The organism is Mycobacterium sp. E3339 (assembly GCF_001666915.1).
In the GTDB taxonomy this organism is placed as follows: Bacteria; Actinomycetota; Actinomycetes; order Mycobacteriales; family Mycobacteriaceae; genus Mycobacterium.
The window spans coordinates 1-56681 of sequence record NZ_LZIZ01000246.1; the positions used below are offsets into that span (position 1 = coordinate 1).

A 56681-nucleotide genomic window follows, 5' to 3' on the forward strand; every position below is an offset into this window, starting at 1 on the left:
AGCCATGCGGGGCATGCTGCAGCGAATCTGGAACGAGCAGAACCGCACCAAGGAGGCGCTCGCGTCGGCGCGCGACTTCGCCGCGGTGTCGTCGCACGAGCTGCGCACCCCGCTGACCGCGATGCGCACCAACCTCGAGGTGCTGTCCACCCTGGACATGTCCGACGATCAACGCAAAGAGGTGCTCGGCGACGTCATCCGCACCCAGTCGCGCGCCGACGCGAGCGCCTCCTTGGTGCGGTTCTGCTCGTTCCAGATTCGCTGCAGCATGCCCCGCATGGCTTCGGCTATCTCGACGGCCTCGGTGGCGCCGTGCACTTCCACCCGCGGGGCCTCGTCCCCGGCGTCGATCGATCGGGTCTGCTGCGCGAGCTGTTTGAACGGCCGCACCGCGAAAGCGGCCAGCAGCCAGGCGAACACCGCCGCCGAGACGATGGCGAAGCCACAAATCAACAGCACTCGTCGGTGCAGATTGTTGGTTTCGGCGAGCGTCGCGTCATACGTGGCGCCCACGGCCAGCGATGTGGGCTCCGGCGCGGGTATCTCGACCGTGCGCACGCGGTAGCGCACGCCGTTGACGTAGGCGTCGCCGTAGTCGACGTCCAGCTTGGGCAGCGTCACGTCCGTGTTCGACTTGACCAGGTCGCCGCGGCGGACCGTCATGATCGCGTCGTTGTCGTTGGGGGAGCGAGGAATTTCGTCGAGGCCGCGCGGCAGGAAGGGGATCGCGAAGCCCGCCGCCTCGTCGAGCCGGCGGTCCAGCCGCTCCTTGCGGTCGTTGGTGATGCCCACCCAGACGACGACGCCGACGATGAGCACCGGGATCGCCGCCCCGATGACCGTCGCGACCACCACCCGGGCCCGTAGCGAGGGCGTACGGGTCAGGATCCGGGACAGAAAATTCATGGTCGCTCGACCTGGTTACTGCATGCGCAGCACGAACCCAACTCCGCGGACGGTGTGCAGCAGCCGGGGACCGCCGTTGGCCTCCAGCTTGCGGCGCAGGTAACCGATGAACACGTCGACCACGTTGGTGTCGGCGGCGAAGTCGTAACCCCACACCAGCTCCAGCAGCTGCGCGCGGGACAGCACCGCGGTCTTGTGCTCGGCCAGCACCGCCAGCAGGTCGAACTCCCGCTTGGTCAGGTCGACGTCGACGCCGTTGACCCGGGCGCGCCGGCCTGGAATGTCCACCTCCAGCGGACCGACGGTGATGGTTTCCGACGACGAGGTTGCCGTCGCGCCGCGGCGGCGCAGCAGCGCCTTGACCCGCGCGACGAGCTCGGCCAACACGAACGGCTTGACCAAGTAGTCGTCGGCGCCGGCCTCGAGCCCGGCCACCCGGTCGTCGACCGAGCTGCGGGCGGAGAGCACGCAGACCGGGACGTCGTTGTCCATCGCCCGCAGCGCTGTGACGACGCTGACGCCGTCCAGGACGGGCATGTTGATGTCCAGCACGATCGCGTCCGGCCGGGTCTCGGTGGCGCTGCGCAGGGCTTCCGCGCCGTCGACCGCGGTCGACACCTCGAACCCGGACAGCCGCAGGCCGCGCTCGAGCGAGGCGAGCACATCGGAGTCGTCGTCGACGACCAAGACGCGAGGTGAGATCCCACCGGTGTCCATGCCGCCCATCTTGCCTGATTGTTCGCGGCGGCGGCGCCCAGGATGGGCCGCCGGTGCCCAAAAGGTTACGGTTTCGACGCTGCGCCGCAACTGCCCGCTGGTATCGGCGTGCGGACGAAATGGGGTGCCGGCCTTCGGGATTCGCTCGGATGCGGCGAGTCACGCCGGGCTGATGCGGAGTTGGCTTATCGGGCCGCGAGCCCGCTCAACCGCAGCGCCAGCTGCCGCCGCACCGCGGGAAACCGTGCGGCCAGCCGCATTCCCGCGTTGCGCAGGGGACGCAACGGGCGCGGCAGGGTCGAGACCCGGGTCAGCCGCCCCGTCAGTTTCAGCACACGCTCGGCGCGCTCGCGCTGGGTGGCGCTGTAGGCGTCCAGCGCCGCCTCCGGGCCGCCGCGCAGGACCTCGGCGAGCGCCCCGGCCAGCGCCGACGCGTCGGCGATGCCCAGGTTCATGCCCTGGCCCCCGGCGGGGCTGTGCACGTGGGCCGCGTCGCCGGCCAGCAGCAGCCGGCCGGCCCGGTAGCTGTCGGCGACGCGGTGATGGATGTGGAACCGCGAGCCCCAGACCAGTTCGGTGACCGCCGTTCGCCCCGGCCCGAAGCCCCGGGCATCCAGCAGCGCCTGCACGAACTCGGCCGACGGCCGCTCGGGCGCGTCGGCCGTCGGCGCGACGACGCGGAAGATGTCGCCGGGCAGCGGCGCCAGCACCGTCAGGCCATCCTTGGCGTAGAACAGGATCACCTCGTTGCGCGGCGCCTCGCCGGTCACCCGGACGTCGGCGAGCGTGAATGATTCGGCGAATTCCCCGCCCCGGAAGCCGATTCCGGCTTGCGCGCGCACGGTGCTGTGCATGCCGTCCGCGCCGACGGTATAGCGCGCCCTGATGGTGTCGCCGTCATCGAACGTCGCCGTGACACCGTCGGCGTCCTGGGTGATGCGGCTCAGCGCCTTGGGCCGGACGACGTCGCCGCCGAGTTCGCGGAGCCGCTCGAACAACAGCCGCTCGGTGTCGGCCTGGGACAGCATCAGCGTGTACGGGTGGGCCGAGGGCAGCGCGTCGAAGTCGACGGGCATCAGGATGCGCCGGCCCTGCCGCATGGTGAATCGCGGTGCGATCAGCCCCGCCTTGACCATCCGCCGGGACACGTCGAGCTCTTCGAGCACCTCCAGGGTGCGGGCGTTGACGGCGGCGGCGCGCGACGTGTGGGCGCCGGCCGCCATTTTGTCGACCACGGTCACCCCGATCCCGCGGCGCAGCAGTGCCGCCGCGAGCGTCAGACCGGTCGGACCTGCGCCTACCACCAGGACATCGGTGTCTTGCATGGCCGGCTCCTCTCCTCGTGAGTTGGTCAACGCTTGTTGACATACCTTCATGCTGGCGCGCCGGTGGCGCGATGTCAACAGTTGTTGGCCTACAATCGTTGGCATGAGAAGGTCGTCGGACGAGACGAAGGCGGTAATCCTGGCGGCGGCCCGCGAGCGATTCGGCGCCGTGGGTTTTCAGGGCGCGACCATTCGGGCGATCGCCGCGGACGCCGGGATCGATCCCGCGATGGTCATGCGGTACTACGGCAGCAAGGACAAGCTGTTCGCCGCCGCGGCCGAGTTCGACTTGCGCTTTCCCGACCTGGCCGCGGCCGACCCGGCGCAGGTCGGGCGCTCGCTGGTCCGGCACTTTCTCGAACGCTGGGAGGGTGACGAGGCGCTGGTGATCCTGTTGCGGTCCAGCGCCACCAATGGCGAAGCGGCGCAACGGATGCAGGAGATCTTCGGAAGCCAGATCGAACCGCTGGTGGCGTCCTTCGTGCCGCCGAGCGACATCGGTGTGCGGGCCGGGCTGATCGCGACGCAGATCCTCGGAATGGCCTTGTGCCGCTTCGTATTACGGCTGCCGCCGGTCGTCGGGATGAGCCGGGACGAGATCGTGGAGTGGCTGGGCCCGACGATCCAGCGCTACCTCGGGCTGCCGGAGGGCTGAGTCGCGAGACGTCGGGGCGTCACGGCAGCCCGATGCGGCGGTAGCGCCGCAGTCGGGCGGACAGGCGCTCGTCGCCGGGGAGCGCGCTCAGCCCCCGCAGTTCGGCGGCGATGGCGCGCGAGAGCCGCCGGCAGAACTCGACCGGCTCGTCGGCCGCGTCGGGATACTCGGGCACGACTGCGTCGACGATGCCCGAGGCCAGCAGGTCGGCCGACCGGATGCCTTGCGCCGCAGCGAGTTCCGCGGCGTGGTCGGTGTCACGGAAGACGATCGCGCTCGCGCCTTCCGGCGGCAGCGGCGCCAGCCAGCCGTGCAACGCGCACAGCACCCGATCGGCGGGCACCATCGCCAGCGCCGGCCCGCCGCTGCCCTGCCCGAGCAACACCGACACCGTCGGGGTGTCGAGGGTCACCAGCTCGGCCAGGCACTGGGCGATCTGCCCGGCCAGCCCGCCCTGTTCGGCCTCGGCCGACAGGGCGGGGCCGGCGGTGTCGATCACCAGCACCAGCGGCAGGCGCAGCTCGGCGGCCAGCGCCATGCCGCGCCGGGCCTCGCGCAGCGACGCGGGCCCCACCATCCCGCCCGTCACCCGCTGCTGGCCGAGCACCACCGCGGGCTGGCCGGCGAACCGGGCCAACGCCAACAGCGTCGTCGCCGCCTCGCCCTGTTCCGTGCCCGACAGCAACACCGGGTCGGTGGCGCCGTGGCGCAGCAGCAGCCCCACCCCCGGGCGGTCCGGGCGGCGGGAGGCCACCACCGAGTCCCACGCCGACACGTCGGGGATCGGCTCGGGCGGCGGTGCCGCCGGTAGGGGCTCGGGCGGGTCGGCGATCACCGTCAGCGCGCGGTCCAGCATCCGGCGCAGCTCACCCACCGGGACGACGCCGTCGATCACGCCGTGGCGCTGCAGGTTTTCCGCCGTCTGGACGCCCTCGGGGAAGGGTTCGCCATAGAGCAGCTGGTACACCCGCGGCCCGAGGAACCCGATCAGCGCGCCCGGCTCGGCGACCGTGACGTGCCCCAGCGAACCCCACGACGCGAACACGCCGCCCGTGGTCGGGTTGCGCAGGTAGACCAGGTAGGGCAGGTGGGCGCGCGTGTGCAGGCGGACGGCGGCGGCGATCTTCACCATCTGCAGAAACGCGACCGTGCCCTCCTGCATGCGGGTGCCGCCGGAGCTCGGCGACGCCAGCAGCGGGAGCCCCTCGGCGGTCGCCCGTTGCACCGCGGCGGTGATCCGTTCGGCGGCCGCCACCCCGATCGAGCCGCCGAGAAAGCCGAACTCGCAGACCACGACCGCCACCCGGCGCCCGAAGATCCGGCCCTCGCCGGTCAGCACCGATTCGTCCAGGCCGCTGGCCGCCCGCGCGTCGGCCAGCTCTCGCGCGTACGCCTCGCTGACCGGGATGGCGAGCGGCTCGCTGTCCCAGCGGACGAAAGAGCCCTCATCCAGCACCGCGTCCCGCAGCTGAGCAGCCGTGATACGACTCACGAGACGAGGCTATATAGGGTGGCTGCCATGATCGGTGTTACCCAGGCCGAAGCCGTGCTGACCATTGAGCTGCAGCGGCCCGAACGCCGCAATGCCCTCAACTCCCAGCTGGTGGAGGAGCTGCGGGAGGCCTTCCAGAAGGCGAGCGACGGGACCGTCCGGGCCATCGTGCTGACCGGCCAGGGCACCGCGTTCTGCGCCGGCGCCGACCTGAGTGGCGACGCGTTCGCCGCCGACTATCCCGACCGGCTCATCGAGCTGCACAAGGTGATGGACACGACGCTGATCCCGGTGATCGCCGCCGTCAACGGCCCCGCGATCGGCGCGGGCCTGCAACTGGCCATGCAATGCGATCTGCGGGTCGTCGCGCCGGAAGCGTTCTTCCAATTCCCCACATCGAAATACGGCCTGGCCCTTGACAACTGGAGCATCCGGCGACTGTCATCGCTGGTCGGTCACGGCCGTGCCCGGGCCATGCTGCTGACCGCGGAGAAGCTCACCGCCGACGTTGCGCTGCAGACCGGGATGGCCAACCGCATCGGGACGCTGGCCGACGCCCAGGCCTGGGCCGCCGAGATCGCCGGCCTGGCGCCGTTGGCAATCCAACACGCCAAGCGGGTCCTGAACGACGACGGCGCCATCGAGGAGGCCGCGCCGGAGCACAAGGAGCTCTTCGACCGGGCCTGGGGCAGCCAGGACGTCATCGAAGCCCAGGTCGCGCGCATCGAGAAGCGGCCGCCGAAGTTCCAGGGGGCCTGACGGTCATGCTGCGGGGGGCGCTGCGACTGGCCGCCGGTACGGCGTCGCTGGCGGCCGGTGGTTGGGTGGTGCGGGCGCTGCACGGCGCGCCGGCGGCCCTCGGCGCTCACCCCGCGTCGATCCGGGCGGTGACCGAGTCGTCACCGAACTACCGCGACGGTGTCTTCGTCAATCTCGAGCCCGCCTCCGAGTCCACGATGGACCGCGAGGAACTGCGGCTGGTGCTGTGGGAGTTGATCGCGAACCGCAGCGTGGGCAGGCCGGCGGCGCCGATCCCGTTGGCCGCGCCGGCGATCTTCGACGGTGATCCCGGCCGGCTCGCCGTCAGCTGGTTCGGTCACTCGACGGCGCTGCTGGAGATCGACGGCTACCGGGTGCTCACCGACCCGGTGTGGAGCGACCGATGCTCGCCCTCGGACATCGTCGGGCCGCAGCGGCTGCATCCGCCGCCGGTGCAGCTGGAGGGGCTGCCCGCCGTCGATGCGGTGGTGATCAGCCATGACCACTACGACCACCTGGACATCGATACGGTGGCCGCGCTGGCCCGCACCCAGCGGGCCCCGTTCTTCGTGCCGCTCGGCGTCGGTGCCCACCTGCGCGCGTGGGGCATCCCGGAGCACCGCATCGTCGAGCTCGACTGGCATCAGAGCCAGCAGGTCGACCAGTTGACCATCACTTGCATGCCGGCGCGGCATTTTTCGGGCCGCTTCCTGGACCGCAACACCACGCTGTGGGCGTCGTGGGCCTTCGCCGGGCCGAACCATCGGGCGTATTTCGGCGGGGACACCGGCTACACCAAGAGCTTCGCGCACATCGGCGAAGAGCACGGACCGTTCGACCTGACCCTGCTGCCCATCGGTGCCTACAACTCGGCGTGGCCGGACGTGCACATGAACCCCGAGGAGGCGGTGCGGGCACACCTGGATCTCACCGACGCCGGCCTGCTGGTCCCGATCCACTGGGGCACCTTCCGGCTGGCCCCGCACCCGTGGGCCGAGCCGGTGGAACGCCTGCTCGTCGCCGCGGGAACGGAACAAGTCAATGTGGCCGTCCCCGCCCCCGGGCAACGCGTCGATCCCGCGGCGGTGAAATCGAATCCCTGGTGGCGGCTCTGATTCGGGGGCCCGGCGACCTCCCCAGGCTAAGGTTCGGCCATGACGAAACGCGCGGCCGCGGCCGCCGCCGCGGTGCTGCTCGGCTTGACCGGATGCGGGCCCGCGCAGCCGGCATCCAGCCCACCCGCGCTCTCTGACGCGCCGCCCAACGAGGTGTCCGGCCTGGCGATCCCCGCCGGCCGCATCGACGACGCCGTCGCAAAGGTCGACGGCCTGGTCGGCGACCTGATGAAGGCCACCGGCGTCCCCGGGATGGCCGTGGCGATCGTCCACGGCGGGAAAGTGCTATACGCCAAGGGTTTCGGACTCAGAGACGCCAGCAGGGGGCAGGGGCAGGACAACAAGGTGGACGCCGACACCGTCTTCCAGTTGGCCTCGGTCTCCAAATCGGTCGGCGCTACGGTGGTCGCGCACGAAGTCAGCGACCACGTCGTCGCATGGGACACCCCGGTCACGTCCAGGCTGCCGTGGTTCGCGCTGAGCGATCCGTACGTCACCGGCCACGTGACCGTCGGCGACCTGTACTCGCACCGTTCCGGGCTGCCCGATCACGCCGGTGACAAACTCGAAGACCTCGGCTACGACCGTCGCCAGACCCTCGAGCGGCTGAAGTACCTGCCGCTGGCCCCTTTTCGGGCCAGCTACGCCTACACCAACTACGGCGTGACCGCCGCGGCCGAGGCGGTGGCCGCCGCGGCGGGCAAATCGTGGGAGGACCTGTCGGACGAGGTGCTCTACCGCCCGCTGGGAATGACGTCGACCAGTTCGCGCTTCGCCGACTTCGTCGCGCGGCCCGACCGCGCGGTCAACCACATCAAGGTCGCCGACAAGTGGGAGCCCCGATTCCAGCGCGATCCCGACCCCCAGTCGCCGGCCGGGGGCGTGAGTTCGTCGGTGAACGACATGGCCCGTTGGCTGATGATGTTGCTGGGCAACGGAACCTACAACGGACAGCGGGTCGCGTCGGCGGAGGCCTTGCTGCCGGCCATCAGCCCGCAGACGGTGTCGGCGCCCGCGTCGACGCCCAAGGGGCGCTCGGGTTTCTACGGATACGGCTTCAACGCGTCGGTGGACTCCTCGGGGCGCACCGAGTACAGCCATTCCGGCGCTTTCGATTTGGGCGCGGCGACCAACTTCGTGGTGCTGCCCTCCGAAGACCTGGGCATCGTCGCGCTGACGAACGGCGCCCCCTACGGCATCCCCGAAACCCTGACCGCCCAGTTCATGGACCTCGTGCAACACGGCCAGATTCGCGAGGATTGGGCCGCCCTCTACAAGAAGGCGATCGGCTGGCTGAACAATCCGGAGGGTTCGCTGGTGGGCAAGCAGCCACCCGCCAACCCCGGCCCGGCCAAACCGCTGGGCGACTACGTGGGCGTCTACGCCAGCGACTACTGGGGCCCGGCCATCGTCACCGAACGCGACGGCGCCCTGCAACTGGCGATGGGACCGAAGAACCGGACGGTCGCCCTGACGCACTGGGACGGCGACACCTTCACCTTCGGTCTGACCGACGAAAACGCCCCGCCCGGAACGATTTCCAAGGCCGTGTTCGCCGGGAACGCCCTGAACCTGGAGTACTACGACTCGGACAAGTTGGGAACGTTCACCCGATGATCGCCGGCCTGACCGATGCCGAGGTGGCGCAGCGGGTCGCCGAGGGCAAGAGCAACGCGGTCCGCGAACGCGCCACCCGCAGCATCGCGGACATCGTGCGGGCCAACGTCTTCACCCGGATCAACGCGATCCTGGGGGTGTTGCTGCTGATCGTGCTGGCGACGGGTTCGCTGATCAACGGGATGTTCGGCCTGCTCATCGTCGCCAACAGCGTCGTCGGCATGGTCCAGGAAATCCGCGCCAAGCAGACGCTGGACGCCCTGGCGATCGTCGGGCAGGCGAAACCGTTGGTGCGCAGGCAATCCGGGACCAGCACCCGCTCGCCCGCCGAGGTGGTGCTCGACGACATCATCGAGCTCGGCCCGGGCGACCAGATCGTCGTCGACGGCCAGGTCGTCGAGGAGACGAACCTGGAGGTCGACGAGTCGCTGCTGACCGGCGAGGCGGACCCGATCGGCAAGGCCACCGGCGACCCCGTGATGTCGGGCAGCTTCGTCGTCGCCGGAACGGGTGCCTACCGCGCCACGAAGGTCGGGCCGGAGGCGTATGCCGCCAAGCTCGCCGAGGAGGCCAGCAAGTTCACCCTCGTCAAATCCGAACTGCGCAACGGCATCAACCGCATCCTGCAGTTCATCACCTACCTGTTGGTGCCCGCCGGTCTGCTGACGATCTACACCCAGTTGTTCACCACGCACACGGGCTGGCGGCAGTCCGTGCTGCGGACGGTGGGCGCCCTGGTGCCGATGGTGCCCGAAGGCCTGGTCCTACTGACGTCGGTCGCGTTCGCCGTCGGGGTGGTCCGGCTGGGCCAGCGCCGGTGCCTGGTCCAGGAGCTGCCCGCCATCGAGGGGCTGGCCCGGGTCGACGTGGTGTGCGCGGACAAGACCGGCACCCTGACCGAAAACGGCATGCGCGTGGCGGGCGTCGAGGAATTCGAAGCGGCACAGCGCAACCGCGTCGCCGACGCCCTCGCGGCGCTGGCCGCCGCCGACCCGCGCCCGAACGCCAGCATGCAGGCGATCGCCGAGACCTACCAGCGGCCACCCGGCTGGACCGCCACGGCGACAGCGCCGTTCAAGTCGTCCACCAAGTGGAGCGGGGTGTCCTACGCCGAGCACGGCAACTGGGTGATCGGGGCGCCCGACGTGCTGCTCGATCCGGCGTCGGCGGCCGCCGGGCAGGCCGAGCGGATCGGCGCGCAGGGGCTGCGGGTCCTGTTGCTCGGCACCGGCGACGTGCCCGTCGACCACCCGGACGCCCCGGGCAGCGTCACCCCCGCCGCGTTGGTGGTCCTCGAACAACGGGTGCGTCCGGACGCGGCGGAAACACTGGATTATTTTGCCGAGCAAGGGGTTTCGGTCAAGGTGATCTCCGGCGACAACGCGGTGTCGGTCGGTGCCGTCGCCGACAAGCTCGGGCTGCGCGGCGAGACGATGGACGCGCGCAACCTACCGTCGGAGCCCCCGCAACTGGCCGACGCGCTGGACGCCTACACCACCTTCGGCCGGGTGCGACCCGACCAGAAGCGCGCGATCGTGCATGCCCTGCAATCGCACGGGCATACCGTCGCGATGACCGGCGACGGCGTGAACGACGTGCTGGCCCTCAAGGACGCCGACATCGGCGTCGCGATGGGCGCCGGCAGCCCGGCGTCGCGTGCGGTCGCGCAGATCGTGTTGCTGGACAACAGGTTTGCCACCCTGCCGTACGTGGTCGCGGAGGGCAGGCGGGTGATCGGCAACATCGAGCGGGTCGCCAACCTGTTTCTGACCAAGACGGTCTACTCGGTGCTGCTGGCGCTGCTGGTGGGCATCGAATGCCTGTTTTCCAAGGTGATCAAGGCCGATCCCTTGCTCTACCCGTTCCAGCCGATCCACGTCACCATCGCGGCGTGGTTCACCATCGGGATCCCGTCGTTCATCTTGTCGCTCGCCCCCAACAACGAACGCGCCAACCCCGGCTTCGTGCGGCGGGTGCTGAGCTCGGCGCTGCCCTCGGGGCTGATCGTCGGCACCGCGACGTTCGCGTCGTACCTGTTGGCCTACCACGGCCGGCACGCGACGTTCCAGCAACAGGAGCAGGCGTCGACCGCGGCCCTGATCACGCTGCTGATGACCGCGCTGTGGGTGCTCGCGGTGGTGGCCCGCCCCTACCAGTGGTGGCGGGTCGCGTTGGTCATCGGTTCCGGGCTGGCCTACGTGGTGATCTTCAGCATCCCGCTGGCCCGCAAGGCGTTCCTGCTGGACCCCTCGAACATCGCGATGACGTCGACCGCCGTCGGGATCGGTGTGCTGGGCGCCGCCGCCGTGGAGGCGATGTGGTGGATCCGGGCCCGGATGCTGGGCGTACAGCCGCGGTTGTGGCGCTGACCACCGGCGAGCGCGGACCCGAAGGGTTAGTAGGATTTCGGCGGGGAAAGGACGGGGTACATGGGATTCCTGGACAAGGCCAAAGAGCTGCTGTCGCAGAACGCCGACAAGGTCGAGACGGTCATCGACAAGGCCGGCGAATTCGTCGACGACAAGACGCAGGGCAAGTACTCCGACACCATCCACAAAGTGCAAGACGAGGTCAAGAAGGCGGCCGAATCCGCAAAAGGCGACAACGAGAACTGAGCTCATGGCGAAACTCTCCGGATCCATCGACGTCCCGCTGCCCCCCGAGGTGGCCTGGAAGCATGCCTCGGACCTGTCCCGGTACAAGGACTGGCTGACCATTCACCGGGTGTGGCGCAGCAAACTGCCCGACGACATCGACAAGGGCACGGTCGTGGAGTCGATCGTCGAAGTCAAGGGCATGTACAACCGGATCAAGTGGACGGTGGTGCGGTACAAGCCGCCGGAGGGCATGACCCTCAACGGTGACGGCGTCGGTGGCGTCAAGGTCAAGCTGATGGCCAAAGTCCAGCCCGCGCAGGAGGGCTCCATCGTCAGCTTCGACGTGCACCTCGGCGGCCCGGCGCTGTTCGGGCCGATCGGCATGATCGTCGCGGCCGCGCTGCGCGGCGACATCGACGCGTCGCTGCAGAACTTCGTGACGGTGTTCACCAGGCCCGACCCGGGCATGAATGGACACGGCGGCGTTGGCCACTGATCGCCGCGATCGCCGCTCCCCGGTCGGCTAATCTCGCTTACATGACTCTGCGCCCGGGTTGGCTGGTGGCGCTGTTCGCGGTGGTGATCTCGGCCAGCGCGTGGCTGCCCTGGTTGACGACGGCGGTCAACGGCGGGGGCTGGGCCAACGCCATCGGGGGCGCGCACGGCAACCTCGAACTTCCCCGCGGTTTCGGCGCCGGCCAGCTGATCGTCTTGCTGTCCTCGGCGCTGCTGGTGACCGGGGCGATGGTCGGCCGTGGCCTGTCGGTGCGGCTCGCTTCGGTTGGCGCACTTCTGATTTCGCTGCTGATCGTCGCGCTCACGGTGTGGTACTACAAGCTCAACGTCAATCCGCCGGTCTCGGCGCAGTATGGCTTTTACGTGGGCGCGGTGGCGGAGGCCGGGGCGGTGGTGTGCTCGACCGCGGCGGTAGTCGCGGCCCTGGTTTCGGGTCGGTCCGGGCGCTAGTTCGACGGGAACTCGTGCGTGCCCGAGGCGGCGCTGTCGCTTGGCTCGTTGACGCCGAACACGAAGGGCGCGAACACGATTTCGCGGCCATCGGGGTCGCGGTAGGTGACCGCGCCCGTCGCCTCCCAGTACGGGTGCTGCTCGGTGGGTTCCAGGCCGGCCTCCTGCAGCCGCGCGATCGCCGCCTGCTGCGCCTGCCGGTCGGGGAAGTACAGGCACAGCTGTTCGTGATGGTCCACCGCGACGGGTTCGGTGGACTCCACGATCTCCAGCGTCAGGTTCCAGCTGGGCAGGCCGAAGATCGCGCCGTTGCTGCCGTAGCTTTCGCCGAACGTCTCGAACAGCGGCAGCCCCACGAGCTCACGGTAAAACCGCACGGTCTCTTCGAAGTTGGCCGACCGGCGCGCGAAACGGATGCCGCCGATCGAGGCCAGCTGCGCCGGCCAGTGCGTGCGGTGGCGCCGGTGCTCGTCCATCACAGCCCCACCGCGCTCGCCGCCGACTCCGCGGTATCCCAGCGCCGCAGCTGCGCGCCGGGCGCCCACGTCGAATGGGTTCCGCTGGAAATGCGTTCCGGCAGTTGGAGTTTGCACACCGGCCCGTCTTCGAGCCGGGCCGCGTCGAAGATCACGCAGTAGGAGGCGTCGGCGTTCATGTCGGTGGTGAGGGTGACCAGATAACCGTCATCCTCGCCGGTGGCGCCGACGCGTGGCGCCATCGCCGTTTCACTTCCGTAGACCCCGTCGCCGAAGGAGAACGCCTGCTGGCTTCCGGTGCGCAGGTCGTGTTTGACCAAACCGTCGAACAGGAACCAGCCCGGCTTGCCGGTGGCGGCATAGGCGTAGCGGTAGTCGCCGGCGGCGTAATCGGGGTTGATGGTGCCGAATTCGGTGATCGACTCCGACAACCGCTCTTCGCGCACGGCACCGGTGGCGAGGTTGAAACGCCACCGGTGCAGCCGCGACTGCAGGCGGTCCAACGCGAGGAAGCGAAACAGCCTGTCCCACTTCGATCCACCGGTGTCGGCGGGGGAGGGATCGTCCTCGAAGAAACCGTCGAGCACAATCTCGTCGCCCTCCTCGTAGGCGTTGACGAAGTGCAGCACGAACGTCGGGTCCGCCTCGAACCAACGGATCTCGTCGGTGCCGCCGCGGCGAGGCAGGATCGCGAAACGGGACGGGATGTCGGGGTAGAACCGCGGCGCGTGCACGTCCTGCTCGAGCAGCCTGGGGTCCCAGAACAGCGGAAAGTCGTTGAGAATCACGTAGTTTTCGGTGAACGCCATGTCGTGCGGTAGGCGGGGCCCGGGCAGCGGGATGTCGACGTAGTGGACCAGCTCGTTGTTCTGGTCGACGACGCCGTAGCGCATGTACGGGTCCCGCTTGCTGTAGTTGAAGAACAGCAATTCGCCGGTTTTGCCGTCGACCTTCGGGTGCGCGGACACCCCCCAATCGGTCGGGAAGCGCCCGTTCCAGCTCTCCTTGCCCAGGTTCTCGCCGGAGTATGGGTTGACGCGATACAGGTCGCCGCATTGGTAGAAGCTGGTCAGCGCGACGCCCCGGTGCACGATGACGTCGGTGCTCGACGCGTCCTTCATCAAGGTGCGGGCGCCCCAGCCCTCGTCACGCTTGGCCAGTTGCACCGGCTCGGCCAGCCCCGGCCACAGCGGTTCGCCGGCCTCGTTCTCCGCCAGAAACCCGTCCGTGCGGACAAAACGGTTGCGGTAGAAGGCTTTTCCGTCGCGGAAGCCGACCATGTGCAGCATGGCGTCGCCGTCGAACGGGTGATAGGTCTTCAGCGCCGGGTGCAGCGGGTTCTCGGTGTTGCGCAGATAGATGCCGTCCAGGTCGCGCGGGAGTTCGCCCTGCACGGCGGTGAGGTCGTCGGCGTCCCACTCGGTGGTCTGCGGGCGCCAGGGCCCGGTCCGGTACGGGTGGTCGTCGTCCTCGGGCAGCGTGGACAGGAACTTGCCGACGATCTCGACGTCCATGTCAGGCCCCCTCCGCCGCGCTGACAACAAAGCTCACGGTCGTTGCGGTGCTGCCGCCGAAATTGAGGGTGCCGAACGTGTTGGCCCCCTCCACCTGATAGTCGCCGGCCGCACCGCTGACCTGCTTGGCCGCATCGAGCAGCATGCGCACGCCCGAGGCCCCGACCGGGTGGCCGCCGCCGATCAGCCCGCCGCTGGGGTTGATGGGAAGCCGGCCGCCGATCTCGATCTCACCGTTTTCGATGGCCTTCCAGGACTCGCCGGGGCCGGTCAGCCCGATGTGGTCGATGGCCAGGTACTCGCTGGGGGTGAAGCAGTCGTGCACCTCGTACCCGTCGAGGTCCTCGAGGGTCAGCCGCGCGCGCCGCAACGCGTCGTGCGCCGCCGCCCGCACGTGCGGAAGGACGTATGGGTCGTCCGCCGCCCTGTCCAGTTTCTGTCGCAGTCCAAGCCCTACCGTGCGGTGCCCCCAGCCGTCGATGCGGCCGATGGGTCGCGCGTCGGGATGGTCGCGCAGGTAGGCATCGCCGACCAAGACCAATCCCGCTGCCCCGTCGGTCATTTGGCTGCAGTCGTAGCGTCGCAGTCGGCCCTCGGTGACGGGGTTCGTCGCGTCGTCGTCGGTGATGCGGTCGGGGACGGTCCACGCGCGGGTCTGGGCGTTGGGGTTGCGCCGGGCGTTGGCGAAGTTCAGCTGCGCGATGGCCCGCAGGTGCGCGTCGTCCAGGCCGTAGCGCCGGTCGTACTCGTCGGCGACCTCAGCGAACATCGACGGCCACAGGTACCGCGCGCCGGCTCCCTCGTGTCCCGTCCATGCGGCGGCACCCAGGTGTTGGGCGGCGGTGTCACCGGGCACGGTCTTCTCGAGTTCGATCCCCACCACCAGTGCCGTGCCATAGGCGCCCGACCGCAGATCGGCCATCGCCGCCAGCGTCGCGACGCTGCCCGACGCGCACGCCGCCTCGTGCCGGGACGCCGGCGTGTCCCAGAGGTCGGCGCACACCGTGGCCGGCATCGCCCCGAGGTGGCCCTGGCTTGCGAACATCTCGCCGAAGGCGTTCGCTACGTGCACCACCTCGATGTCGGCGGCGTTCACCTTCGCCGAGGCGAGCGTCCCCTCGACGACCTCGGCGGTCAGGGCGGCGAAGTCGCGGCCCTCCTTGGTGAGGTTGCGAGCGAAATCGGTTTGCCAACCGCCCAGGATCCACACGCTTGACGAGCCATCCATACGCCGCACGGTACTCCTGGATCGCCCCGTGGTTCAGGCGTATCCGCGAGCGGTCGAGGGGAAGGGTTCGCCAAAAAGAGGGCGGCCCCGTCGGCTCTCGGGCTGAACCGACGGGACCTAGGCGAACGCGAAGGCCGGCCGACGCGTGCGCCTCTCATGGAACATTGCCCCGTACGGCCGTACACAAACATGCGGACACAACCTCGTTCGGCGCCGGGGTTCAGGCGGCCCCCTCCACGAGTTCGGTGGGCTCCGGGCCCGCCTTCGGGTGGTGGGCGTCGGCGAGGTCGATCGCGGCCAGGTCGACGCCCTTCGTCTCGGCCGCGGCCAGGACGGCCAGCGCGCTGACCGCGGCGGTCGCCGCCAGATACCAGGCGATGGGCACCGCGGATCTGTAGGTCTCGAGCAGGCGAACCGCGATGATCGGCGCCAGCGAGCCCGCCACTATCGATGTCACCTGGTAGCCCAGCGATACCCCCGAATACCGCATCCGGGTCGGGAACATCTCGGCCATCGCCGCCGGCTGGACCGCGTACATGAGCCCATGAAACACGAGTCCAATTACGATCGCGGACAGGATGATCGCGTGGTGTCCGCTGTCCATCATCGGGAAGGCGAAGAAACCCCAGCTGCATGCTGCGAGGGCGCCGACGAAATAGATTGGGCGCCTACCGAATCGGTCGCTGAGGCTGCCGGCGAGCGGAATGACCACAAAGTGCACGGCGTGCGCGGCCAGCAGCCACCACAGGATGGCCTTGGTGTCGGCGTGCACGTGCACCTTGAGATAGGTGATGGAGAAGGTGACCACCAGGTAGTACATGGTGTTTTCGCCCAGCCGCATGCCCATGGCGGTGAAAACGCCGCGTGGGTAACGCTTCACCACCTCGACAACGCCGAACCGGTTGGCAACGAGGGCTTGGGGTTGTTCTTGCGCCTCGTAGAAGATCGGTGCGTCCGTCACTTTGGTGCGGATGTAGTAACCGATCAGAACGACGACCGCGGAAAGCCAGAAGCCGACGCGCCAACCCCAGCTCAGGAACGCCGCGTCGGGCAGCGTCGAGGTGAGCACCAGCAGCACCACGGTCGCCAGCATGTTGCCGCCCGGCACGCCGGCCTGCGGCCAGCTCGCGCAGAAACCGCGGCTGGCCCTGGGGCTGTGCTCGGCGACCAGGAGGACGGCCCCGCCCCATTCGCCGCCGACGGCGAAGCCCTGGACGAAGCGGAGCACCACCAGCAGCGTGGGGGCCCAGTAGCCGATCTGGGCGTAGGTGGGCAGGCAGCCCATGGCGAAGGTGGCGACGCCGACCAGCAGCAGGCTGAGCTGCAGCAGCTTCTTGCGCCCGAGGCGGTCACCGAGCTGGCCGAAGACGATGCCACCGAGCGGACGGGCGGCGAAGCCGACCGCATAGGTCACGAACGCGGCCAGGATCGCGTCGAGTTCGTTGCCGCCGCGCGGGAAGAACACCTTGCTGAAGACCAGGGTGGCCGCGGTCCCGTAGAGGAAGAATTCGTACCATTCCACGACCGTGCCGGCCATGGACGCGGCGACCACCCGGCGAAGATACGCCTGGCCTCCGAACGGCTTGTCCTGCACGGCATCACGCATCGGTCGCCCTCCTTGGCGGGCCGCGAGGCCTACGTCGGCGTTTGCCGAACCCGGCCAACGACGGGAGCGTACTCGGCCCCGGTGCTGACCGCACGGGGTCCCGACGGGCTTCGGGCCTTCGTTGCGGCGCCCGCCTTGCAGCGATAACGCGGGGGACCGGCGCGGGAAACCGGCTCGGCGCCCGCCTTGCAGCGACAACGCGGGGGACCGGCGCAGGAAACCGGCTCGATGCGGGCTGTCTGCGCAAACAAGACTGGAGCAAACCGGCCGACGGCGGGATCGGCCTCGTTGCGACACGGTCACGGAAACGTACCTATCGTCGCATCACTAGTCACAACAGCCGCGCTGATCACTATCGTCACATGAGCCAACTGCGGACGTCAATGCGGTGTACCGCCGCTCGAAAGGTGTTACATGTCGGCGATTCTTCGAAGTGTGTCGCTCTCGATGGCGTCGGCGGCCGCGGTCGGGCTCGTCTACGTGGTCGGCCCGGCGCCGTCGGCGAACGCCACCCCCTGCGGCGCCCCGGAAGCCAACATCGACCCACCGGCCGCGCAGCCCGCGGTGCCCGCACCGCAACCGGTGGTCCAGCCGCCGACCGGCCGCAGGCCGTCCCACACCAATGACCAGGCGCCCCTGCCCAGGCTGGGCCCGCTGATCTCCCAGTTCCTCAAACCGACGACTCCCGGTCGCCAGGTCGCCCCGATGCGGCCGCAGGCCGAGGTCCTGCCACCCGGACCGAACCAGCCCGCCCCCGGTCTGCCGCAGCCGCCGAACGCCGGTCAGCTGCAGCCCAACGCCGCCCCGGTCCCGCCGCCGCAGCCGGCGCCGGCACCGCCGCCCTCCATCGCGGGGGCGCCGACGTCGCTCGTCGACTGGGTGACCGGCCCCGACGGCCCGAACAAGACCCTGCAACGCTTCAGCATCTCGGGTACCGACCTCGGGATCGCTTGGGACAACGGCGATCCCGCGAACCGCCAGGTCCTGATGGCCTTCGGCGACACCTTCGGCTATTGCAAGGTCAAGGGCCAGCAGTGGCGATACAACACCCTGTTCCGCAGCTCGGACCATGACCTATCGCACGGGATCCACATCGCTGACGGCATCCCCAACGACCGCTACTCCGGTTCGCCGGTGTGGGCGACGAGCCTGTCCAAGCAGGTGGTCAACACCATCCACAAGGCGGCGCACGAGACGGGGATCATCCCGACCGCCGGCATCTCGATCGGCCGGACGCAGTACATGAGCTACATGTCCATCCGGCAGTGGGGCCGTGACGGCGAATGGAGCACGAACTACTCGGCGATCGCCAGGTCCAACGACAACGGCCAGAACTGGGGGATCTTCCCCACCTCGATCCGTACGGCCTCCCCGGACGCCATCCCGGGAGCCGGGTACACCCCCGGCAACGAGAACTTCCAGATGGGCGCCTTCATGAAGGGCAACGACGGTTACCTGTATCAGTTCGGCACCCCGTCCGGGCGCGGCGGCGCGGCGTTCCTGTCGCGCGTGCCCCCGGGGCAGCTGCCCGACCTGACCAAGTACCAGTACTGGAACGGTGACAACGGCGGCCATTGGGTGCCTAACAACCCGGGGGCGGCGACGCCGATCTTCCCGGGTCCGGTGGGCGAGATGTCGGCGCAGTACAACAACTATCTGAAGCAGTACCTGGTGCTCTACACCAACGGCGGCAGCAACGACGTGGTGGCGCGGACCGCGCCGACGCCGGAGGGACCGTGGAGCCCCGAGCAGCCACTCGTGTCGTCGTTCTCGATGCCCGGCGGCATCTACGCGCCGATGATTCACCCCTGGTCGTCGGGTCGAGACCTGTACTTCAACCTGTCGTTGTGGTCGGCGTACGACGTGATGCTGATGCACACCGTCTTGCCCTAATCGTGACCGTGTCGCACCCCGAATAGTGGGTAAACCAAGCGCACCCTTGATGAAGCGGGGGCGCAGTGAGAGAGGAGATCGAGGATGATCACCTTCCAGAACCCGGCCGCCTCGACCGCCGGCAAGCCGCGGCGGCCGGACATCGAGGTGCGCATCGAGGGTGTGCACCGCAGGGACGGCGCCGTCCGCTTGGGCATCGTGCTCGACGGGCGGATTGCCACCTAGCCAATCGCGTCGCGACCGCCCCTCGGGGCAAGATGTAACGCGTGAGTTGGGCGAAGCGCGAAGGTAGGGCGCTCGCGGATACGACCCTGACGGGCGACGCGTTGCTCGCCGAGCTGGAAGACTATGTCCGCGCGAACAATCCGCTGTTGACCGACGTCCGGCTCGATCGCGCGACCCCCACCGACGAGTACGACACCGGCGCGCAGCCACCGCGACGTTGGTACGAGGTGACTTATCTGGCCGACGACGGTGAGGGTTACGGGATCAGGCCCTGAGTGCCGCCGGGAGGATGTGAACTTGCGACACCATCTGCAGCTGCCGGCACCGTCTACCTGTCACCGTCGGCACCGAAAATAAACCTGTCGGCGATCGCATGCTCGTTGCGAATGGACATCTCCTGGGCGGTGTTGAGCCAGAGTCCCTCGAACCCGGCCGAGTGCATGCCCGCGTGGATGGCGCCGATGTTCCTCAGGTCCTGTGAGGGCAGCTCGCCCCAGCCGTCGTGGTCCTGCCACCGCTCGAAGACCTGCCACTGCGTCTCGGGCACCTCGCCGGGCGCGAAATGCTCCAGCGAGAACATCTCGAACGTGCACCGATTCGGGTCTTCGGCGTCGGGCAACATGCGGTATCCGAGCAGGCAGGACTTCTCGACCAGGATCACCATGGTCGGAAACACATGCCAGTCGCCGTTCCCCGCGAAGTATTGCTCCATCGACATCCGCGGGAAGTCAACGCCTTCGGCGCGGGCGAGTTCCTCGCACATCTGGTGGTACAGAACAAACGGTGGGATGTCGCCGGGCTCCATCGCGGCCAGCTTTTGCGCGGCCCGGTAGTCTCGCTCGGTGACCAGCGACCCGACCTCGAGGTATTGGTATTTCATCGAATTCGCGAACACCTCGGGTCGCGCCGCCTGCTCCTGGCGACCCTTGTCGCGGCCGGCATGCTCGGGACGCTGCGTGTAGACAAACCGCGAGTGGTTTTTATAGGTGATGGTCGGGGTGTAGGGAGCGTAGACGTATTCCTGCGGCGCTGCGGGCTCCGCAGACGGCCGCGGGCCCTGCGCCGATCGCATCGTCTGCGGATGGGTCCCGGGCGTGTGATAGCCCTCGATGAAAGCGTCGATGACGGTCTTGTAGTTCGCCGGCAGGAATGTGCGCTTGCGCCAGCGGTAGCGCATGTCCTGCAACCGAAATGGCGCCAGCGCGGTCGGCAGCGGGTCCAGCCACTCGAGCAGATCCGGCGGGTCCTCGGCCATGCTCACGAACACCCAGCCACCCCACGTCCCCACCGCGACGGGACGCAGGCCCCACTGCTGGCGGGGGCGCGGTGCGAATTCGTCGCGACATGGGACGAAGGAGGACCGGCCGTCCAATTCATAACGCCAGCCATGGAATTCGCAGCGCAGCTCTTTGTTGGCCGAGCAACCGCTGCCGCGGACGACTTTCATGCCGCGGTGGGCGCAGGTGTTGTGGAATGCCTTGATGCTGCCGTCCTTCTGGCGCACCACGGCGATGGACTGCCGCCCGATCGTGTACTCGTAGAAGCAGCCGGCGTCCGGGACTTCTTCTTCGCGACACGCGGGCTGCCACACCCGGGTGAACAATCGCTCGAGCTCGAGGTTCAGGAATTCCGGGTCGATGTACCGGCTCTTGGGCACGAAAGTCTCACCGCAGGCGAACTTTTGGGGCACGCATTCGGTGGCAAGCTCGGTCATTGTCAGGCTCTTCGGTCGGCTCAGCTGGACGGTGGCTTGTCAAAGATGTTCGGATATAGCACGGCTTCCTTGAACGACGTTTCGATCTCGGCGAAGGCGGTGGGGATATCCCAGGTTCCCGACGCCGACACGATCTCGCGTTCGACGACCGGATTGGACATCAGGCTGATCCGCCCGTTGCCGGCGAAGATCACGCGCCGGTTGAGCCAGTCGGACTGCTCGCTGGCCAGATACACGACCGGCGGCACGCAATTCTTCGGCGAAAGGCGAACGTTCGAGTCCGAGTAGTCCATGCTGCCGCCGCCCTTGATGCCCTGCGTCATCCGGGTGCCCGCGATCGGCGCAACGGCGTTGCAGCGCACCCCGTAGTTGCGCAGCGCGTTGGCGCACGAGAAGGTCAGGCCGACGATGCCCATCTTGGCCGCGGCGTAGTTCGGCTGGCTCGGCGCGCCCTGCAAGCCCGACATGGATGTGAAGGTGATCAGCCGGTACTGCCCGCCCCGGTTCTCCCGCCACCAGGCGGCCGCGTGGCGCGTGACGTTGAACGTTCCCTTGAGGTGCACGGACACCACCGCGTCCCAGTCCTGCTCGCTCATCTTGAAGACCATGCCGTCGCGAAGGATCCCCGCGGCGTTCACCACGACGTCCAGGCCGCCGAGCGTCTCGGCGGCGCGGCCGATGAGATCCGCGCACGCGGCGAAGTCGGTGATGTCGGTGGTATCGGCGAATGCCTTGCCGCCACGGCTCGTTATCGCCGCCGCGACGCTTTCGGCCGGACCGGAGTCGTGTCCGGTCCCGTCCACGCCGACGCCCGCATCGGAGACCAGGACCGTCGCGCCCTCGGCGGCCAAGCCCTCGGCCACCGCGGCGCCGATTCCCCGCCCGGCCCCCGTCACCAACGCGGTCCGTCCGTCCAACACACCCATCGTCATCCAACTCCTCGTGGCCTCGCGTCAAAGACGAGCATACAGAACATCCATACAATATCTGTATAGCTGTTTAGTGGGCTATTCGAATCCCCACTCCGCATAGCGGCGCTCCAGCTCGGCCATCGCCTCCCGGCCGCCGCGGGTACTGCGTTCCTTCATGAAGTTGAACTCGTCGTCGCGCCACACGAGGTTGCTGAACACCGTGTGGCCCATGGGAACCCAGTCTCCGAACTGCGCCATCCCGACGGCGTGCCAGAACGCGATCAGGGCGTGCTTTCCCACCATCAGCCCGTCGGCCGAGTGGTGGGCGATGGCGCGGGCATACCGCAACGCTTCGTCGCGGAGCCGCTCGGCCGGCGTCACCGACGCGGCCACCCCCCAGTCGCGTAGTTCGGTTGCGGTGACCTTGCGGCCGGTGATCATCGCCTCATAGCCGCGGTTGGGCCCCAGCTTGAGCAGCGCGAGCGGCATGGCGGTGGAGAAGCCCGCGAACCCGATCCGCGCCTGGGGGCGGGCGAGGTACATGTCATCGGAGACGAGCAGAATGTCGGCGGCCAGGGCCAGATTCATCCCGGCGCCCAGCGTGGCACCCTGGCAGCCGGCGATCACCGTCTTCGGAAACTCCAGCCAGTTGGTCAAGTGCCGGTGCAGGCGCCGGGCGTTGGCCAGGCGAGCGGTCTGCGGCAGTCGCTCGCCCTTGCGCAGTCCCGCCTCTTCCACCGGGAGCCGGCGCACGTCGTCACCGCTACAGAAGTCCTTGCCCTCGGCCAACAGCAGGACGACCTTGACCTGATCGTCGTCTTCCGCGCGGTCGAGTCGGTCCTTGAAGAGTTGATGCATTCCGGGCGACAGGATGGCGTTGCGCCGGTCGGGCCGGTTGATGGTGATCTGCGCGATGTGCGGTTCAACAACCTCATAGCGGACCCAGTCCTCATCGACCTCGAATTCGCCCTGAGCGGTGGCGTCGGTGCCCATACGCCCTCCTTCGCGATCGACGGTACATAAGTACACTAGTCGATCAACTGTCACATCTGGTGATACCGTCAGCGAATGCCAACATTCACGGTCACCAAGCGGCTCGCCGCGCCACCGGACACGGTTTGGGCCGTTCTCGCCGACTTCGGCAACGTCGACTGGATCCCCGGACCCAGCGACGTCCGGGTCGAGGGCGAAGGGCCCGGCATGCGGCGGTTCATCGCCGCGAGCACCGAGAAGCCGGTCATCGAGACCCTCATCTGGATCAAGCCCGACGAGCGCGCACTGTCGTACGAGATCGCCAACAATCCGATGCCGGTCAGCCGCTTCGTAGCGGTGAACACCGTAAGCGGGAGCGCGGATGCCGCCGGGGAATCAATCGTGGTCTGGGACATCGACTATGAGCCCATCGGTGACGATGCCGCCGCACGCGATGCCATGGAGTCGGTGTACGGCTTGATGGCGGGCTGGGTGCAGGACTTCGCGTTAGCCCGCAAACCCTAATGGAACACTTAGACAGAAACTGTCTATTAGTTTAGGATTCTTCAGGTGATTGATCCTCTCGATCTGGTACTCATCAGCGTCGACGACCACACCGTGGAACCGCCCGACATGTTCGTCGGCCGGGTGCCCAGTCGCTACGCCGAGGACGCCCCGCGCATCGTCGAGGACGCCGACGGCGTGTGTTTCTGGGTGTACGACGGTTTGCAGCTGCCGAACATCGGGCTCAACGCGGTCGCGGGTCGGCCCAACGACGAATGGGGATTCGAGCCGTCACGGTTCAGTGACATGCGGGCCGGGTGCTACGACGTGGACGCGCGGGTCAGCGACATGGACGCGTCGGGTGTCCTTGCGTCACTGTGTTTCCCGTCATTCCCCACCATCTCGGGCGCGCTGTTCACGTACCGCGGCGACCGCGACGTGTCGGAGGCGATGGTGCGTGCCTACAACGACTGGCACATCGAGGACTGGTGCGGCCGGCATCCCGACCGGTTCATCCCGATGGGGATCCTGCCGTTGTGGGACCCGGCCCTGGCCGCCGGCGAGGTGCGGCGCCTGGCGGGGCGGGGCTGTCGCGCGGTGACGGCGCCTCAGCACATCGGCAATTACGGGCAGCCCCCCTGGCAGGATTCGCACTGGGACCCACTGTGGGAGGCGCTGTGCGAGGAAAACACCGTGGTGAACATCCACATCGGGACGGGCGGCGGGATGCCGGTGCCGTCCGACCTGACCACCTACCTCGCGTACAACGCGATGATCCCCCTGGACACCCAGCGGTTCACCGCCGATCTGTTGTTCTCCCCGGTGCTAACCAAGTTTCCGTCCATCAAGTTCTCGCTGTCCGAAGGCGGCATCGGCTGGATCCCATTCCTGTTGGAGCGCTTCGAGGACATCTACTCGCGCCAACGTGCGTGGACCGGCGACGACCTCGGCGCCGGGCTGACCCCGACGGACGTCTACCGCCGCAACTTCATGTCGTGCTTCATCCGCGACCGGGTCGGCATCGAGATGCGGGAGCGCATCGGGGTGGAGACCATATGCTGGGAGATGGATTACCCGCACTCGGACAGCAGCTGGCCGGATGCCCCCGAGCAGCTCGCCGCCCAGCTGGAGGGCTGCACGCCCGACGAGGTGGAGGCCATAACCTGGCGTAATGCGGCTCGCGCCTTCGGCTACACCGGCGTCGAGCGACGTGGCAGGGAAAACTGCACCGTCGCGGCGCTGCGGGGAAGGATCGCCGGCCTTGATCTCTCGGCGCCGAAGGTGGATGCCGGACGCGCACCGAAAGCCGGCGCCACGGCAATCACCTACGGCGACATGAAGGTACGGATGGCGTCGATCCTTCGCGGTGGGGCGTGACCGAACCGGATTACGGGGTCGTCCTCACCGAGCCCGATCGGCAGTTCCGCGACGAGGTCCGCGCCTTCGTGGCATCGGCACTGACGGACGACGTTCGGGGCTCCAGCCGCGCCGAGGCTGACCGGCTGCACCGAATGCTGCTGTGGCAGAGCCGGCTTCACGACGCCGGCCTCGCCGCGATCTCCTGGCCCGTGCAGTTCGGCGGTCGCGCCGCCACCCCCGTGCAACAGCTCATCTTCAACGCCGAGATGGCCGCCGCGAACGCCCCGGAGCCCATCAACCGCAGCGCCGTCAATCAGCTCGGCCCCACCATCATTCAGTGGGGTACCGACGAGCAACGCCAACGCTACCTGCCCAAAATCCTTTCGGGCGAGGAAGTCTGGTGCCAGGGCTTCAGCGAGCCCGACGCGGGTAGTGATCTCGCCGCTCTGAAGACCAGGGCCGAGGTTCACGGTGACGAGTTGGTCATCACCGGCCAAAAGATCTGGACGTCCAAGGCCCAGTACGCCGACTGGATCTACATCCTGGCGCGCACCGATCCGGCAGCGGACAAGCATCGAGGAATCAGTTACATCCTTGTGCCCCTTGACACGAGCGGCATCGAGGTGCGCCCGATCCGCCAGATCACCGGGCAGGCGGAGTTCAACGAGGTGTTCTTCGATTCGGTCCGGGTACCGCTCGCGAATGTGCTCGGGCCACTGCACGGCGGTTGGCAGGTCGCCAAATCCACGCTGGGCTACGAGCGGGTGGGCCAGAGCCGCACCCACCGCATCGAACGGCGGCTGGCGATTCTCGTCCGGATGGCGCAGGAGCAGGGGGCGCTGGGACACGAGGGCCGGGGCGGCGACGGCTACGTGGCCGATCGGATCGTCGGGTTCGCCGCGCGAGTAGAGGCGTTGCGTCAAATTGCCGCGCAGGCAACGGCCGCCGGCATCCGGGGTGTCAATCCCGGACCCGAAGCATCGGTGGCCAAGCTGATGACCTCGGAGGTCGACCAGGCGATGGCCGATTTCGCGCTGGAAATCGCCGGAGGCGCCGGAACCCTGGAGCGCGGCTCGGTAGGGGCGACGAAGAATGGCAACGTCGCACAGAGCTACCTGCTGATGCGGGCCGCAACATTCGGCGCGGGCACATCGGAGATTCAGCGCAACGTGATCGCCGAGAAGCTGTTGGGGTTGCCGCGTGACCCCTGATGGCCCGTCGTCGCTGAGCGAACTTGCACGCAGCGCGGCCGAACTCGAGCAGTTGCGGGCGTCGGCCGATGGCGTCCTTCGAAAGGTGTGGTCTGCCAGCTCTTTTCGGAGTCTGCTTGATGGCCCCGGCCCGGTGTTCGACCCGAAGCTGTGGCAGACGATCGTCGAGGCCGGGTGGGCCGACGTCTTGGTTAGCCAGGCCGCCGAGGGCGGAGGGGGCGGGCTCCGTGATCTGTGCGTGCTGGCCGAGGCCGCCGGCGCGGCGTCGGCCCCTGTCCCGCTTGCGATGGCGGCGGCCGCGGGATGGTGCGAGAACCGCTGCGCCGACGGGATCGGTCTGCTGCTACCCGAGCGCGGTGAGCGCACCGCGGCGGGCGTCTCCGGAGTGTGGCCGCTCGTGCCGTTCGGTGCGGTCGCAACCAAGTTGTTGGTCTGCGCGGGCGACGGCGAGTCCGCCGTGCTCGGGGTTGTCGACCCGGCGGAGGCGGGCGTGGTGCGCGAGCCGGTGACGCCCCTGGATCACAATCCCGGCGCACGAATCACGCTGAGCGATACGCCGATTCAGGTCCTTGAGGCTGGGCCGGGTGCGGCCCGCCGCCACGGTGAAGCCGCGCTGCGCGGCCTGATCGGGCGGGTGGCCGAGTTGGTTGGCATTGCGGCGGCCGCCAACGAGGCGGCAACCGAGTACGCGAAGCTGCGCGTCGCGTTCGGCCGCCCGATCGGCGCCTTCCAGGCGATCAAGCACCGCCTGGTCGATCAGCGGTGCGCGATCGAGATCGGGCGGGCGCTCGTCAATCGGGCCGCCGACGCGTGCCAACACGGGCATCCCGAGGCCCCCGCACTGGGCTCCCTCGCTGCCTTCTGGGGCATCGACGCGCTGCGTGCCGTGCCCGAGGGCGCCACCCAGGTATTCGGCGGCATCGCCTACACCTGGGAACACGACGCGCACATCTACCTCCGCCGCGCGGCGAGCGCGGCGGCGAACCTGGGCACCCGCGCCTACCACCGAGAGGTGGCCACGCGGTGGCTGACGGCGCGTCACCCGGGCGACCGAGACCGGGAGAGTGTGACGTGAATCGAGAGGGCGACACGCCTTTCCTATCGGGTGTGCGGGTGCTTCAACTCGGTGACGGAATCGCCGGTTCGGCCGCCACGGCGCTGCTGGCCGGCCTCGGCGCGGAAACGACGAAGGTGGTTGGTGCCTGCCCGCCTCACCGGGGCGGGCCCGTGATCGATACCCCGGCCGGACCGGTCGCGGCGGTGGACCTCACCCTCGATCGCGGCAAGCGCATCGTCGACCCACCGACAAACCTCTCGGCATTCATCGACGAACACGACATCGTGATCGTCGACCACGGCGCCGCCGTCGCACCACCCGCCGCCGAGAACGCGGTTGTCGTGACGGTCAATCCGTTCGGCATTGACGGGCCACGCTCGTCGCAACCCGGCGGCGAGCTCGTCGCGCAGGCCGCCGGCGGCATGCTCGCCACGATCGAGGGGTCGGACGGAGCACCGGTCCCGGCGCCCGGTTATGTCGCGCTGAAGGCGGCGGGAGCCGTAACCGCGCTCGCGGCATTGCATGGCCTCGATCGGCGCAACGACAGCCACGGTTCGGTGCTGGTCGACGTGTCGGTGCAGGAGGCGGTCGCGTTCACCGCTGCGTTGCCGGAATGCGCCCACGTGCTGTACGGGTGTCCCGGGCGGGCGGGCAGCGGCCGTTATCTCGCGCCGTCGGGACTGTTCCCCTGTCGCGACGGAATGGTCCGCATCACGGCGGTCGAGAACCACCAGTGGCGGGGTCTGCTTGCGGCGCTGGGCCATCCGGCCTGGGCCACGGGACTCGACGAACGACAGTCGCGCATCGATCACGCCGATCTGATCAACCGACACGTGGCGGCGTGGGCCGCGACGCGCGACAAAGAAGGCTGTGCGGCCCTGCTTCAGGCCAACGGCGTGCCGTCCACACCGGTGAACACGCCGCAAGAAATTGCGACCTCGCCGCAGTTCGTGTTTCGCGACGCGGTGTCCGCGGCACATCTTGGCGGGGTCGCCCTGTGCCTGCTCGAACCGCCGTGGCTCACCTACGGCGGGGGAGTGGCGGATCGCCGCCGTACCGGTCGTCTGAGCGATTTGCGGGTCGCCGAGCTGACTCACGTCCTGGCCGGGCCGATCATCGGGGCGCTGCTCGGCGCCATGGGAGCACGGGTCTTGCGGCTCGAAGATCCCGAGCGCCTTGACATTTATCGGCGTACCGGCCCCTTCGCCGCGGGGCGGCCCGGCGTCGAACGGGGTGCGTATTTCGCCGTCGCCAACCATTCCAAGCAAAGCCTGTTGATCGATCCGGCTCGCGCGGTGAACGACGTCGCCGCGGCGCTGTCGGACGTTGATGTCCTCATCGAAAACGTCGGTAGCGCGCGACTTGCCAGGCTCAATGTGGAGCCCACCGCCGTGGCAGGTTCGGGCAGACTCGCCGTTCGGGTCTCCGGCTTCGGATCCGACGGGCCCATGGCCGGATATCGCGTCTACGCCAACAACGTTCAGGCTTACGGGGGGCTAGCGGGGCTGACCACGGGCGCGGACGGGTCACCGGCGCGGCTGGGCACGGTGATCGCGGACCCGCTGTCCTCGGTGGTGGCGGCGGCGGTGATCGCCGCGTGGGCGGTCGGGCCCGCGCGTGACACCGGCGCCGTCATCGATCTCTCCATGGCGGAGGTCGTCGCGTCGACCGTGGCCGAGTTCGTCACGGCGGCCTCCGCTTCGGGTAGTTCAGACATCGGCGATGCGGCGCATCGCGGCGTCTACCGCGCCGCCGACGGCCGTTGGGTCGCCGTTGAAATCGCCGAACCCGACGAGTGGAAACGGCTCGCAGAAATCACTGCGGTATCCGATGATTCGCGGCATCCCACGGTGGCCGAGAAGCTGGCGGACCTGGTTGCTGCCGCGTCGGCCGACAAGGTGGCCGCGCGCCTGAGCGGGTCGAGGGTGCGCGCCGCAGCGGTGCAGCGGGCGGAGGACCTGGTTGCCGACCCGCATCTGGCGGTTCGCGGATTCTTCCCCGAGATCGCGCACCCCGACCCGGACATCGGAACCGCCCGCCTAGTTGGTCTGCCATGGCGATTCGTCGGTCACGGCCCCATCCCGCTCAAGCCGCCGCCCGCCCTGGGCAACGCGAACGCGCACGAAGGAGGTATGACGAATGTCGGATGATCGCCGCGCGACCGTGTGGGCTTCGACCTTCGTTCCGGGAAAGTCACCGATCCCCGGGTACGGTCAGGACGGTTACAGCGTCGCCTGGGTCGACACCTCTGACGGGCGGCTACAAGTGTTGGTGTCCGGGCCGCGTCCGGCGCCGGGCACCGTCGGCCGGGTCGTCGAAAAGACGTTGGAGGACAACCGCATCACCCTCTTCGAGGCGCAATCAGAATGACAGGTACGCACGTCGCCGGTATCGGCGTCACACCGTTCGGTAAACACGCCGATACCGCGCTGGCAGCGCTCGGCGTGGCGGCCGCCGAGGCCGCCCTCGCCGATGCGGGTATCGGCTATGACGCTGTGGGCGAGGTGTTCACGTCCTCCTCGATGGCGCCGCCCCAGACCGGCCTCAAGGTGGCACTTCGCCTGGGCCGCAGCGGTATTCCAGTGACCGCCATCGAGAGCGCCTCGGCGGGAGGCATGGTCGCCCTGCGGCACGCCGTGTGGGCGGTTGCCTCCGGTCGCTGCGCCACCGCATTGGCCATCGGCTACGAGAAGACCACGGCGCTGGAACCCGGCGGCGTGGTGCCGGCGGCGGTCGACTTCTGGGATTCCTTTCCGCCCCAGATCCACTACGCCATCGAGGCGAATCGGTGGCTGTATGAGACAGGTTGCGGGCCCGAGGTTTTCGGAGCCGTCGCGGCAAAGTCATACAACCAGGCTCGTCTCAATCCGCTGGCGGTGCGGCGCAACGACAACGAGGTGACCGTCGAGCAGGTGATGTCGGCCCGGATGGTGGCCGAGCCGCTCACCAAGATGATGTGTCACGCGTCGGTCGACGGCGGCGCGGCGATCGTCGTAACCGCCGGGCAGCGGCCCCGGTCCGTGGGGATCAACGCGATCGAGCAGACGAGTTGGCCCCGCGACCCGGGCTGGCCACTGGCCGGTCCGTGCGTCGGTCCGCCTTCGCAAATCGCGCTGACCGCTCGGCGCGCGTTCGACGCGGCGCAGGCGGGGCCGCACGACGTCGGAGTGGTCTCCCTACATGACATGTGCGCCAGCGAAGAGGTCACCGCACTGATCGCACTCGGCCTCGTCGACGTCAAGGACGCCGCCGAACTCGTCCAGTCGGGCGGGTTGGGATCCAAAGGCAGGCTGCCGACCAACACCGATGGCGGCTGCCTTGCCCGCGGGCACGCGTTTGGTGCGACGGGACTGGCCCAAGTCGCCGAGGTGGTGAGTCAGCTTCGTGGAGAGGCGGATTCGCGGCAGGCCGCCGATCCCCGCGTCGGGCTGGCGCAGGCGATGGGCGGCGGTGGGTCCTGCGTGGTGGCCGTGCTGGGTCGATGATTCGGCCCTCAGCTGGAGTCTCCGTAAGACCGGCCGAGAAAGCGTTCGACGAGGGCGCGTTCGTCGGCGGGGTCCCTCACCGGCCACCACCACAGCGCCAGGAAGGCCCGGATAAGCCATTGGGCGGCAAGGGGATCTGCATTGTCGGATCCGAGCATGTCGTAGGCGAGTGCGGTGACAGCGGGGGAGTTCGTGAGCCACTCGCTGCGCGGCATCGGCGCCGTCTGCATGAGCTGAGCCAATGGATCAGAGCGCATGCGCTGCAAAGCCAGGATGGTGGCCGTCACCACTCGTTCGCGGCCGGTCAGGTCTTTGATGGCCTCGCGCACGGTGTCGACGATGCGGCTCGCCTGGAGAGCAACCACTGCGTCTCTGATGGCCGCCTTTCCGCCGGCGTGCCGGTAGATCGTCGCCGGTGAGCAGTGGACCGCTTCGGCGAGGCTCTCGATGGTGAACTCGTCGTATCCCACGTGCGAGATGAGATCGGCGGCCGCTGCATATATCCGTTCGGCGGCTGCGCTGCGGCGATCCCGGCCCACCAGCCAGTCGTTCTGTGCCATGCAACCCTCCGTGTACAGCTCACAGGCACTTCCCTCAGCCTGAGAATTTTCAGCAACAATTCTCAGGCTAACGCGCTGGTCCTCCCGCGCAAGGGGTTTGGGGTGCGCGGATGGCGCGGCGGGAGGCTTATCAACCTTTCCTCGCGCTATTGACCGCGCCGACGGTCACATTCAGCCTGGGTCTATGGCGGTCTTGAGCGACCCGGTCGATTTCTTCGGTGCCGAGGCTTTGCAGGATCCGTATCCGATGTATGACCGGATGCGCGCGACGGCTCCGGTGCATCGCGTCGCCGATTCCGACTTCTATGCCGTGTGTGGCTGGGACGCGGTGATCGAGGCCGTCAGTCGTGTCGAGGACTTTTCGTCCAATCTCACGGCAACCATGATTTTCCGCGAGGACGGCAGCATCGCAGCGTTGCCGATGATGGAGGCGGGAAGCCCCGCCCACGCCCTGGCCACTGCCGATGATCCGGCGCACGCGCTGCACCGCAAGATCTTGCTCCCACACCTGTCCGCGCGCAGGGTGCGGATCATCGAGGAATTCGCCGCGACGACCGCCGAGCGCCTGTGGGAGGAGAACCTGCGCCACGGACGCATCGAGTGGATGAGCGCGGTGGCGAACCGGCTTCCGATGATGGTGGTCGCCAAATTGCTGGGCCTTCCCCACGCCGATGTCGACAAGCTGATCCGGCTGGGTTACGCCACCACCACCCTTCTCGACGGGATTGTCAGCGAGGCGCAGCTCGCGGAGGCCGGGGCTGCGGCGTTCGAGCTGGCCGAGTACGTCATGGAGCATTTCGAGAAGGCTGATACCGCGGACAAATCCGGATTGATACCGGACATGGCCGCTCGCTACGCCTCCGGCGAGGTGGACCAGGCCGTGGCGATGAGCATCATGCTCACGCTGTTCAGTGCCGCCGGCGAGTCGACCGCCTCGTTGTTGGGCAGTGCGGCATGGATTCTCACCGACCGCCCCGAGGTCCAACAGCGGCTCCGTGAAAGCCCGGAATTATTGGGCGCTTTCATCGAAGAGGTTCTGCGCTACGAGCCGCCGTTCCGTGGGCACTACCGCCATGTGTGGCGCGACACCACACTCGGTGGGGTGGAAGTGCCGGGGAATGCGCATTTGCTTCTTTTGTGGGGAGCGGCCAACCGCGATCCCGAGCACTTCGAATCGGCCGACGAATTCCGTCTCGACCGCAGCAACGCGAAAGGGCATGTGACGTTCGGCAAGGGTGTGCACTTCTGCGTCGGGGCTGCCCTGGCAAGGTTGGAGGCTCAGATTGTGTTGAAGATGCTTTTGGAGCGCACCACCTGGATCGACGCGTGTGACGTCGGAGATTGGCTGCCCAGCATCCTGGTTCGGCGTCGCAAGCGTTTGGAGTTGGCGGCCCGGTAGCCTCCTTCCGCGCGGGCGTCAGCGGCCGAGTAAGCGGGCCAGGGGTGTCAGCGGGTACACGCCGCCTGCGCGGTTCAGAACCGGTTCCAGTAAACGCATTTGCCGCATGATGCGGCGGTGGAACAGCCGAATGAGTTCGGCATCCATGTTCTCGGGTGCGCGCAAGACGAATGCCTCCAGCGCCTCGTCCCCCGCGCGCCAGTCCGGGTAGCGGGAGCCGAGCAGGCGTTTGAGATCGTCGAGGTCTTCGGATTCAATTGCGGGGCCTTGCCGGCAGAGGTCGGCGACGTAGCGTGCGGTTTGCGCGGTTTGATGGCGGCGAAAGCGCTCAACTTCGGTCTCGGCGGGCAATTCCTCGATGATGGGCGCCAATGCGTCGATAAGGCCGCCGTGCCGGACATCTGCCGCCTGCGGAAGTCGGTAATCGTCGAGGACGATGCCCTCGACCGCGGCCATTGCTTCGACGGCGTTGAGCGAGCATTGCTGAAACCACTCCTCATATTGCAGCAAGTCACTCATCGGAAAAGGGTTGTGCACGATCATCACCAACGAGAGAGGCGTGGTGAGCGCGAACTGCGCGGTGTGGAACTCGACCACCGGCAGGTCCAGTTCTACGCCAGAGACCTCCTCGTAGCGCCGAAACGCGCGCTCGAGGTCGCCGAAGGGCTCGGAGATGTCGCGCAGGCGCAGCCCTGCGAGGTCATGCGCGGTGTCGCCGAGGTAGGCCAGTTCGACGTCGAGCAGTCCGGTCACGCGCCCATCGGCGAACATGAACTGTCCGGGATCGCCCAGGACGAAGCGAGGGTCGAATCGATGCGCGGGAACGTGGCGGCGGATCCAGCCGATGCCGAATTCCAGAAACGGTTCCGGGCGCTTTTTGGTAGACCGGTACCGCGCGACGGACTCTTCGAAGCTCGACAACGCTTGCTGTTGAGGAGTTTTGGGTAGTTTGAGTCCGACGGCGGAGAATTCACCCGGATCCAGCCGATGGATCCGCGCAAGGATTTCCATGTATTCATCGATGACCGAGTTGCGCTCTGCTGCGCTCGGCGAGGTTGACAGATTGGTGGCGCCGGGCAGGCGATCCATCACGATGGCCGGTGGTGCGTCAATCCGGCCGTGAATGTGCGGAACTGGAATTCCTTGCTTCTCCAGGGCTTCAAGGACGGCCGCTTCCCGATAGGTGGACAAGGAGAAGTCCATGCCCGCGCGGTCGCCGCGCACATACAGCGGCATGATTGTGCCGTCACGTTCGACGTCGGCGAACCAGGCAGGACGCCAACGTGGTTGGCGCTCGAAGGTCCGCACGGGCCCGAGGTGACTCTCGAGCCAGCTTCGTACCGCCTCATCGGGTGTCATGTCAGGTGAGGTCAGAAACCCATTTTCAGCGCGGCGCCGGCGTCGATGAACATCTGCAGTCCGGTGACGTATCGCGATTCGTCGGAGGCAAGGTAGACCACGGCGTGCGAGATGTCCTCGGGCTGCACCCAGGGCACCGGCATCGCCTGCAGCATCGGGTAGATCACAAAGGCGTCGTCGTGGGTCGGAGCCTCCAGGTCAGGCCGAAACGTCTTGTACATCATCGGGTTGTTCATCATCGCGGTGTTGACGTTCGTCGGATGCACGGCGTTGACGCGTATCTCGCGCGCCGCCAGCGTCATCGCCATGGATTTGACCCAGTCGCGGACGAACTTCTTTGCCAGACCGTAGCCGAGCCCGCCGGGACCCGCGTTGCCGCCACCGTTGAACATATCGTGTTGGGAGACCAGTCCGGCGATCGAGCCGGTGGCGATGATCGACGCACCGGTGTCCAGATGGCCAAACGCGGCGTTGACGGTGTTGACCACGCCGAGAAAGTTCACGTCGAGCACGTCGCGGAACGCCGGATACCCCTTGTGTTCTCCGTGCGGGCAGATGCCGGCGTTGGCGACGACGACATGCAGCCCGCCCAGTTGGGCGACGCCGTCGTCGATCGCCTTCTTCAGGGCAGCCCGATCCCGCACATCCGCCACCGCGGTGACGACGCGTCGGCCTGCCTTCTCCACCAACTTCGCCGTCTCGTCGAGGTCGCTCTTGCGTGCCATCGGGTAATCGTTGGTCGCGATGTCGTCGCAGATGTCAACGGCGATGATGTCGGCACCCTCGTCGGCGAGATGGACTGCGTGACTGCGTCCTTGACCGCGCGCGGCGCCCGTGACGACCGCTACTTTGCCGCTGACTCGATTCATCTGCTTCCTCCGTTGTTGGCTCTTTCGCCATCAGGCCATGAAGGTCATCTGGTTCACGCGATGGTTCCGCTGTCCTTGAGGGCGATGATGTCGTCCCAGTCCTTGCCCACTTCGAGTAGCAGCGCTTCAGTATGTTCCGCGAACTCCGGTGTGGGGCCCAGGGTGAACGGTGTCTGATCGAAGAGCACGGGGCTCGACACTAATTCGAGGGCACCGCCGCTGCCTTGGATGGGCGCGATGACGCCGTTCGCCCTAACCTGCTCGTCTGCCGCGACATCCATCGTGTTCTGTACGGGCGCCCATTGCCCTTCGAAACCGGTCAGCGCTTTGCGCCAGTGCTCGAGGGTTTGGCTCCCAAGCACCTCGCGCAGGATCGCAGTTGCCTGCGCCGCGTTGCGGGTTAGCAGTTCGTGGCTGGCAAAGCGTTCGTCGGTGGCAAGCTCGGGGAGCCCGACCCGCGCACAGAAGTCGGCCCAATAGCGGAAACCTTGCATCATCGACAATCCCATGTAACGCCCGTCGCCGGTGCGGTAGAAGCCCACCAGCGGATTGTGCGGGGCGACGTTGGCGCCGGCGGGGTTGGCCTGCCACGGCTCTCCGGAGATCAGCGCGGCGTTGACGGCTACCCCCATCGCCCATACCCCCACTGCGAGCAGCGACACATCCACGACCTTGGCCTCACCGGTCCGATCACGCGCGAACAGCGCCGCAGCGATTCCGCCGGCAATTGTCATGCCGCCCATGGAGTCTCCGTACGCCGGGCCGGGTTGTGCGACAACGCCAGCCATATCGGGCGGGGTGACGCTTGCCGCGCTACCGCCTCGGCTCCAGAAGCCCGTCATGTCGTAGCCACCGATGCCCGCCTCGTCGCCGAGCGGTCCGTATGCGCTGCCCCGCACATAGATGATGTCGGGATTCGCCGTCCGCATGTCGTCGACGTCGATCCGCAGTTTGGCACGGGCGTCGGGCAAGAAGTTCGTCAGGAACACGTCGCTCGTGCGGGCAATGTCCATCAGCAATTCATGGCCGGCCGGTGTCGAGATATCCAGGGCGACGGATCGTTTACCGCGGTTCGCGTGCTCCATGACGGGGTTGCGGTCGCCGGCGATCTGTACGTTGCCGAGCTGACGTAGGCCCCGCTGGGCATCGCCGGTGCGCGGATGTTCGATCTTCACTACGTCGGCGCCCCAGTCCGCCAGCACCGCTCCGGCGGCCGGCACGAAGGTCCACTGGGCAACCTCGAGGACGCGTACGCCCGCCATGGGTCCGCTCATGGGCACGCCCCTCAGCGGTAGTCGAGCACGACAGGCAGGTGGTCGTGCGTGTGCACCAATGTCGACACCCGGGGCACTCGGTCGCCGACCACGTGAATCCCCTTGGCGCGCCGCGCTACTTCCTCCAGCAGCAGACGGGCTTCGCGTCGAGCCAGGGCGGCGCCCATGCAGAAGTGCTCGCCGACTCCGAAGCCGAGGTGATTGGCGGCGTCGGGGCGGTGGATGTCGAACTGTTCGGCGGTCGGGCCCCAGTGGTCCCGGTCGCGGTTCGCGGACGCATAGGCGAGCAGCACCCCGTCGCCTTCCTTGACCTCCGCACCGCGTAGCCGAACGTCATGGGCCGCCTGCCGGGCCATGCTCATCACCGGCGTCCAGTAACGCAGCACCTCCTCGACGGCGTTGCCGCTGAGGCCCGGATCGGCGAACAACACCGCCGATTGGTCGGGATGAGAGTCGAGACAATCGGCGATTCCCGCGATCAGGCTCTGTGTCGTCTCGCTGCCGGCGGCGAGCAAGGTGAGCGCGTAGATCATCACCTGCATGTCGTCGAAGGGCTCCCCGTCAACGGTCACCTGGGAGAGCATCGTGAGCAGATCGTCCTGCGGATGCTCCTTGCGTTGGGCCACGAGGCCCATCAGATAGGGCCCGATGTGTTCGAAGATGAACGCGTAGTCCTCATCGCTCGCGGCCCCCCCACCGACGTTGGCGATGGTGGTCGCCCAGCCCGCGACCTTGGGCCAGTCTTCTTCGGGCACTCCCAGCAGGTAGGCGAACACATACACGGGGATGGGCTCGGCGACCCGTTGAATCCAGTCGAATTCACCGTTCGGCAGGTCGTCGAGCACATCGTTGACGACCTGGCGTACCCGTGCCTCCATCTTGGCGACCGCGGCCGGTGTAAACCGCACGCCAACGGCCTTGCGGTGCACCCGGTGCACCGGCGGATCCATGAACATGATGCCGCGGTTGCCGTACCCCTGGGGGTCGCGGCCCTCCCGGTGCGCGATCAGGTCCATCATGATCCCGATGCGCTCCGACTTGAACTTCTCGGGTCGAGCCGAGATGTTCTTGATGTCATCGTATTTGGTGATCACCCAAAACTTGCCCTCGTCGTACCAGTGCACCGGATCGTGCTCGCGCAGCTGCGCGAACGTGGCGTTCGGGTCGCCGAGGTAGAACGCCGGTTCGTCGAACCGGGCGGCTGTGATCGTCACCATAAGACTGAACAATAGAACATCGACTGTTAATCTGCGAGCAGGGACCCTTCGGTTCGGAGCCATTCGTTCGCGTTGGCAGCAGAACAAATAATGTTCTATTGTTGCATGGTGACCGCTGGTTTGTCCCACCTTCGCGTGTGCGACCTGGGCGGTCAACTGGCCGGCGCCGGGGCGACGAAGATCCTCGCGGCGTTCGGCGCCGAGGTCATTCGCGTCGAAGATCCCGCAACGCGTGGGATGTGGGATGCGCTGCGCGGCGTCGGCCCGTTCGTCGATGAGCGCCGGGGCGTGAATCTGGGCGCCGGCTTCAACAACCACAACGTGGGCAAGCTCGGAGTGACCATCAACCTGCGTCTCGAGGCCGGCAAGGAGCTGCTGCGTGAGCTGATCGCCGTCTCCGACATCGTCTGCGAGAACTTCGCGGCCGGCGTGCTGGACAGGATGGGTTTCGGCTATGACGAGCTGCGCCGGATCAAGCCGGACATCATCTACGTCTCCAACTGCGGCTTCGGCCACAGCGGCCCGTACCGCGACTTCAAGACCTGGGGCCCGATCGTCCAGGCACTCAGCGGGCTGACCTTCACCGCCGGGCTGCCCGACCACGAGCCCGCGGGATGGGGCTACTCGTACATGGACCACATCGCCGCCTACTACATGACGGTCGCGATTCTGGCGGCCGTGCATCGGCGCGAACGCACCGGCGAGAGCGAGCACATCGACTTGGCCACGGTGCCGGCGGGTATCACGATGCTGCCCACCGAGGTGTTGGATTGGACCGTCAACAAGCGGCCCACGCGCCGGCCGGGGCTCCCGGACGGTAACCACGCCGACTTCGGTGAGATGGCCCCGCATGGGATCTACCCGTGCCAGGGGGAGGACCGGTGGATAGCCATCGCCTGCCGCGACGACCGCGACGTCGCGCTGCTGTCCAAAGTCATCGACGAACCGCGTTTGACGGACGACCGGTTCGCGACCCTGGAGCAGCGGTTGCTCGGCGCCGACGCAATCGACGAACTCGTCAGCGCGTGCACCCGGACCCGCGAAGCGGCCAGGCTGGCAAGCGAACTCGTTGCGGCCGGGGTTCCGGCGAGCGTCGTCAAGTCTCCCCGGGAGCGGATCGACGAAGACCCCGACCTGGCCGAGTGGGGACTCTTTCCGCCCGTGACGCACCCCGAGATCGGGACGGTGCGCGTCGAAGGGCTTCCCCTGCGAATGTCGGCCTCGCCGTGGGGCATTTCGCGCGCCGCGCCGTGCCTGGGCGAGCACAACCGGGACGTGCTGGGCGGGCTGCTCGGGCGCAGCGATCAGGAGTTGGACGAATTGACGAAGCAGGGTGTGATCTGAACGCGCTGAGCGGGCTCCGCGTCGTCGAGATCAGCGGCCAGTTCACCCCCGTCGGGGGGAGGCTGCTCGCCGAACTCGGCGCCGAGGTCGTCGTCGTCGAACCCCCCTCCGGATCCTCACATCGGTCGCGACCGCCGTTCGCGCACGACAACATTGGGCCGGATACCAGCCTGCGATGGTGGGGCGGCAACGTGGGCAAACGGTCGGTCGCCATCGATTCCGACGCCGCGCAGGGCGCCCGCGCACTGAGGCGGCTGATCGCCAGCGCCGACATCGTGATCTCCGGAGCCGGCCCCGTCGGCGATGCCCGGCATCCGTCGCTGATCTGGGTGGCGGTCACCCCCTACGGGCTCGACAGCGTGCGGGCCGACCAACCGGTCACCGACCTCACCATGCTCGCCGGCGGCGGTCCGGTCTGGAACTGCGGCTACGACAACCACTCATTGCCGCCAATTCGCGGCGCCGGAGAACAGTCGGCCAACATCGCCGGCCTGTTTTGCGCCATCGGAGCGCTGGTGGCCCTGGCGCACCGCGACCAGACCGGCGAGGGTCAGCTCGTCGACGTCAGCGTCAACGCCGCCTGCAACGTCAGCTCCGAACAGACGACCTACCACTGGTTGGTCAACAACGAGACATGCGTCCGGCAGACCGGTCGTCACGCGTACTTCACGCCGAGCCAGCCGACCCAGGTCCGATGCGCGGACGGCGCCTACGCCACCACCGGCGTGCTGCCTCGCAAGCCACCCGAATTCGCGAACCTGCTGAACTGGCTCGCGGACCTCGGCCTGGCCGACGACCTTCCCGAGGCGGTGTTCTTGGAAATGGCCGCCGCTCGCGACGAGCCGGTCGACATCGCGATGATCGGCGCCGACGACGAGACCACCGCGATACTGACGGCGGCCCGCGACGCAATCACCTTGATCGCTTCCCGGATGCCGGCCAACGAGTACTTCCTGGAAAGCCAGCGACGCGGATTCCCCGCCGGAGCGGTGCTGTCGCCCGACGAGGCCTTCGAGAACGAACACATCGCCGCCCGCGGATTTCATGTGCCGGTCGAGCACCCGGAACTGGGGGAGACCTTCCGCTATCCGGGCACGCCATACCTCTTCGGCGCCAATGCGGCAGGCGGCCCCGCACGGCCACCCCTGCTCGGGGAACACAACGCGCTGCTCGACGAACTCGCCGACGACACCGCATGAGCTCCGGTGACCGCCTCACCCATATCGGGCTGTGCGTCAGCGATCTCGAAAGGTCTGTCCAGTTCTATTGCCTGGCATTGGGATTCGACGAATGTGGTCGGCTGCGCGTCGATGGGCCCGAGACGGCGCGGCTGCTGGGTGTACCCGGGCTGGTGCTGGACCTCGTCTACCTGCAGCGCGACGGTTTTCGCCTCGAGTTGCTCAGTTATCCGGCGCCGGGCGTACGCGAGAAGCGCCGGCCGCGCCGGATGAACGCGGTGGGCTTCACGCACCTGTCGTTCCGCGTCGACGACCCGGACGCGTTCGTCGCAGGCATCGAGCGCATGGGTGGCCAAGCCCGACCGGAACGGACGGTGAATTTCGAGGGCGGCAATCGGGGACTGATGGCCACCGACCCCGACGGCAACTGGATCGAGTTGATCGAACGCACGCCGCAGAGCAACTGATCAATTAGTCACTCAGCGTCCGATTGTTCATCACGATGATAGAGTCGTGGCTGTGCCAGCGACCAGCGAGTTGATGTATTCGCCGTTCTCCAAGGCGATCTTCGACGATCCGTACCCGGTGTACCGGAGATTGCGCGACGAGGCGCCGGTCTACCGGGATCCCGAAAACCGCTGGTGGGTCCTGTCCAGGTTCGACGATGTGTCGCGGGCTCTGCGGGACTGGGAGACGTTCTCGTCCAAGAGTGGTCCGGCACCGGAGAACCCGGACAACGACGGACGCAAGTACTCGGTCATCTCGATGGACCCGCCTCGCCACGACCGCATTCGCGGGGTACTCAAGGGCTTCTTCACGCCAAAAGCGGTCGCCGCCATGGAGTCTGCCCTGCGGGCGGTGGTCCACACGCACCTGGGCCGGCTGCAACCGGGTACCACCGTCGACGCGATGGAGGCCTTCGCGTTCTCGGTGCCCACGGACGTGATCGGTGATCTGCTCGGCGTGCCGCACAGCGACCGTGCGCAGCTGCGCGTCTGGTGGGAGGCCTTCCTCACCCGGGAGGAAGGGCAGGTCGCGATGCCGGCCAAAGCCATCGAGGCCAACCGCCTGATCAGCCAGTACATCGGTGATCTGATCGAACGGCGCCGCACCGACCCGGGTGACGACCTGATCAGCGTCGTGCTGCAAGCCACGTTCGACGACCCCGAAGCCGGCGGCCACCGCTCCCTGACCGCGCACGAGGTGCTGATGTTCTGCAATCTCCTGTCCGCCGCCGGCTCGGAAACCACGCAGAAGCTGATCTCCAATGGCCTCGTCGCGCTCGCCGAGCACCCCGAGGAGTGGCAGCGCATCGTGAAGGACCGCAGCCTCATTCCCGCCGCGGTGAACGAGGCGCTGCGCTACGACACGCCGAGCCACTGGGTGGCCCGCACCCTGACCCGGCCGATCGATCGTCATGGCGTCACCATGGAAGCCGGCGACTGGGTGCTGCTGCTCCTGGGCAGCGCCAACCGCGACGAACGGCGCTATCACGATCCCGACCGCTTCATCATCGACCGGCCGCGCGGCACCGACGTGTATTTCGGGTGGGGAATCCACATCTGTCTCGGGCAATGGTTGGCGCGCCGGGAGGCGCAGCTGGTGTTCGAGTACATCGCCGACAGGTTCCCCGACTACGCCATCGGGGCTCGGGAACGCGTGCTTACCGCGACGGTGCGCGGATACACCAGCGTGGAGATGACCCTGCGCTGACCATGGAGATCGCCTTCACCGACGAGCAGCAACTGCTCCGCGACACCGCCGCGCAGCTGGGGGAGAGCGTGGGGGTTTCCAGCGCGGACGACATCCCGACCGGCGAGGCGCTCGACGCCCAGTGGCGCCGCCTGGTGGATCTCGGTGTGCCGACGTTGCGTTCGCCGCGCCTGTGCGGGCTCGAGGCGAGCGGCGTCGAAACCGTCATCGTGATCGAAGAACTCGCGAGAACCCTCAGCGCCGTTCCGGTGACGGGCCAGGCGGTGCTGGCCACCGAGCTCCTGGAGGCGGCCGGAGCCGAGAAGGAACTGGAGCTCATCGCGGAAGGCGGCCTTCGGCTGGCGCCGGTACTGGGCCCCGACCTGATGGGTTTCGGCTCGGCTCACCGACCTGGGGTGGCATTTGACGCCGCGGGCGCCACCCACGGACTACTGACCGCCCGCACCGACGGACAACGTCGGCTTGTGTGCGCACCACTGTGCGGCGCCGACCCTCGCGGACTGGACCTGACCCGTGAATTCCATTGTTTGCCAGCCGATTCGGTCGCATCGGGGGTGGTGACCGGCGAGGCCATCGATGACGAACGGTGGCGGCGGGTGGAGTCGTTGGCCATGACCGCCGTCGCCGCCGACCTGGTCGGCATCATGCAGGGTGCCCTGGACGACGCGGTCCGCTATGCGGGCGAGCGGGCTCAATTCGGCGTCAAGATCGGCTCGTTTCAGGCCGTGGGTCATCTGCTCGCCGATGCTCTGGTGCAAGTCGAAGGCGCCCGGAGTTGCCTCTGGCACGCCGCGTGGGCGATCGACCACGCGCCGGCCGACGAGGCGCGGCTGGCGGCGATGACGGCCAAGGCATACGCCTCGGCCGCGGGTCGGGAGGTGGTGGAAACCACGGTTCAGGTCTTCGGCGGCATCGCGATCACCTGGGAGCACGTTTCACACCTGCGGCTGCGTCGGGCGCTGTTGGACCGGCGGTTGTTCGGCGACGAGACGGTGCACTACGAGGCCATCGCCGCGCTGCGGCTGGCGAACCGGGAACTCGCCTAGCCATGGACTTCAACGACAGCGCACCCGAAGCGCAGTTCCGCGCCGAGCTCAGGCAGTGGCTGTCCGAGCACGCAGCCGACGCCGCGATTCCCGACGACCCGGCGGCGCGGGCTGACGCGCAAAACGCGTGGCACCAAACGCTTTACGAAGCCGGCTACATCGGGTTGTCCTTTCCCGTCGAGTATGGGGGGCATGGCAAGGCGCCGGTCTACGAGGCGATCCTCAACGACGAGCTCGGTCGGGCCGGCGCCGCGCCCATCGAGGGCGTCGGTCACCTCAGCAACGCGTTACGCCTGTTCGGGACCGACGAGCAGCGCGACACGATGCTGCCCGGGCTGTTGTCGGGCCGGGTGCGCTGGTGTCAAGGGTTCTCCGAACCCGAGGCCGGATCCGACCTCGCCGGCCTCAAGACCCGGGCCGATTTCCTCGACGCAGGCGGGCGTGAGATGTTTCGCGTCAACGGCCGCAAGATCTGGACGAGCTTCGGTGCGGTTGCCGACTGGTGCTTCCTGCTGTGCCGCACCGAGCCGGACGCACCGAAGCACGCCGGCATTTCCGTGTTGCTGGTGCCGATGTCGACGCCCGGCATCGAAGTGCGGCCCATCGTGAACGCCGCGCGCAACCGCGAGTTCACCGAGATCACGTTCGACAACGTCGATGTACCCGCGGGCAACCTGCTCGGCGGGCGCGGGGAGGGCTGGTCCATTGCCAACCAGCTGCTCGCCTACGAGCGCGGTCCCAGCGACATCAACTGGATCGGCCGGCTCAAGACGCAGCTACGTCGCCTCGAGGACGACGTTCGCGTCGGGTGGCTCGAAGACTCGCCGTCGGCCCGGGCCCGGCTCGGGCAGGCCTACGTGGAGCTGCGCGCGCTGCAGATCAAGGTTTTACGGTCGCTCACGGAGCGTCAAAACGGAAAGCTTCCCGGGCCCGAGGGGTCGGTCGACAAGCTGCTCATGACGCGTGCCGACCAGTTCTTCGCCCGGGCCATGATGGATCTGTCGGCCAGTGGCCCGCTGCTCACCGAAGGCCTGGAATGGGACATCTACGTGTGGTCGCGGGCCGCCGGCATCTATGGCGGAACGGCCCAGATCCAGCGCAACATCGTCGCCCAGCGGGTGCTCGGCTTGCCGCAAACCTGAGCGCGCCCACTCAGCCCTGCTGGTTGCCGGTCAGGTGCTTATAGGCCTCTTGGAGCCCCTTGAGTCGTCGCATCTGGGTCTCGTCCTTGCCGTCCGACGCGTCGAGTTTGGCAGTGACTTCGGCGATTTCGGCGGCGAGGCGTTCGGCCGCCTCGCCTTTGGTGAGCAGGTCCTGGTCCGCCCAATCGTCGTGTGGGATGCGCGACGGTGGGGTTTCGGGTTCTGTCATGGTCCTCCTCGATGCGCCCTGATCGTTTGAGCTCTGGCCAGGATCGGGGCTATAGTCAACTAGTCACAATTTGTTCACTTGTACCGTATCGCACGACTTCGAGAGACGACGCCCACAATGCCGCTGCAACCTTCGATGAAACTCCTGTCCGTCGACGACCACCTGATCGAGCCACCGCAGGTCTGGGCGGACAGGCTGCCGAAGAAATTCCTGGACGACGGTCCCCGCATCGTCGATTTTCCGCGCGAGGGTGCTCCGCCTGTGCAGCAGTGGGTTTACGAGGGCAGGCCGTATCCGAACATCGGACTGAATGCTGTCGCCGGTAAGTCACCGGAGGAGTTCGGCGTCGATCCGATCCGCTACGCCGACATGATCCCCGGGTGTTACGACCCGAAAGCCCGACTGGCGGACATGGACATCGACGGCGTGCACGCCATGCTGTGCTTTCCGTCCTTCCCGCGCTTCTGTGGCACCGTTTTCCTGGAAGGCGAGGACAAGGAACTCGCGCAGCTGTCCGTCCAGGCGTGGAACGACTTCTCACTCGACGAATGGTGCGCCACCGACCCGGCCCGGTTCATCCCGATGGCGATCACGCCGCTGTGGGACCAGGCGTTGATCGTCGCCGAGATCGAGCGGGTGGCGGCCAAAGGGGCGCGGGCGATCGGACTGCCGGATAACCCGACGAACCTGAAGCTGCCCAGCTACCACACCGCGTATTGGGAGCCGGTGTGGTCGGCGCTCGAAGAGACCAACCTGACCGCGGTGATGCATTTCGGCAGTGGCGGGTTCCCACCCCAGACCGCACCCGAGGCACCCTTCGCGGTGATGATCACCTTGATGGGCACCACGTCCATGGCCGCGGCGACCGAGCTCATCTTCTCGCCGGTGTTTCACAAGCACCCGAACCTCAAAGTCGCGTTCTCCGAGGGCGGCGTCGGCTGGATGCCGTACCTCGTCGAGCGCGCGGATTACGTCTGGCGCAAGCACAAGTTCTACCAGAACATCCACCCCACGGTGGCACCGTCGGAGTTGTTCCGGCGCAACATCTCTGGATGCTTCATCGAGGACGAGGTGGGAATGTCGATGCGCCACCAGATTGGAATCGACAACATCACCTGGGAATGCGACTATCCGCACTCCGACTCGTTCTGGCCCAAAAGTCGGGCGCGCGCCGAGGAGATGCTCGCGGACGTGCCCGACGAGGAGGCCGCCAAGATCGTCGAACTCAACACGCGGCGCTGGTACGCCTTCCCCGAGGACGGCTTCAAATCCTGTACCGCGGATGCCGGGTGGCGCCCTAACGGCGGTAACGCGCCCGATTACGACTACGACGAGGTCATGGCCGACCACGGCGGCGTCGGCCTCGAGGCCTTCATGAACAAGATGGAGGAGCAGAAGGCCCGTAAGGTCTGAGCAGCTTCAGGCCCTGAACGTCAGTCGACCGGGACGGCGATTTCGGTCGAATCGGCTCGGCCGCGTAGCACTTTGGAATCGACGACTCGCCACCGCCGTGACTCCTCCTGGCCGGCCATGACCAGTGCCGCGGCCGACGCGGCGACGCCGACCGAGAGCTTGGCGACCTCGGTGAGCCTTGCCGCCTCGTTGACCGGGTCGCCGATCACCGTGTATTCGTAACGGCCCGGGTGGCCGACGTTGCCGGCCACCGCCATGCCGGCCGACACTCCGATGCCGGCACTGATCGGTGCCCCTGGCGGATTCAGGAACCTGTTGAGTTCACGCGCCGTCGCCAGTGCATGCGAGGCCCTGTCATCGTCGTCGAGGGGAGCGCCGAAGACCGCCAGCGCCGCGTCCCCCTCGAACTTGTTGACAAAGCCTCGATTCGCTTCGACCGCGTTCACGACCATCGTGAAGAAGTCGTTGAGCGTCGCCAGCAACTCGGGTGGTTCCAGTGTGGTGGCCAGTCGTGTCGAGCCGACCAAATCCACGAACAGCACCGCCACGTCGCGGTTGGCTCCGCCCATCTCAATCTGGTCACCGGCGGCGGCCAGTTGCTCGGCCAACCGAGCCACGTCCTTGCCGACGTGGCGGCCGAACAGGTCGCGGAGCCGTTCTCGTTCACGCAGTCCGGTCGCCATCGTGTTGAAGCCCGCCTGTAACAGGCCCAGCTCGGAGGCGTCGAAAACGGCTACGGACACGTCGAATTCGCCGCGCTGCACCCGTTGCATGCCGTCCCTGACCTCGTCGATGGGATCGGCGATGGATGACGCGTTGAATGCGGCGACCACCAGGCCACAGGCCATTGTGCAGCCCCCAAGGACGAGGACAACCAGCGCCAGCCGATGCGCCGAGTACTCGACGAAGAGGGCGCTTGCGGCGACGAGCATGACCATCAGCGCCGGAACGCCCGTTCCGATCACCCAGGCGCTCACCGCGCGCAGCCGCAGACCGGGCCCCCGCGGCCGTGTCGGCGGGTCTTCGGTGAGCAGCCTGGCCGCAACCGGCCGCAGCGCAATCCTGCACATCCAATAGGACATTGCGGTTGTCACGATGGCTCCGAGCAGAATCGACACTCCGAGGGTTGCGGCCAGCCAGGGTGTATCGAAATTCGTGAGCACGAAAACGACGGCCGCCGCCGACCATACGGTTCCATGGATCACGGCCATCCTCATCGGGATGGCCAGGACGACGCGGCGCGCGGTGGCATCGCTTGCCCCCGCCGGCAGGCTCAACAAGATGTATCCACATAGTCCGGCCAGCGGCAGGGCAATGCCCGAATAGCAAAGCCCTGCGACGATATTGACCAACATCACGTGGTGTTCGCGGAGCGCCGCACCGGTCGGCAGAGCCCAGGCGGTCAGTGCTGCGATCAGGGCGGAGCCAATGGCAGTCGGGACGATCGCCGCCGATATCACCAGTGATCTGCCGGTGGGAGCGAACGGCGAACGCAGCCGGCGCCGGACCAGCTTCACGGCGACGCCTGCGCGGCGCCCACGTGTTCGCGCCAGTTCTCCACCATGACCAGTCGTCCCGACGAGGCGAGCGTCATGAACAACGTCTCGCCATCGCGGCTTAGTGCGACGTTGGTCGTCATCGGGTCGTCGGCGGAGATCGTGCCCAAGAGTTCGCCGGTCGGGGAGATGACGGTGAGACCGCCGGTCCCGAGTGTCGCGACCAGGATCCTGCCGGCCGCGTCCACGCAGAGGCCATCGGCGCCTCCGATATTCAGCGGACCACCGCTGGGCACCGTTGCCAGACCGCGCGCCCGGGACACCGCGCCGGGCCCGTCGAGCGTGAATTCCCAGATCCGGCGCGTGCGCGTCTCGGCCACGTAGAGCAACGTCCCATCCGGCGACAGGGCCACCCCGTTGGGCATCTCTAGTGGGTAGACGATCTCGCGCAGCATGCCGTCGACGGTGCCGTAGAGCAGCCCCGTCATGCTGCGATTGCGGTCGCGTGTGGCTCCGCCGTCGGTGACATAGAAGCCCCCGTCGCCGTCAACGCAGATGTCGCTGGGCCGCATCAGCGGCACCGTGCTGCCGGAGCGCGTGACGAATTCGGTGAACAGGGTGCTGACCTGACCACCGGCTTCGACCAGTTGCAGCGCGGGAAGGACGGGGTGGTCGGGCGGCCCCACCGGCCGGAAAAGTGTTGCGCAGCCGGCGAAGTCGTACGGCCACGGGCCGAGGCCGAAAGTAGAACCGCCGTTCTGGCAGACCACCAGCCGACCGTCCGGAAGCCGCGCCACCCCGTTGGGGCCGCCGCCGGTTTCGGCCACCGTCTCGGTGACGCCGTCCGGGCGGACGCGGGTGATCCTGCCGGCCGCCATCTCCGAGACCACGACGGAACCGTCGTCGTAGACGACCGGGCTTTCGGGGAAGGACAGCCCCTCGGCTAAGCGGCGGTGGGCGCTCACGGCCGCGTTTCCCCGTCGGCTTTGCTCTGCCACCAAGCCGTGAAGACCGGATCGGTCAGCGGCAGGTCACCGACGCCGGTCTGCTTTCGTGGCCAGGATGCGGCTTCTTGTGTCAGGGGCGACGACCGGCGGCTCACGCCGTAGAACAGGCGATGCCTCCGGTGCAGGAAAAGCCAACGCCCGCAGTGTCGCTCGTAGCGGTCTTCGTACTTGATGAGCTGTTCGACAAACCCCTCGGCGTGGGTCTGCGCAAAGCACTGGGCCCAGACCTGCCCGTGAGCGCGGTCGTCGGCGTCCAGCTCGACGAGGTGGTTAGCGACAAGGATGACCGCGAACACGCTCGCGTCGATGCTGGCCGACATCAGCCGGTGGAGCGCCTCGCGACCTTCACCGTGCTCGCCGAACCGGGCGTGCGGGACGAACAATTCGGCCATCGCACCGACGTCCCGCGTCTCGATCGCGGCGGCGTAACGGTAGGGCAGTTGACGAATCTCTTCTTTCGCCAACAGGTCCCGGACTTCGGCGTCGTGCATCGGGACTAGGGCACCGGGGTTGGCGGGCCGAGTATGTAGCGCCCCGATTGCGGATCGTGATACCAGCCGCCGGCCGCCGATGTGCCGCCATCGACGTGCAGCGTCTGCCCGGTCACGTAGGCGCTGAGGTCGCTAGCGAGGAATATTGCGGCGCCGGCCATTTCGTCGACGTGGCCGGCCCGACCCATCGGCACCATGAGTTTGGCGTTCTCCACGCCGTTCGGTGCCATCTTCTCCAGGCTTTCGGTGAGCGTGAAGTCGGGTGCGAGCCCATTGACGCGGATATTGTGGGGCGCCAGTTCCAGGGCCGCGGTCTTGGTGAAGTTGACCACGCCCGCTTTGGCCGCGGCGTAGGCGGCAAACCCGGGCGCGGCGCGTACCGCCTCGATGGTGCTGATGTTGATGACGCTGCCGCCTCGTCCCGCCTCGACCAAGGCCCGCGCTACGCGCTGCGTACAGAGCAGGACCTGGGTCAGATTGATCCGGATCAGGGCATCCCAGCCGTTGGGGGAGGTGTCCAGCAGGCCGGACCAGAAGACCCCGCCGGCATTGTTGACGAGGATGGTCGGAACCCCCAGCGCGTCGACGGTGGTGGTTAGGGCCGCATCGACCTGCTCGGCGTCGCGTACGTCGGCGACGCACGCGAGGCCGCCGATGCGCGCGGCCACCGCCGCCGCACTCTGCTGGTCCCTTTCCCAGATCGCCACTCGCGCGCCGAATTCGGTGAAGGCCGCGGCGATGGCGCTCCCGATCCCGCCGCCCCCGCCAGTGACGACGGCGACCCGGCCGTCCAGGGACGCGGCGTTCCGATGCAGCGTCATTCAGCGTCCACGAAAGTCCGGGTCGCGTCGCTCGGTGAAGGCCGCCATGCCCTCCGCGACGTCGTCGGTCGCCGCGACCTGCTCCACCAACAGCGCCTCGGTGTGGAACGCGGCTTCGCGGTCGAGGTCGAACGCCTGATTCAGCATCGCCTTGGCCGCCGCCAGCGCCCGGGTCGGCCCGCGGGCGAGCCGTTGGGCCCACGCGGCCGTCTCGGCCTCCAGGTCGTCGGCGGCGACGACCTTGTTGACCAGGCCGATGCGTTCGGCCTCCGCAGCGGACAGCTCCTCGCCGAAGAACAGCAGCTGCTTTGCGACGTTGAACGGGACCTTGCGCGCCAGCAGATAGGCGGCCCCCCCGTCCGGCGCGAGCCCGCGCCGGACGAAAAGCTCGATGATGCGGGCACTTTCGGAGGCCACGATTAGGTCGCAGGCCAGCACCATGCTGGCGCCCACCCCGGCGGCGATCCCGTTGAGCGCACACAACACCGGCTTTTCGCAGTCCAGCAACGCGGACACCACCGCCTGGGACCCGGTGCGCAGGATGCGGGCGGCGTCGCCCGCGACCCGGTCTTTCTTGGGCTGCATTCCGGGATCCCGAAGATTCGGCCCCGTACAGAAATGCTTGTCACCGCGGCCGGTGAGCACCACCGCCCTGACGCCCGCGTCGTCGGACGCGGAACGCAGGTTTTCGATGAGGGCCTGCTGCACCGCCCGCGTCACCGAATTGCCGGTCTCGGGGCGGTCCAAGACCAACCAGAGCACCGCGCCTTCGGTGCGGACGGCGAGGTCGGGTGTCACAGCCGCATCGGCACGCTGGCGGGGCCGCGCACGGAATTGGTGTGCACGTACGTCACGGCATCACGGTCGACGTCCCAGGTCGGGAAACGCTTGAGAGTCTCCTCGAGCGCAACCCGGGCCTCCAGGCGGGCCAGTGCCGCGCCCAGGCAGAAGTGCGAGCCGTGGCCGAAGCTGATGTGGCGGATCCCCGTGCGCTCGACGTCGAGGACGTCGGGATTCTCATATTGGCGTTCGTCGCGGCCCGCCGAGCCGGTCAGCAGGGCAACGCGCGAGCCCGCCGGGATGAGCGTGCCGTGGTAGGTGACGTCGCGTTTCGTGTAGCGGCCCTGCACGGGCGACGGGGCGTCGTAGCGCAGCAGTTCCTCGACGGCGTTGCCGATGAGGTCCGGGCGGTCGACCAGCTTGGCCCGCTGGTCGGGATACTGTGCCAGCGTCAGCGCGGCCCATCCCAGCAGACGCGCAACGGTCTCATTGCCGGCGACGTTGATCATCGCGATGAACATCAACACTTCGCCATCGTCCAGGCGACGGGTCTCGCGGCCCGCCTGGACCAGGTCGGAGGTCATCAGGTTGCCGACGATGTCGTCGGTCGGTGCGGCCCGCCGTCGCTGAATCTGATCGGCGTAGTAGCCCAGCAGTTTCGCGTTGGCTTGCTGGCCCTCCTCATTCAGCTCGGTCGTGCCCTCGTCACGGTGGAGCTGGGCATCCGACCACTCGCGCAGGTTGTCGTGGTCTTCCTCGGGGAAACCCAGCAGCGAGCTGATCACCATCACCGGGAGCTTCATTGAGAAGTCGCGCACGTAGTCAAAGCCCTCGGTGCCGACGAACGCATCCAGGTAGGCGCAGCACAGTGAGCGTACCCGGTCCTCGAGCTGGGCGATCTGGGTGCGGAAGAAGGTGCGATTGACCATCTTTCGCAGTGCGGTGTGGTCGGGCGGATCCATCATGATCATCGCCCGGGGCGGCGGCCAGGGCTCGTCGGTGATCGCGTCGAGGGTGATCCCGTGCGACGAGGAAAACGTCTCGGTATCCAGCGACGCTTCCATCACGTCGGCGAACCGGCTCAAAGCGTAGAAGCCGTACTGGTCGTTGTAGTAAGTTGGCGCTTCGTCGCGCAGCCGTTTCCAGACCCCGTACGGATTCTGGTGCAACGCGCGGTCGAACGGATCCCAACGTAACTCGATCGTCGTCATCGGCATCGTCCCTCCGCCAAAGAACACTAATACATTATCTGTATAGTTGCACCATGCTGACGGCGCGGTGATCGTCTGCCCGGTGTTGAGGAGGACGAACGATGGAAACGCGAGAACTCGAGCACGTGATTTACCAGAAGGACGGCCCGATCGCGCGGATCATCCTCAACAACCCGGACGCCGCCAATGCCCAGAGCTCGGAGATGGTCCATAGTGTCAACGACGCGCTTGACGACGCGCAGTACGACTATGACATCAAGGTCGTCATCATTAAGGCCAACGGCAAGGGGTTCTGCTCCGGTCACATCCCCACCGGCGCGTATCCGGAGTTCATGGCCGAACTGCAAGCGTCCGGAAAGGTGTGGCGCTCCGCCGCGCAGTTGTTCCTGTGGCCGGTGCTGAAGTTGTGGGAATTCCCGAAGCCGGTGATCGCCCAGGTGCACGGGTACGCGATCGGCGGGGGCACGACCTGGGCGCTGATCCCCGAGATCACTGTCTGCTCCGAGGACGCGTGGTTTCAGATGCCTCTGGTGCCGGGGTTCGGTCTGCCGGGCGCCGAGACCATGTTCGAACCGTGGGTTTTCATGAACTACAAGCGGGCCGCCGAATACCTCTACACCGCGCAGCGATTGAGCGCGGCGGAAGCGCTCGAGTTCGGTCTCGTGAACCGGGTGGTCCCGGCCGATGAGCTCGAGGCTACCGTCGAGGAACTGGCCGCACAGATCGCGAAGGCGCCGCTGATCACGTTGCAGGCCGTCAAGTCCGGCGTCATCCGCGCGTGGGAGACCATGGGGTTCCGCACCCACCAACAGGCGACCAACGACCTGCAAGCAATGGTGACTGGCAGCAAGGAGTTCCAGGAGTTCATGGCGGAGCTGATGAAGAAGGGCTCCAAACCCACCGAGCGCATATAGCCATGCCTTTGAAACCGATCATCCGCTTCGGTGGTGATGAGAGCACCGAGTCACTGCGGGCCTTGATCCGCGAGTGGCTGGCAGCCAACCTCCCGGACGAATTCCGCCGCACCGCCGCGAATCCCGACTACCTCCCGCGCGACGCTCACGAGCGTGCGGTCGCGTTCTGCAAGGCGCTGCACGAGCAGGGATGGTTCGTGCCGCATTGGCCCGCCGAGTACGAAGGTGGCGGACGCGGGATCGTTGAACAGGTGGTCATCCGTGAGGAACTCGCTTATGCGGGCGCGCCGCTGGTGAACACCAACGGCGTCAACATGTTGGCGCCGGTGCTATTCAAATACGGCACGCCCGAACAAAAAGCGGAGCATCTGCCGGCCATTGCGCGCTCGGAACGCATGTGGGCACAAGGTTATTCGGAGCCAGAGGCCGGCTCGGACCTGGCGTCGCTGCGCATGACGGCCCGGCGAGACGGCGACGACTACGTCCTGGACGGGCAGAAGACCTGGACGAGCAATGGCGTGCTGGCCGACTGGATCTTCGTCCTGGCCCGCACCTCGCCCGTGGCGGACAAGCGCCAGGCCGGCATCTCGTTCTTCCTCGTGGACCTGGAAAGTCCGGGCATCACGCGCCGGCCCATCCGATCCATGACCGGCTATCCGACGTTCGCCGAGGAATTCTTCGACGGTGTGCGCGTGCCCGCCGCCAACCTCGTCGGGGCGGAGGGCGAGGGCTGGACGGTCGGGAAGGCGCTGCTGGACGCCGAGCGGTCGAATATCACCAGGGCTGCCCAGGCGCAACGCTATCTTGATGAGCTCATCGACTGGTGTCACGCGCAGAAAGGTTCCGCGCACGACCCCCTTTCCGATCCCGCCAACCGCATCGCATTGGCCCGCGCCGTCGAACGCGTCGAGGTGGGCCGCGCCATCTCGTATCGGGTAGCGCACGAACAGGCTGCCGGCGCGCTGGATCCCGCGCTGCCGTCACTGTCGAAGCTGTATCACTCCGAATTGACCGCCGAGCTACGCGGACTCGGGGCCCAAATCCTGGGTCCGGCAGGCGAACTCATGCCCGATGACCCTGACGCCGTACTCGACGGGCACTTCTCCGAAGGCCTCTTGCTGTCCCTGCTTCACAGGATTGGCGGTGGCACCAGCGAGATCCAGCGCGACTTGATCTCGACTGTCGGTTTGGGCATGCCGCGCTGACGTCAGGAGTAGGCGGCTCGTCCTTCGGCGGCCGCCGAACGTTGTTGCGCCACGGTCGCCATCGCCAGCTCGAGCGGATGAAACGCGGCGAGCTGAGCCGCCTCGGCCGAATTGATCAGCCGCTTGGTCATTTCGATCGCGCCCGCGTCGGCCTGAGAAAGTTCGTCAGCGATCGACAGCGCGCGGCTGACGGCGGATCCGGGTTCAACGATCTCGGTCACCAGCCCAAGCTGTTCGGCCTGGGTGGCCGGCAGTCGTGTTCCCCGTAGCAGTAACGAAGCGGCGCGGTTGCGGCCCAGCTGCTGGGTTAAGCGCCAGGCCAATCCGCCGTCGGGCACCACCGCTCGCGCGACGAACGGGGCGGCAAAAAATGCATCGGAAGCACATACGACTAGGTCGCAAGACAGCGCCAGGCTCCAGCCGAGGCCAACGGCGGCGCCCTCGACGGCTGCGATGGTCGGTACGGGAACCGCCTTGAGTTGCTCCATTACCCGTTGGGCGTGTTCGACGCGGGCCGCCGGCCCCAGCGGACCGCTGCCGCGTGCCGGCCCGGTCTTCAAATCTCCTCCGGCGCTGAAAAAGTCGCCCGCGCCGGCCAGGACTACGCCGCGATCGCCATACGCGACAACCCCGCCGAGCGCGATCGACAGCTCGGTCCAGGATTCGTAACACAGGGCGTTGCGTTGGTGTGGCCGGTTAAGGAAAAGGACGGCGATGCCGTCTTGTTCTTCGCGGCGAATCAGCGGATCGCTCACAGTCACCCTCGGCCGAGAAACTTGTCGATGGCGGCGCGATGCTCGGGGGTGGTGAAACACTCAGTCTCTGCGGAGATCCCGTATTCGAGGATGCCGGTGATCGCCCGCTGGGCGTGCAGGTTCAACGTCCGCTTCGTGTCCTGCACGGCCCGTGGTGGCAACGCGGCCAGCCGGTGTGCAATCGACAGCCCCTCCTGCTTGATCTCCGCGTGCGGCACGACCCGGTTGGCCAAGCCCAACTCGACCGCCTTGTCGGCCTTGATGCGTTCGCCGAGCATCAGGTACTCCTTGGCCTTCAACAGGCTCATCAGCAACGGCCACAGCACCGACCCGCCATCGCCGGCCACCAGCCCGCTCGCGACATGGGTGTCGGCGAAGAACGCCCGGTCGGACATCAGGACGATGTCGCACAACACCGCGATGCTGCACCCGAAACCGACCGCGGGCCCGTTGACGGCGGCGACCACGGGCAGCGGGAAGTCGATCATGTCGCGCACGATGCGCCGGGCGTCCCGCATCCCGGCGCGGCGTGTCACCGGGTTGTTCACGTGAGTTTCCAACCACTCCACCAGGTTTCCACCGGCGGAGAAGTAGTCGCCCGTTCCGGTGATGAGCACCGCGCGCGCTTCGGGATCCTCAGCGAGATCCGCCCATAGTCTGGTGAATGCGGTGTGCATTCTGTTGTTGACCGCGTTGGCGTCGTCAGGGTTGTTCAGCGTCACGATCCGGACGGGACCGTCGGCGGCCACGAGGATCTCCTCGCACCCGGTCAACTCCGACGTGCCCTGCGGTAGCTCGGTCATGGGCGGTCAGCCATCCTCGCGCGGCGCCAGCCACGCCGATCGTCTGGTCTGAACGAACGCGTCGCGGTCATGGCTGACCGCCCAATCCGGCGATCGCTTCTGCAGGAACGCCGTAAAGGCCTCGATTTGTTCGGCGGTTCCGATCGACGACCAGTAACCGGTCACGTCGACGGGCGGCAGCGCGCGTGCCATCTCGCGTTTGACGGCCGCGCGGGCGACGGGGCCAGTCTTTCGGACTCGCTCGAGCAACGCATCGACCTGAGACCCCAGGCTGTCGTGCGCCACGACATTGCCGACCAGCCCGAGACGCTCAGCCTCGGCCGCATCGATCCAATCATTGCCGTAGATCAGGTGATTGGCCCTCAGCGTGCCCAGTCGTTGCGGCAGGCGGGCGGCGACGAACGCCTCGTACACGCCGCGGGTCAGGTCGGGGACCCGGAACCGGGCACGGTCGGACGCGACGACGAGGTCGGCAAACAACGTCATCACCAAGCCGCCACCCATGGCGATGCCGTTGACGGCGCAGACGACGAGTTTCGGTATCTTACCGAGCGTTTCGAATGGCGTGCCGTCGTAGGACTCGGTGAACGCATCCCAGGTGCGATCCGGATTCTCCACGGCGTTCATATCGCCGCCCGCGCAGAAGACATCGCCGGTCCCGGTGATCACCAGGAAGTTCAGGTCCGGTTCGTCGGCGACGATCATCGCGGCCCGTTTGATCCCGTGATAGCCGTCGGCGGTGACGGCGTTCTTCTTCTCCGGCCGGTTGATGGTGACGGTCAGGGTGTCGCCGTCGATGCGCCCGTCGAGCTCGGCGGCACCGAGGTCGACGTCGACGGAAGCCGGTAGCGCGCTCACCGCGCCTCGATCACGGCGAGCAGTTCGCCGACGTCGTAGGTCGTCCCGGCGCTGACCTTCCAGGTGACGATGCCACTGGCCGGCGCTTCGATGTCCATCTCGACCTTGTCGGTGGCGATCTGGTAGAGGGGATCCCCCTCGGAGACGTGGGCGCCGTCCGCGACGTAGATCTCGGTGACCTCCGCTTCGGTGATCGCGTCGCCCGGTTTCGGCATCCGCACCTGGATCACACGATCCTCCTGATGGCTTCGACGAGGCGTGCGGCGTCGGGGCGGCAGGCGGCTTCCAGCGTCGCCGCCCGCGGCACGGGCGTGTACGTTCCGGCCACGCGCTGAATGGGGCTGGCCAGCACACCGAAGAGCTCCGTCCCGACGGCTGCGGCGATTTCGGCTCCCGGGCCGCAGAACCCGACGGATTCGTGGGCGACGACCAGGCGACGGGTTTTGCGGACGGATTCGAGGACGGTTCCCAGATCCAACGGCACCAGGGTGCGCAGGTCGACCACCTCCACCGAGATGCCCTCGGCGGCAAGCTGTTCGGCGGCGGCCAGGGCGGCATGTACGAGGCTGCCGTAGGTACAGATCGTGACGTCGGTGCCGGTCCGTTTGACGTCGGCCTGGCCGAGCGGGATCAGGTAGTCGGCGGTCGGCACGGGTCCCTTGCCGCCGCCGTAGAAGAGCTTCATCGACTCGATGAACAGGCAGGGATCGTCCTCCGCCAGGCAGGCGTTGAGGAGCCCGACGGCGTCGGCGGCGGTGCTGGGCCAGACGACCTTGATGCCCGGTGTGTGCATCGCCCACGCCTCGAACGCTTGCGAGTGCTGCGGGCCGGCCGCCGTGCCCACCATGGCGCGGATGACCATCGGTGCGCCCTGCCGGCCGCCGGACATGTACCGGATCTTCGCGGCGTGATTGGCGATCTGGTCCATGGCCACGCCCAGGAAGTCCACGAACATCAGCTCCGCAACCGGCCGCAGCCCGCCCAGCGCCGCACCCACGGCGGCGCCGATGATCGAGGACTCGGCGATCGGGGTGTCGCGCACTCGGCTGGCGCCGTACTTCGTCGACAACCCGGCGGTGATCTTGAACATGCCGCCGGACGGGTCGGCGATGTCCTCCCCGAGCAGCACGATCGAATCGTCGGCCGCCATCGCGCGGTCCAGCGTGCGGTGAATCGCCTGCACGAGGCCCAGGGTCTCCGTTTCACCCTCGGGAACCGCGGCCCGCTCCGTCGCGGGTGCCGCGATCTCGACGCCGTGCCCCGCGAACACGTCGCGTGTCAGTTCATCGGCAT

55 protein-coding genes and 1 pseudogene (1 of these 56 running past the window's edge) are annotated in these 56681 nt (G+C 67.5%); 28 read left to right on the plus strand and 28 right to left on the minus strand.

Going from position 1 to position 56681, the window contains the following annotated elements; all coding sequences use genetic code 11:
* Positions 1 to 171: 171 nt before the first annotated feature.
* From A5702_RS22980 to A5702_RS22990, 3 genes and pseudogenes are all read right to left on the minus strand, one after another.
* Positions 172 to 906, minus strand: a pseudogene (locus A5702_RS22980) (HAMP domain-containing protein); the annotation flags it as partial.
* Positions 907 to 921: 15 nt separating this feature from the next.
* The gene (gene prrA / locus A5702_RS22985) at positions 922 to 1632 is read right to left on the minus strand and encodes a two-component system response regulator PrrA (RefSeq protein WP_156349628.1); all 711 of its coding nucleotides are present in this window, start codon (positions 1630 to 1632) and stop codon (positions 922 to 924) included.
* Between the two features lie 176 nt (positions 1633 to 1808).
* Positions 1809 to 2948 carry an FAD-dependent oxidoreductase gene (locus A5702_RS22990; protein ID WP_068224050.1) on the minus strand — a complete coding sequence of 380 codons (1140 nt, stop codon included), beginning with the start codon at positions 2946 to 2948 and terminating at the stop codon, positions 1809 to 1811.
* Positions 2949 to 3051: 103 nt separating this feature from the next.
* Between A5702_RS22990 and A5702_RS22995 the strand changes: the two genes are divergently transcribed.
* Positions 3052 to 3603, plus strand: coding sequence for a TetR/AcrR family transcriptional regulator (locus A5702_RS22995; RefSeq protein WP_055404144.1), 552 nt, complete (start codon positions 3052 to 3054; stop codon positions 3601 to 3603).
* 19 nt (positions 3604 to 3622) lie between these two features.
* Here the strand turns inward: A5702_RS22995 and A5702_RS23000 are convergent, their stop codons facing one another.
* Entirely contained in the window at positions 3623 to 5095 is a 1473-nt protein-coding gene (locus A5702_RS23000) for a carboxyl transferase domain-containing protein (RefSeq protein WP_068224052.1), read from the minus strand.
* A 27-nt stretch (positions 5096 to 5122) separates the two neighbouring features.
* Here A5702_RS23000 and A5702_RS23005 point away from each other — a divergent pair, with 27 nt between their 5' ends.
* Genes A5702_RS23005 through A5702_RS23035 form a run of 7 tightly spaced genes read left to right on the plus strand, consistent with a single transcriptional unit; the run spans position 5123 to position 12149 of the window.
* Positions 5123 to 5854 carry an enoyl-CoA hydratase gene (locus A5702_RS23005; RefSeq protein WP_055404146.1) on the plus strand — a complete coding sequence of 244 codons (732 nt, stop codon included), beginning with the start codon at positions 5123 to 5125 and terminating at the stop codon, positions 5852 to 5854.
* A 5-nt stretch (positions 5855 to 5859) separates the two neighbouring features.
* On the plus strand, positions 5860 to 6969 hold the full coding sequence (locus tag A5702_RS23010) for an MBL fold metallo-hydrolase (protein ID WP_156669724.1): 1110 nt from the start codon (positions 5860 to 5862) through the stop codon (positions 6967 to 6969).
* A gap of 39 nt (positions 6970 to 7008) precedes the next feature.
* Positions 7009 to 8586 (plus strand): serine hydrolase, encoded by a 1578-nt coding sequence (locus A5702_RS23015; RefSeq protein ID WP_068224054.1) that lies wholly within the window; start codon positions 7009 to 7011, stop codon positions 8584 to 8586.
* On the plus strand, positions 8583 to 10955 hold the full coding sequence (locus A5702_RS23020) for an HAD-IC family P-type ATPase (RefSeq protein WP_055404148.1): 2373 nt from the start codon (positions 8583 to 8585) through the stop codon (positions 10953 to 10955). Before A5702_RS23015 ends, A5702_RS23020 begins: the two co-directional genes overlap by 4 nt.
* Positions 10956 to 11015: 60 nt before the next feature.
* The gene (locus A5702_RS23025) at positions 11016 to 11201 is read left to right on the plus strand and encodes an antitoxin (RefSeq protein WP_055404149.1); all 186 of its coding nucleotides are present in this window, start codon (positions 11016 to 11018) and stop codon (positions 11199 to 11201) included.
* Positions 11202 to 11205: 4 nt separating this feature from the next.
* Positions 11206 to 11679, plus strand: a complete 474-nt coding sequence (locus tag A5702_RS23030) for an SRPBCC family protein (protein WP_055404150.1) — start codon at positions 11206 to 11208, stop codon at positions 11677 to 11679.
* A gap of 41 nt (positions 11680 to 11720) precedes the next feature.
* Positions 11721 to 12149, plus strand: coding sequence for a hypothetical protein (locus A5702_RS23035; protein WP_068224055.1), 429 nt, complete (start codon positions 11721 to 11723; stop codon positions 12147 to 12149).
* Here A5702_RS23035 and A5702_RS23040 read toward each other — a convergent pair.
* The 4 genes from A5702_RS23040 to A5702_RS23055 form a co-directional block, all read right to left on the minus strand.
* Positions 12146 to 12625, minus strand: a complete 480-nt coding sequence (locus A5702_RS23040; protein WP_067904165.1) for a VOC family protein — start codon at positions 12623 to 12625, stop codon at positions 12146 to 12148. The two genes, A5702_RS23035 and A5702_RS23040, sit on opposite strands and share 4 nt — an antisense overlap.
* Positions 12625 to 14139 (minus strand): carotenoid oxygenase family protein, encoded by a 1515-nt coding sequence (locus A5702_RS23045; RefSeq protein ID WP_068224059.1) that lies wholly within the window; start codon positions 14137 to 14139, stop codon positions 12625 to 12627. Before A5702_RS23045 ends, A5702_RS23040 begins: the two co-directional genes overlap by 1 nt.
* A 1-nt stretch (position 14140) precedes the next feature.
* Positions 14141 to 15367, minus strand: coding sequence for an acetyl-CoA acetyltransferase (locus A5702_RS23050; RefSeq protein WP_055404154.1), 1227 nt, complete (start codon positions 15365 to 15367; stop codon positions 14141 to 14143).
* Between the two features lie 220 nt (positions 15368 to 15587).
* Positions 15588 to 16973: an MFS transporter gene (locus tag A5702_RS23055; RefSeq protein ID WP_055404155.1), complete on the minus strand. Its 1386-nt coding sequence runs from the start codon at positions 16971 to 16973 to the stop codon at positions 15588 to 15590.
* 414 nt (positions 16974 to 17387) lie between these two features.
* Between A5702_RS23055 and A5702_RS23060 the strand changes: the two genes are divergently transcribed.
* The 3 genes from A5702_RS23060 (at position 17388) to A5702_RS23065 (ending at position 19366) form a co-directional block, all read left to right on the plus strand.
* Positions 17388 to 18866 (plus strand): DUF4185 domain-containing protein, encoded by a 1479-nt coding sequence (locus tag A5702_RS23060; protein ID WP_068224061.1) that lies wholly within the window; start codon positions 17388 to 17390, stop codon positions 18864 to 18866.
* A gap of 84 nt (positions 18867 to 18950) precedes the next feature.
* Positions 18951 to 19091 (plus strand): hypothetical protein, encoded by a 141-nt coding sequence (locus tag A5702_RS26535; RefSeq protein WP_156349630.1) that lies wholly within the window; start codon positions 18951 to 18953, stop codon positions 19089 to 19091.
* A 41-nt stretch (positions 19092 to 19132) separates the two neighbouring features.
* Positions 19133 to 19366, plus strand: a complete 234-nt coding sequence (locus A5702_RS23065) for a hypothetical protein (RefSeq protein WP_055404157.1) — start codon at positions 19133 to 19135, stop codon at positions 19364 to 19366.
* Positions 19367 to 19419: 53 nt separating this feature from the next.
* Here the strand turns inward: A5702_RS23065 and A5702_RS23070 are convergent, their stop codons facing one another.
* The 3 genes from A5702_RS23070 to A5702_RS23080 all read right to left on the minus strand — a co-directional run bounded on the left by A5702_RS23070 (position 19420) and on the right by A5702_RS23080 (position 22709).
* On the minus strand, positions 19420 to 20805 hold the full coding sequence (locus tag A5702_RS23070) for an aromatic ring-hydroxylating dioxygenase subunit alpha (RefSeq protein ID WP_068224063.1): 1386 nt from the start codon (positions 20803 to 20805) through the stop codon (positions 19420 to 19422).
* Between the two features lie 20 nt (positions 20806 to 20825).
* Positions 20826 to 21737, minus strand: a complete 912-nt coding sequence (locus A5702_RS23075; RefSeq protein WP_231965165.1) for an SDR family NAD(P)-dependent oxidoreductase — start codon at positions 21735 to 21737, stop codon at positions 20826 to 20828.
* 75 nt (positions 21738 to 21812) lie between these two features.
* Positions 21813 to 22709, minus strand: a complete 897-nt coding sequence (locus tag A5702_RS23080; RefSeq protein ID WP_068224067.1) for an enoyl-CoA hydratase/isomerase family protein — start codon at positions 22707 to 22709, stop codon at positions 21813 to 21815.
* Positions 22710 to 22784: 75 nt separating this feature from the next.
* Here A5702_RS23080 and A5702_RS23085 point away from each other — a divergent pair, with 75 nt between their 5' ends.
* Genes A5702_RS23085 through A5702_RS23115 form a run of 7 tightly spaced genes read left to right on the plus strand, consistent with a single transcriptional unit; the run spans position 22785 to position 30304 of the window.
* Entirely contained in the window at positions 22785 to 23213 is a 429-nt protein-coding gene (locus A5702_RS23085; protein ID WP_068224070.1) for an SRPBCC family protein, read from the plus strand.
* Positions 23214 to 23258: 45 nt separating this feature from the next.
* Positions 23259 to 24569, plus strand: a complete 1311-nt coding sequence (locus A5702_RS23090; protein WP_082956174.1) for an amidohydrolase family protein — start codon at positions 23259 to 23261, stop codon at positions 24567 to 24569.
* Positions 24566 to 25762, plus strand: coding sequence for an acyl-CoA dehydrogenase family protein (locus A5702_RS23095; RefSeq protein WP_068224085.1), 1197 nt, complete (start codon positions 24566 to 24568; stop codon positions 25760 to 25762). The genes A5702_RS23090 and A5702_RS23095 overlap by 4 nt, the downstream gene beginning before the upstream one ends.
* Complete coding sequence (locus tag A5702_RS23100) at positions 25752 to 26837, plus strand: acyl-CoA dehydrogenase family protein (protein ID WP_068224087.1); 1086 nt, start codon at positions 25752 to 25754, stop codon at positions 26835 to 26837. The genes A5702_RS23095 and A5702_RS23100 overlap by 11 nt, the downstream gene beginning before the upstream one ends.
* Before the next feature lie 32 nt (positions 26838 to 26869).
* Complete coding sequence (locus A5702_RS23105; protein WP_068224089.1) at positions 26870 to 28969, plus strand: CoA transferase; 2100 nt, start codon at positions 26870 to 26872, stop codon at positions 28967 to 28969.
* A complete protein-coding gene (locus A5702_RS23110; RefSeq protein ID WP_067816288.1) occupies positions 28959 to 29189 on the plus strand; it encodes a hypothetical protein in 231 nt (76 codons plus the stop codon). The genes A5702_RS23105 and A5702_RS23110 overlap by 11 nt, the downstream gene beginning before the upstream one ends.
* A complete protein-coding gene (locus tag A5702_RS23115; RefSeq protein ID WP_068224091.1) occupies positions 29186 to 30304 on the plus strand; it encodes a thiolase family protein in 1119 nt (372 codons plus the stop codon). Before A5702_RS23110 ends, A5702_RS23115 begins: the two co-directional genes overlap by 4 nt.
* An 8-nt stretch (positions 30305 to 30312) precedes the next feature.
* On the opposite strand, the gene A5702_RS23120 is transcribed toward A5702_RS23115, so the two are convergent.
* Entirely contained in the window at positions 30313 to 30864 is a 552-nt protein-coding gene (locus tag A5702_RS23120) for a TetR/AcrR family transcriptional regulator (RefSeq protein WP_068224093.1), read from the minus strand.
* Positions 30865 to 31048: 184 nt separating this feature from the next.
* On the opposite strand from A5702_RS23120, the gene A5702_RS23125 reads away from it, so the two are divergent.
* The gene (locus tag A5702_RS23125; RefSeq protein ID WP_068224096.1) at positions 31049 to 32263 is read left to right on the plus strand and encodes a cytochrome P450; all 1215 of its coding nucleotides are present in this window, start codon (positions 31049 to 31051) and stop codon (positions 32261 to 32263) included.
* Between the two features lie 18 nt (positions 32264 to 32281).
* Here the strand turns inward: A5702_RS23125 and A5702_RS23130 are convergent, their stop codons facing one another.
* The 4 genes from A5702_RS23130 to A5702_RS23145 all read right to left on the minus strand — a co-directional run bounded on the left by A5702_RS23130 (position 32282) and on the right by A5702_RS23145 (position 36979).
* Positions 32282 to 33571, minus strand: a complete 1290-nt coding sequence (locus tag A5702_RS23130) for a phosphotransferase family protein (protein ID WP_197506672.1) — start codon at positions 33569 to 33571, stop codon at positions 32282 to 32284.
* Positions 33572 to 33633: 62 nt separating this feature from the next.
* The gene (locus A5702_RS23135; protein WP_068224100.1) at positions 33634 to 34491 is read right to left on the minus strand and encodes a mycofactocin-coupled SDR family oxidoreductase; all 858 of its coding nucleotides are present in this window, start codon (positions 34489 to 34491) and stop codon (positions 33634 to 33636) included.
* A gap of 53 nt (positions 34492 to 34544) precedes the next feature.
* Complete coding sequence (locus tag A5702_RS23140) at positions 34545 to 35765, minus strand: CaiB/BaiF CoA-transferase family protein (RefSeq protein WP_068224102.1); 1221 nt, start codon at positions 35763 to 35765, stop codon at positions 34545 to 34547.
* Positions 35766 to 35776: 11 nt separating this feature from the next.
* Positions 35777 to 36979, minus strand: coding sequence for a cytochrome P450 (locus tag A5702_RS23145; RefSeq protein WP_231965166.1), 1203 nt, complete (start codon positions 36977 to 36979; stop codon positions 35777 to 35779).
* A gap of 108 nt (positions 36980 to 37087) precedes the next feature.
* On the opposite strand from A5702_RS23145, the gene A5702_RS23150 reads away from it, so the two are divergent.
* Genes A5702_RS23150 through A5702_RS23175 form a run of 6 tightly spaced genes read left to right on the plus strand, consistent with a single transcriptional unit; the run spans position 37088 to position 43405 of the window.
* Positions 37088 to 38326, plus strand: a complete 1239-nt coding sequence (locus tag A5702_RS23150; protein WP_068224107.1) for a CaiB/BaiF CoA-transferase family protein — start codon at positions 37088 to 37090, stop codon at positions 38324 to 38326.
* Positions 38327 to 38331: 5 nt separating this feature from the next.
* Positions 38332 to 39525, plus strand: coding sequence for a CoA transferase (locus tag A5702_RS23155; protein WP_255378691.1), 1194 nt, complete (start codon positions 38332 to 38334; stop codon positions 39523 to 39525).
* Positions 39522 to 39971, plus strand: coding sequence for a VOC family protein (locus A5702_RS23160; RefSeq protein ID WP_068224110.1), 450 nt, complete (start codon positions 39522 to 39524; stop codon positions 39969 to 39971). The genes A5702_RS23155 and A5702_RS23160 overlap by 4 nt, the downstream gene beginning before the upstream one ends.
* A 52-nt stretch (positions 39972 to 40023) precedes the next feature.
* Entirely contained in the window at positions 40024 to 41217 is a 1194-nt protein-coding gene (locus A5702_RS23165; protein WP_082956175.1) for a cytochrome P450, read from the plus strand.
* A 2-nt stretch (positions 41218 to 41219) separates the two neighbouring features.
* Complete coding sequence (locus tag A5702_RS23170) at positions 41220 to 42263, plus strand: acyl-CoA dehydrogenase family protein (RefSeq protein WP_068224113.1); 1044 nt, start codon at positions 41220 to 41222, stop codon at positions 42261 to 42263.
* 2 nt (positions 42264 to 42265) lie between these two features.
* Positions 42266 to 43405 carry an acyl-CoA dehydrogenase family protein gene (locus tag A5702_RS23175; protein WP_068224115.1) on the plus strand — a complete coding sequence of 380 codons (1140 nt, stop codon included), beginning with the start codon at positions 42266 to 42268 and terminating at the stop codon, positions 43403 to 43405.
* 10 nt (positions 43406 to 43415) lie between these two features.
* Here the strand turns inward: A5702_RS23175 and A5702_RS23180 are convergent, their stop codons facing one another.
* Complete coding sequence (locus tag A5702_RS23180) at positions 43416 to 43634, minus strand: hypothetical protein (protein WP_068224118.1); 219 nt, start codon at positions 43632 to 43634, stop codon at positions 43416 to 43418.
* Between the two features lie 117 nt (positions 43635 to 43751).
* On the opposite strand from A5702_RS23180, the gene A5702_RS23185 reads away from it, so the two are divergent.
* Complete coding sequence (locus A5702_RS23185) at positions 43752 to 45047, plus strand: amidohydrolase family protein (protein ID WP_068224121.1); 1296 nt, start codon at positions 43752 to 43754, stop codon at positions 45045 to 45047.
* Between the two features lie 20 nt (positions 45048 to 45067).
* Here the strand turns inward: A5702_RS23185 and A5702_RS23190 are convergent, their stop codons facing one another.
* Genes A5702_RS23190 through A5702_RS23215 form a run of 6 tightly spaced genes read right to left on the minus strand, consistent with a single transcriptional unit; the run spans position 45068 to position 50853 of the window.
* Complete coding sequence (locus A5702_RS23190; RefSeq protein ID WP_082956176.1) at positions 45068 to 46564, minus strand: adenylate/guanylate cyclase domain-containing protein; 1497 nt, start codon at positions 46562 to 46564, stop codon at positions 45068 to 45070.
* Positions 46561 to 47508 carry an SMP-30/gluconolactonase/LRE family protein gene (locus A5702_RS23195; protein WP_067816253.1) on the minus strand — a complete coding sequence of 316 codons (948 nt, stop codon included), beginning with the start codon at positions 47506 to 47508 and terminating at the stop codon, positions 46561 to 46563. Before A5702_RS23195 ends, A5702_RS23190 begins: the two co-directional genes overlap by 4 nt.
* Positions 47505 to 48041 (minus strand): nuclear transport factor 2 family protein, encoded by a 537-nt coding sequence (locus tag A5702_RS23200; RefSeq protein ID WP_068224124.1) that lies wholly within the window; start codon positions 48039 to 48041, stop codon positions 47505 to 47507. The genes A5702_RS23195 and A5702_RS23200 overlap by 4 nt, the downstream gene beginning before the upstream one ends.
* A gap of 5 nt (positions 48042 to 48046) precedes the next feature.
* Positions 48047 to 48862 (minus strand): SDR family NAD(P)-dependent oxidoreductase, encoded by an 816-nt coding sequence (locus tag A5702_RS23205; RefSeq protein WP_067816247.1) that lies wholly within the window; start codon positions 48860 to 48862, stop codon positions 48047 to 48049.
* Positions 48863 to 49660: an enoyl-CoA hydratase/isomerase family protein gene (locus A5702_RS23210; protein WP_068224127.1), complete on the minus strand. Its 798-nt coding sequence runs from the start codon at positions 49658 to 49660 to the stop codon at positions 48863 to 48865. It abuts the gene before it with no gap.
* Positions 49657 to 50853, minus strand: coding sequence for a cytochrome P450 (locus tag A5702_RS23215; protein ID WP_068224172.1), 1197 nt, complete (start codon positions 50851 to 50853; stop codon positions 49657 to 49659). The genes A5702_RS23210 and A5702_RS23215 overlap by 4 nt, the downstream gene beginning before the upstream one ends.
* A gap of 101 nt (positions 50854 to 50954) precedes the next feature.
* Between A5702_RS23215 and A5702_RS23220 the strand changes: the two genes are divergently transcribed.
* Positions 50955 to 51767, plus strand: a complete 813-nt coding sequence (locus A5702_RS23220) for an enoyl-CoA hydratase-related protein (RefSeq protein ID WP_068224129.1) — start codon at positions 50955 to 50957, stop codon at positions 51765 to 51767.
* Between the two features lie 2 nt (positions 51768 to 51769).
* Entirely contained in the window at positions 51770 to 52972 is a 1203-nt protein-coding gene (locus A5702_RS23225; RefSeq protein WP_068224132.1) for an acyl-CoA dehydrogenase family protein, read from the plus strand.
* A 2-nt stretch (positions 52973 to 52974) separates the two neighbouring features.
* Here A5702_RS23225 and A5702_RS23230 read toward each other — a convergent pair whose 3' ends face one another.
* The 5 genes in view from A5702_RS23230 to A5702_RS23250 are tightly spaced (at most 6 nt apart) and all read right to left on the minus strand, a layout consistent with a single transcriptional unit that may run on beyond the window.
* Entirely contained in the window at positions 52975 to 53727 is a 753-nt protein-coding gene (locus tag A5702_RS23230) for an enoyl-CoA hydratase/isomerase family protein (protein ID WP_231965167.1), read from the minus strand.
* 2 nt (positions 53728 to 53729) lie between these two features.
* On the minus strand, positions 53730 to 54530 hold the full coding sequence (locus tag A5702_RS23235; RefSeq protein ID WP_082956177.1) for an enoyl-CoA hydratase/isomerase family protein: 801 nt from the start codon (positions 54528 to 54530) through the stop codon (positions 53730 to 53732).
* A gap of 6 nt (positions 54531 to 54536) precedes the next feature.
* The gene (locus A5702_RS23240; protein WP_067816229.1) at positions 54537 to 55388 is read right to left on the minus strand and encodes an enoyl-CoA hydratase/isomerase family protein; all 852 of its coding nucleotides are present in this window, start codon (positions 55386 to 55388) and stop codon (positions 54537 to 54539) included.
* Entirely contained in the window at positions 55385 to 55618 is a 234-nt protein-coding gene (locus tag A5702_RS23245; protein ID WP_082956178.1) for a lipoyl domain-containing protein, read from the minus strand. The genes A5702_RS23240 and A5702_RS23245 overlap by 4 nt, the downstream gene beginning before the upstream one ends.
* Positions 55615 to 56681, minus strand: the 3' portion of a protein-coding gene (locus A5702_RS23250; RefSeq protein ID WP_068224135.1) for a thiamine pyrophosphate-dependent enzyme. Its footprint extends 952 nt past the window's final position; the window shows 1067 of its 2019 coding nt (coding positions 953-2019); its start codon lies beyond the right edge, outside the window — the gene reads right to left on this strand; it ends in the stop codon at positions 55615 to 55617. The genes A5702_RS23245 and A5702_RS23250 overlap by 4 nt, the downstream gene beginning before the upstream one ends.

Excerpts from the sequence above, each read along its gene's own strand:
- A5702_RS23120 (WP_068224093.1), bottom strand. The coding sequence starts at position 30,864 with ATGGCACAGAACGACTGGCTGGTGGGCCGGGATCGCCGCAGCGCAGCC.
- A5702_RS23025 (WP_055404149.1), top strand. The coding sequence starts at position 11,016 with ATGGGATTCCTGGACAAGGCCAAAGAGCTGCTGTCGCAGAACGCCGAC.
- A5702_RS23010 (WP_156669724.1), top strand. The coding sequence starts at position 5,860 with ATGCTGCGGGGGGCGCTGCGACTGGCCGCCGGTACGGCGTCGCTGGCG.
- A5702_RS23050 (WP_055404154.1), bottom strand. The coding sequence starts at position 15,367 with ATGGATGGCTCGTCAAGCGTGTGGATCCTGGGCGGTTGGCAAACCGAT.
- A5702_RS23170 (WP_068224113.1), top strand. The coding sequence starts at position 41,220 with ATGGAGATCGCCTTCACCGACGAGCAGCAACTGCTCCGCGACACCGCC.
- A5702_RS23015 (WP_068224054.1), top strand. The coding sequence starts at position 7,009 with ATGACGAAACGCGCGGCCGCGGCCGCCGCCGCGGTGCTGCTCGGCTTG.
- A5702_RS23200 (WP_068224124.1), bottom strand. The coding sequence starts at position 48,041 with ATGCACGACGCCGAAGTCCGGGACCTGTTGGCGAAAGAAGAGATTCGT.
- A5702_RS23180 (WP_068224118.1), bottom strand. The coding sequence starts at position 43,634 with ATGACAGAACCCGAAACCCCACCGTCGCGCATCCCACACGACGATTGG.
- A5702_RS23075 (WP_231965165.1), bottom strand. The coding sequence starts at position 21,737 with ATGACGATGGGTGTGTTGGACGGACGGACCGCGTTGGTGACGGGGGCC.
- A5702_RS23160 (WP_068224110.1), top strand. The coding sequence starts at position 39,522 with ATGAGCTCCGGTGACCGCCTCACCCATATCGGGCTGTGCGTCAGCGAT.
- A5702_RS23040 (WP_067904165.1), bottom strand. The coding sequence starts at position 12,625 with ATGGACGAGCACCGGCGCCACCGCACGCACTGGCCGGCGCAGCTGGCC.
- A5702_RS23135 (WP_068224100.1), bottom strand. The coding sequence starts at position 34,491 with ATGAATCGAGTCAGCGGCAAAGTAGCGGTCGTCACGGGCGCCGCGCGC.
- A5702_RS23045 (WP_068224059.1), bottom strand. The coding sequence starts at position 14,139 with ATGGACGTCGAGATCGTCGGCAAGTTCCTGTCCACGCTGCCCGAGGAC.
- A5702_RS23035 (WP_068224055.1), top strand. The coding sequence starts at position 11,721 with ATGACTCTGCGCCCGGGTTGGCTGGTGGCGCTGTTCGCGGTGGTGATC.
- A5702_RS23115 (WP_068224091.1), top strand. The coding sequence starts at position 29,186 with ATGACAGGTACGCACGTCGCCGGTATCGGCGTCACACCGTTCGGTAAA.
- A5702_RS22995 (WP_055404144.1), top strand. The coding sequence starts at position 3,052 with ATGAGAAGGTCGTCGGACGAGACGAAGGCGGTAATCCTGGCGGCGGCC.
- A5702_RS22990 (WP_068224050.1), bottom strand. The coding sequence starts at position 2,948 with ATGCAAGACACCGATGTCCTGGTGGTAGGCGCAGGTCCGACCGGTCTG.
- A5702_RS23225 (WP_068224132.1), top strand. The coding sequence starts at position 51,770 with ATGCCTTTGAAACCGATCATCCGCTTCGGTGGTGATGAGAGCACCGAG.
- A5702_RS23005 (WP_055404146.1), top strand. The coding sequence starts at position 5,123 with ATGATCGGTGTTACCCAGGCCGAAGCCGTGCTGACCATTGAGCTGCAG.
- A5702_RS23020 (WP_055404148.1), top strand. The coding sequence starts at position 8,583 with ATGATCGCCGGCCTGACCGATGCCGAGGTGGCGCAGCGGGTCGCCGAG.
- A5702_RS23150 (WP_068224107.1), top strand. The coding sequence starts at position 37,088 with ATGGTGACCGCTGGTTTGTCCCACCTTCGCGTGTGCGACCTGGGCGGT.
- A5702_RS23055 (WP_055404155.1), bottom strand. The coding sequence starts at position 16,973 with ATGCGTGATGCCGTGCAGGACAAGCCGTTCGGAGGCCAGGCGTATCTT.
- A5702_RS23125 (WP_068224096.1), top strand. The coding sequence starts at position 31,049 with ATGGCGGTCTTGAGCGACCCGGTCGATTTCTTCGGTGCCGAGGCTTTG.
- A5702_RS23060 (WP_068224061.1), top strand. The coding sequence starts at position 17,388 with ATGTCGGCGATTCTTCGAAGTGTGTCGCTCTCGATGGCGTCGGCGGCC.
- A5702_RS23220 (WP_068224129.1), top strand. The coding sequence starts at position 50,955 with ATGGAAACGCGAGAACTCGAGCACGTGATTTACCAGAAGGACGGCCCG.
- A5702_RS23080 (WP_068224067.1), bottom strand. The coding sequence starts at position 22,709 with ATGGGCACCGACGCCACCGCTCAGGGCGAATTCGAGGTCGATGAGGAC.
- A5702_RS26535 (WP_156349630.1), top strand. The coding sequence starts at position 18,951 with ATGATCACCTTCCAGAACCCGGCCGCCTCGACCGCCGGCAAGCCGCGG.
- A5702_RS23070 (WP_068224063.1), bottom strand. The coding sequence starts at position 20,805 with ATGACCGAGCTTGCCACCGAATGCGTGCCCCAAAAGTTCGCCTGCGGT.
- A5702_RS23175 (WP_068224115.1), top strand. The coding sequence starts at position 42,266 with ATGGACTTCAACGACAGCGCACCCGAAGCGCAGTTCCGCGCCGAGCTC.
- A5702_RS23205 (WP_067816247.1), bottom strand. The coding sequence starts at position 48,862 with ATGACGCTGCATCGGAACGCCGCGTCCCTGGACGGCCGGGTCGCCGTC.
- prrA (WP_156349628.1), bottom strand. The coding sequence starts at position 1,632 with ATGGGCGGCATGGACACCGGTGGGATCTCACCTCGCGTCTTGGTCGTC.
- A5702_RS23110 (WP_067816288.1), top strand. The coding sequence starts at position 28,959 with ATGTCGGATGATCGCCGCGCGACCGTGTGGGCTTCGACCTTCGTTCCG.
- A5702_RS23235 (WP_082956177.1), bottom strand. The coding sequence starts at position 54,530 with ATGACCGAGCTACCGCAGGGCACGTCGGAGTTGACCGGGTGCGAGGAG.
- A5702_RS23215 (WP_068224172.1), bottom strand. The coding sequence starts at position 50,853 with ATGACGACGATCGAGTTACGTTGGGATCCGTTCGACCGCGCGTTGCAC.
- A5702_RS23085 (WP_068224070.1), top strand. The coding sequence starts at position 22,785 with ATGCCAACATTCACGGTCACCAAGCGGCTCGCCGCGCCACCGGACACG.
- A5702_RS23140 (WP_068224102.1), bottom strand. The coding sequence starts at position 35,765 with ATGAGCGGACCCATGGCGGGCGTACGCGTCCTCGAGGTTGCCCAGTGG.
- A5702_RS23185 (WP_068224121.1), top strand. The coding sequence starts at position 43,752 with ATGCCGCTGCAACCTTCGATGAAACTCCTGTCCGTCGACGACCACCTG.
- A5702_RS23030 (WP_055404150.1), top strand. The coding sequence starts at position 11,206 with ATGGCGAAACTCTCCGGATCCATCGACGTCCCGCTGCCCCCCGAGGTG.